Raw genomic sequence first — 57671 nt, forward strand, 5'->3', positions numbered from 1 at the left:
TCCGCAAGGTGACCAACGGCTTCCGGTCCGAGTGGGGCGCCCACCTCTACGCGGACGTTCGATCCGTGCTCGAAACCGCTCGCCGCCGCGCCATCGGCGCCCTCGACGCCATCCGCGCCACGCTGAGCCGTGGTGCGCTCGATCGCGCTGCTACAATGTTGACGGCGGCCCCAAAGGGGTGAGTGGTTACGATGCGGAAGCCATCGGCGGGGTCTGTCCATTCGACAGAGACGGTTCCCTCCTGGGTCGATAGGGCGCCGTACTTTGCTGCATTTGTGGCGAGCTCGAACATGGCCAGCCCGAGATGCTGGGCTGCTGCCGGGTTCACCCAGAGAGGCGGCCCCTGCAGACTGACCCGGGAAAAGGCGCCGTCGAGAAAGGCACGAAGCTGTGCGCGGATCACGTCTTCGATCGGAGCTCCTTGCCAGTTCTGGCCGACGAGCAGATCGTGGGCGAAGGAGAGGGCTTGCAGGCGGCCCGTGAACCCGTCCTCGAAGGCCCGGACGGAGTCGCTGTTCCGGGCGATCTGACGCACCATCGCCTGCACCACGGCGAACAGGTTCTTGATGCGGTGCGTAAGTTCCCGCATTACCAGTTGCCGCTTTTCCTCCTCCTCCGTTTTTTCAACGTCGCGGCGCCTGCGCTCGGTAATGTCGACGAACGCCACGACGGCGGAAATGATGTTCCCTTGCTCATCCCTGATCGGGGCCGCGTTGACGGAGATGAAGGCGCGGCTGCCATCGCTTCGGGTGATGCCGATTTCTTCCGCCTCTACGATCTCGCCTTGCGTAATGGCGCGCGCCAGCGGCCACTCCGAGGCGTGGTAGGGACGCCCGTCAGGGTGAAACGCCTGCTGCTTGCCGTAGTCCTGAACAGACTGGAAGTCACTGAAGTCGTAACCGCAAATCTTCTCGACCGAGTCGTTGCCGTAGACGATCCGGCCTGTAGGCGCCTCGGCGATCAGGATGGCGACCGGCGCGTGGCGCAGAACCGTCGTGGCCCGCGCTTCACTCATGGCCAGCTCACGCATCGCGCGTTCCCGGGCGGTCTTTTCCGCTTGTAGACGCTCGGACGAGCGCGTTACGGCAAAGAAGGCAGTCGCGAGCAACAGGCTGACGAAGGCACCGCCGGACATATAGGCGAGCCAGGGCAGGGGTGATCTGCTCACGGTCGGACCTCGACCGGAGTAGGTGAGTTCCCAATTTCGTCCGGCAAAACTGATGGGAACGCGGATGTCGTCTCCGGTCTGATTTATCCTTCCTGTCCGGTACAGGTCGCCGGAGTGAGCGGCCTCCATATCGCGGACCCGGAGTCCTTCGTCAGGGCCGATTACGTCGTTCAAGACCGAACCGATGAGGCGGTCGAGCCGGTAGCCGAAGCCGAGATAACCGACGAGTGGCCCTTTTTCCTCGCCGGCCTTCCGGAGCGGGACGTAAGCAACAATCGACAGCACGCCCGGAAGCTGAACCAATTCCAAGGGCGGGGTCGCGACAATGTCAGAGCGCGCGGCCGCTTTCTGCAGCGCTGCGCCCGGGCCGGGTAGGGAGCTTATGACGAGACCCAGGCTGGACAGGTTAGCAGGAGTAGAGGGCTCGATGTCCAGGACGGCATAGAAATCGCTTTTCAGCGCCTCCGGAGGGGCCGGGGCCCTCCCGGGGCCCATGAGGCCAGCGGCCGGATAGGCGATGCGGGCTGCTGCCAGAAAAGCCGGGATGTCGCCGGGCGAGATGCGGGGAATCCAGACGATGGAATTGATGTGCGGCAGCAGAACCAGAAGGCGGTTCCGGAGCGGCGCGAGAGCGCCGGGCTGGAAGCTTTCAGGCGGGTAGAACGTCGCGGCAACGGTCCGGGCGATCGTCTCCCGGTTCTGCAGGTGATTCCGAAGAAGCTCGGCATAGCCGGACGCCGCCCGTTCGCGTTGGCTCTGGACGACGGCCTCATGCGAGCGGACTAATGCTGTGGCCGTAAGGGTGGTCAGCGCCACACCGCACAGCAGGATGCCGCCGCTGATCCAGACCGATCTGTTGAACATGGTGGCGCCTGAGCCCTGCCTAGCACTTGCCAAAGGGAGGGGTCTAGAATGCCATTTCTGTCGGGAGATCCCGCCTCCCAGCTCAAGAGCCTTTACTGTGCAGCCTGCTTGCACTCAAGATCAAAAATACCATGCACTCTCCCTGACATCCTGACGCACCCAACCCGCCGGCCCAAATACCGCGCCCGGTGGTCGCTGCACAGCAGGTGCCGCCGCGTGACCCCTGCCGCCGTCGAAGGTCGGACGCGTCTCCCAGGCCAATCAGGCCGCAAAGGCGACCCGGGATTCTCGAACCTGAGGCGCCCCCCGGCCGAGCGGCTCTCACTTCGGGGTGCGCTGGCTTCAGACTTCCGCAGCCAGATCGCTGAGATTCATCGAAGCCCACCGACCCGGCTCGTCTGGTCTGTCACGAGCGGATCGCCACAGGCTGTCATCGAACCGTCAAACAATCGCGGCCACCGCGCCTTGGCCCGGCCGTTCCATGCACACCAGGACCGGCCGAATTTGTGACGCGAGGACCTGATGTCGCCTTCTCGATCCGATGCGTCGCCGTCGGTTCGACGGCGCAGGTCTTCACACGCCGTGCCGATCCGGGCTCTTGCGGGGCGAGGTGCTGCCACGTCTCCTGGCACTCTGTCCGGGGTGCGCCACGCGGATCTCGGATGGACGAATCTGGCCGAGGGGCGGCTGCGCCTCGATCGTCTGCCCGCAACGGCGGCCGGTCGACTTTCTTCCCCTGCCGCGCGCCCCGCGAGCGGGGTCTCGAAGCGCGGCATTCCTCGCGGGACAAGAAAGTCGCCGTCGCGCCGTCCTCCGCTTCGCTGCGGCCGCGAGCGGTGCGGTCCGATCGCCCCCGGCCGTTCGATCGCCATCGAGGCCGCGATCGGCGCGACCCGGAACCGAGACAGGAGACCACCATGGCGACCATCGGCACCTTCAAGAAGTCCGAGAACGGCGACTACACCGGCGCGGTGAAGACGCTGACCCTCAACGTCAAGGCGCGGATCGCGCCGGTCGAGAAGACGAACGAGAAGGCCCCCGACTTCCGCATCTTCGCCGGCCGGACCGAGTTCGGCGCCGCCTGGAAGAAGACGTCGGCCGAGGGCCGCGAGTACCTCTCGGTCAAGCTCGACGATCCGAGCTTCGCGACCCCGATCTACGCCTCGCTCGTCGAGGTCGACGGCGAGGACGGCCTCTCGCTCATCTGGTCGCGCCGCGTCAGCGACTGACGCGCCGGCCCGGCAGCGCCCCGCCCGCGGCGGGGCGCTCGCGGCCACTCGGCCGCAAGAGCGGCCGCGCAGGGAACGCGCCGAGGTCGTCGGCGCGTGAGAGCAGGAACGGAAGGGAAGAGCCGCATGGCGTGAGGCGCCTGCGTGGATGCCGGGCTACTCAGCCGAAGCGTCGTCGTCTGCGGATGCCGGAGGTCTCTGGAGCAGGTCGGCAGCTTCGACGCCGAGCACGGTCGCGAGCCTGTCGACGACGTCGATGGAGGCGGCGTGGACGCAGCGCTCGAGCAAGCTGACATAGGTCCGATCGATCTCGGCGCGATGTGACAGCTCCTCCTGCGACAGGCCCTGTGCCTGACGCAGCCGTCTCAGGTTGATTGCCAGCACCTCTCGGATCTCCATGGCCGAGAAGGCAGCGCGTTGTAGAGTATTTCACCACGGAGTATACTCGGCAAAATGCCCTCGGCAGGATTTGCGTCGTATCCTGGTCGAGCCGGTGAGGTACAACGAGCGCGCGATTGCCAGTACCCGCCGCTTTTGCTCAGCTCTCGCCGCCGCTCGCCCTCGTCCGTTGGAGCGTTGTGAGGAACCGACGATGTCCCAGCAGACGCCAGCCCCATCGATCGCCGACCTGGCTCCGACCGCCGAGGGCCTGACGGCGTACGACGAGAGCCACATGGTCGTCTATCTTCGGCTCCTCGACGCCGAAGCCGATGGTGCCGACTGGCGCGAGGTGGCGCAAATCGTTCTCGACATGGATGCGGTCCGAGAGCCCGAGCGCGCACGACGTGCGTTCGACTCCCATCTGAGCCGGGCCAAGTGGATGACGGAGCACGGTTATCGCCATCTTCTAGACAGAGTGAGATCGCGCTGACCACGAATTACCCCGCATCTCGTGATCAGACCGATGCGACGATCGCGTACGGAGAGCCATATCTATCAGAAGTTCTGAATGTATCTCGATTGCCCGCGGTTCGAATCTGCTTCTAACCTGCCCTGCATCCCTCTGACTTCTTGATTTTCGATTCGTAGAATCGCCACGTTGTCGTGCCGACTCTGAGTAATACCGTCTGCATGTGAGCACGTTTGTCGCGTGACGTACGGAGATCGCGGATGCCGATCGGTTCCGATTGGCGGTCGCCGGCCGCCTATGTTTACATTGCCGATCTCGATCCCGCCGACCTCGCATGGGAATTCCTGCGGCGCAATCCCACCTACCAGCGCGACTATCGCAAGGCCCTCGAACGTCCCGCCACTCCGGACAAGACGATTGGTCGTCGCTGGGGGCTGCCCTTTCGCGGTCGATCCCGAGCAGAGCGCCGATGAGGCTGCCGTCGTCTGGCTTCCGCGTCTCGACCCGAACGTTATCGTTCTCGCGCCCGCGCCGCTGAGCTTTGGCGACGCGCAAACGATCGCCTCGCTGCCGCTGACGGTCCGGGAAACGACGAGCGAGGGCACCTATGCGGTGGCCGACCAAGGCGGTCGTCGCGTGTCTCTCGTGCTCTCGGAGGGAGTATCGACGAGCAGCGCGGCCGCGGCCCTGATCCCGCTCGATGCGCGCTTCCCGGCCCGGATCGAGGCCGCACTTCAGCTGTGGCGCGCCTTGAATGGACACCGGGCTCCTCTCCGAAGAGATCCTCTCACCCGGCAGCGCCGACAGCGCCTCGCGCTGTCGCTGCGCGCGCTCGATGGTCGGCTGGCCGGACATGCCTATCGCTCGATCGCTGCTGGATTGTTCGGCGACGCGCGTGTCCCGAAAGGCCGGGCATGGAAGACGCATGACCTGCGTGACCGCACCATCCGCCTCGTCCGCTTCGGAACCAAGTTGATGCGCGGCGGGTACCTCGACCTGCTCCTCGTGCGTTCGCGCTGAGACCTCGTGCTGGCGCTCGGTATCCGCTGACACGGCGACCGAACGACACCCATTCGCGAGCGAGCACGTCGTCGCGGGGTGGCGCAACCCGTGCGGGCCTTCTTCGCCATCCCCCTCCGCGGCTGTGCTTCGCCATCGTGATGCCGATACGCCGCCGATGTCCGGCGGTGGTCATCGCCACGATGGAGAGCCGCCATGCCCGATCCTCTTTCCGGCCTGCCGCCGCGGTTTCTGCGCACGCCCGAGGCGGCGCGTTTCGTCGGCCTGTCCGGCCGGACGCTCGAGAAGCACCGCACCTACGGGACGGGTCCGAAGTACCGCAAGATCGGCGGTCGCGTCGTCTACGCGCTCGAGGATCTGAAGGCCTGGACGGATCTCGCGACGAAGAGCTCGACCTCGGATCCGGGTGTCGGGACCGTTCATCCGGCCAAGCGCGGCGCTGCACAGAACGCCGTCCGGCCGGGGACTCCGTCGCGCCGATGAGCGTCGCGCCGTGCGGCAATCACGTCGCGGTTTGACATCGCGAAGACGCCTGCGCCGCGCCAGCCCCGCACGACGCTCCCGATCCGACGAACACAGCGCCACGCAGCCGGACCCTGTCGTCTCAGGCGTGACGCGGTTCGTCTGGAGATCGAAACCAATCGAACGAGGTCTCTTCAGCATGCGAGTCCTATGTCGGAAGACCTGTAGTTCAGCTCCACCCGAAAATGTCCTTCGATCGTCAGGGATCGATGCAACCGATGGCTCTTGTCGCGGCGCCGAGACCATCCGTCGCGCCGCCGGGACGCCGTCGTCATGCATGGGGGGCGTGCCATGACCAGCCTCACGCATGTCGAGCTCGTGTGGATGGCCAAGCGCGTCGAGTCGTGGATACGGTTCGGTCGCATCGTCGAGGAGCATCCGGTCGACCGCAGCTGCCGCATCGTCAGCTTCGAGCCGAACAGCGTCTTCGCGGTCGTTCGATGGGTCGCCAACGACTACGGCACGGTCGCCTCGCGCATCATGATCCTGCGTGCGGTCTCGCCGCGCGAACGCTACGCGACCCTACCGACCATTCATCCCGGCGCCGACATCCTGCTGCATCTGTCCGGCTGGCCGAAGGTCGAGAAGGCACTGCGCGTGATCGACCCGATCGAGGCGCAGGGGATCGATCCGGTCGAGGTCGCGCCCGAGCACTGGCGTCATGTTCACAACCGCCTCTCGGTCAACGAGCAGGTGCGGCCCTACACGCGCGACCAGCACAAGGCCTGGCTCCATCGCCGGAGAGTGCAGCCATGAGCGGGCGGCTTTTGATCATCGCCACGACCGCGACGGCTGCGATCGTGGTCCTTTCGACAATTGGTCCGAAGCCGCGCCCGTCCTTCGTCTGGAACGTGTCGGCGAGCGTCCCGACCGGGCTCTACGCCGTCGAGCCGGCGCGCAAGCTCGCCGTCACCGACCTTGTCGTCGCCGTGCCGCCGGAACCGCTCGCCAAGGAACTCGCCGAGCGCGGCGCTCTCCCGGCTGGCGTCCCGTTGATCAAACGCGTGCTCGCACTGCCGGGACAGACGGTTTGCCGGACCGGGCTCGAGATCGCGGTCGACGCCCTCGCCATGGGGCAAGCGCTCGAACGCGACCGGCACGGGCGACCACTGGCGAGCTGGGACGGCTGTCGTGTCCTGCGCCACGGCGAGGTCTTCCTGATGAACTGGGACGAGCCGTTGTCGTTCGATGGACGCTACTTCGGGCCTCTGCCGGTCAGCAGTGTCGTTGGGCGTGCGATCCCGGTCTGGGTGTCGGAGGAATGATGCGCGCGGATTCCTTCGCCAATTTCGACATCGCGCGTCTTCCTGACGAAGTCGGCAGCGTGCTTCGGACACACTTCCGTGCATCTCCCGAGTGACCAGTCATGGACCTCGTGACGTTAGTGGCCCTGTGCTCGATTGGTGTCGATCCGAAGGTGATGCATGCGCTGGTCTGGCATCAGTCCGGTGGCGAGCCGTGGTCCTTCACCATACCGGGCGAGGTCGAGCCGCGCATCTTTCGGAAGGTGCGAGACGTCGTGGCCGAAGCACGCGCCGTCCACGTTGCCGCTGCCGTCCGGGTCGGCCTGACGGGTCTGTCCATTGCGCCGTCCGCCGTGACCATGATGACGTTCCTGCCTTGTCCGAACATCGCGACCGCAGCGCGCCAGATCGTCCAACTCCGGACGCGGTGCGAGGCGAGCGGGCGCACGGACGTCGACCCGACCTCATGTGCGCTTGCGGCTTATCGCGGATCCTGGGAACGCCCCGATACGAGGTTTGCGGCCGCTGTGCGAGCATCGGTCGCCAACGGGGATGCGCCGGACTTCGACATGCCGGAGGACACCGGCCTCGCATTCCGCGACATGGTGCTCGACCTCGACGCGCCCGCATCCGAAGTCCCTTCGTCCCGGACGTTATCGGCTGCGGACGACCGCGAGCGTGGGTGGAGCAGTGGCCTGTTCCCGCTGCCCCGATCGACGTCCGGCGACCCGTCCGAGCGACGATCGATCGCCGGCCCAGCACCCGATTCCGTGCAGCGGGACCGCAAACCGAATGTCGGACCACGCGCCGACAATCCGCCGGCCGACGGCCTGTTCGTCGCTCGCTCGTCACGGCGGGAACCCTGATCGCCGATCGGGGACTGTCGGAATCCGATCGCAGCCTGTCGTGAAGAATGCGGGAGGACAGGGGTGAGGACGCCACGACCGAAGGATTGCAAGATTAAAGGCGCGGCACGCCGGTCTCGCCAAGCCCTTGCCAGGGCTCGGCGATCGGCGGTGCCATCGGTCGGTCGGCGTGCCGCTGCACGGAGATTCACGAGCCGTCACAAGGACGTCCGCGGCACTGAGCAGAAGGGACGGTGGCAGTGAGCAAGGATCGTCGATCCGACGACCTGCAAGTCCGGCCCGGCCGCATCCGCGATCGCGGTGTCCGCGCGAGACCCAAGACGTTCGTTGGCCAGGTCCTCGCTGCCGCGCAGAAGGCGGGGCATGTCGGTAAGCGTTCACGACCGGGCCGGTCGCCGTGGTCGGGAGGTTCGACCTTTGGGCGCGGACGCGGCGTGGCTTTCGGTGGACGCCGGCTTCTCGACCCGACGCGGCGGGTCCTGGTCAAGGCGCGCATCATGCGCCACCGCGGCCAGGCCTTCCGGGCAGCGCCGCTCTCCGCCCATGTCGCGTACCTCCGGCGCGAGGGCGTGGGCCGGGACGGTGAGAGGGCGCGGATGTTCGACGCCGGCGGCGACACCGACGAGAAGAGCTTCGTCGAACGGTGCGCGGGCGATCGCCACCACTTCCGCTTCATCGTCAGTCCGGAAGAGGCCTCCGACCTGACCGACCTGAAGGCGTTCACGCGCGACCTCCTCACCGACATGGAGCGCGACCTCGGGACCCGGCTCGACTGGGTCGCGGTCGAGCACTGGAACACCGACAACCCCCACGTCCATCTTCTGGTGCGTGGCCAGGCCGAGGACGGCCGCGACCTCGTTATCAGCCGGGACTACATCACCCGCGGCATGCGGGAGCGCGCCGAGCACCTCGTTACGATCGAGCTCGGCCCCAAGACCGAGCGGGACATGTGGGCATCGCTCGATCGCGACATCGGCGTGGACCGCTGGACCCGGCTCGACACCGCCATGCTGCGTCACGCCGACGAAGCCGGGCTGATCGACTTGCGGATGTCAGCCGGGAGCGGGACCGATCCGGAGATCCGCCGGCGGATGATCGGCCGGCTGCAGCGGCTGGAACAGATGGGGCTCGCCCGGCCCGAGGGGGCTGCCCGGTGGTCCGTCGTTCCCGATGCAGAGCGCACGCTTCGCGACCTCGCCGCCCGCCGCGACATCATCGAGGTCATGCATCGTGCCACCGCGGAGCGGGGGATCGAACGCCCGATCGGCGACTACATGATCCACGACCACAACGACCGACCGACGATTACCGGACACCTGATCGCCAGAGGTCTGCACGACGAGCTCGGCGGCGAAGCCTATGCCGTGATCGACGGCGTCGACGGTAGGCTCCACCATGTCCGTTTTCCCGACCTCGACCGGCTGGAGCATGCCCCGCCGGTCGGCGGGATCGCGGCCGTGCGGCACCTGCAGGCCGACGGCGGGGGCAGGGCAAATCGGATTCTGAGCGTGCGGTCCGATCTGACGCTCGAGGCCCAGGTGACGGCGAATGGCGCGACCTGGCTCGACCACCAGCTCCTGGTGCGCGACAAGGCGGCGCTGTCCGAGGGCGGCTTCGGCAGCGAGGTGCGCGACGCGCTCGACCGGCGCGTCGACCGTCTGGTCGGGGAGGGGCTGGCGCGTCGCCAGGGCGGTCGCGTCGTGTTCGCCCGCGATCTGCTCGCCACGCTGCGGCGGCGTGACCTCGATGCCGCAGCGGCCCGGATCACGGCCGAGACCGGACTGGCTCATCGCGCGCCCGCCGAAGGCGACTCCATCGCTGGCGTCTATCGCCAGCGCCTGACCCTCGCCTCGGGTCGGTTCGCCATGATCGACGATGGGCTCGGCTTCGCGCTCGTGCCGTGGCGGCCGTCGCTCGAGCCGCACATCGGGCGGCAGGTCTCTGGCCTCGTCCGAGCCGGAGGCATCGACTGGACGCTCGGCCGACAGCGCGGCCTCGGCATCTGATGGCTGCTTCGGCCTCGTGAGTCGGTCGCCTCTCGGATCGATCTCGTTTCCACGCCGCTCTGGCGACCCCGGTCATTGCACGACCGCGTTCGCCACTGTGCGACGACGCCACGCGGCCCGTTGCAGGCCGTCGACCACGCTCGTCTAGTCGCAGCATCACGGCTGAGGAACCAAGCGTGTCTGCGACAAAGATCCTCTGGGGCCAAGTCCTCGTCGTTTCGCTGATCGTGCTCGCCGCGACCTGGGGCGCGACGCAGTGGACCGCCTGGCGGCTCGCCTATCAGCCCCAGCTCGGCCAGCCCTGGACCGTGGCTTTCGGTGTTCCCCTCTATCCGCCGCCCGAGTTCTTCTTGTGGTGGTTCCGGTTCGACGCCTATGCCCCGAAGATTTTCCTCGAGGGCGCCGTCATCGCCTCCTCTGGTGGCTTCCTCGCGATCGCCATCGCGGTCGGGATGTCGGTGTGGCGGGCCCGTGAGGAGAAGGAGGCCGCGACCTACGGCTCGGCCCGGTGGGCGACCGAGCGGGAGGTGCGCACCGCCGGGCTGCTCGGCCCGAACGGCGTCGTGCTCGGCCGGCTCGGCGGCGCCTATCTGCGGCACGACGGACCCGAGCACGTGCTCTGCTTCGCGCCGACGCGCTCCGGCAAGGGCGTCGGCCTCGTCGTGCCGACGCTCCTGACCTGGCCGGGTAGCGCCATCGTCCACGACATCAAGGGCGAGAACGTCCGCCTCACCGCCGGGTGGCGCGCGACCTTCGGCCGGGTCCACGTGTTCGACCCGACCAATCCGGCGAGCGCCGCCTACAATCCGCTGCTCGAGGTCCGGCGCGGCGACGCCGAGGTGCGCGACGTCCAGAACGTCGCCGACATCCTGGTCGATCCGGAAGGGGCGCTCGAACGCCGGAACCACTGGGAGAAGACCAGCCACTCGCTCCTGGTCGGCGCGATCCTTCACGTCCTCTATGCCGAGCCCGACAAGACGCTGGCCGGGGTCGCCACCTTCCTGTCCGACCCGCGCCGCCCGATCGAGCTGACGCTGCGGGCCATGATGGTAACGCCGCATCTCGGGGACCGCCCGCATCCGGTGATCGCGTCGGCCGCCCGCGAGCTTCTGAACAAGAGCGAGAACGAGCGCTCGGGCGTGCTCTCGACCGCAATGAGCTTCCTCGGCCTCTACCGCGATCCGGTGGTCGCCGCGGTGACGTGCCGCTCCGACTGGCGGATCGCCGACCTCGTCGACGGCAATCGCCCGGCGACCCTCTATCTGGTCGTGCCGCCCTCCGACATCAGCCGGACCAAGCCGCTGGTCCGTCTCGTCCTCAATCAGATCGGCCGGCGGCTGACCGAGGAGCTCGACCCCAAGGGCCGCCGTCACCGGCTCCTCCTGATGCTCGACGAGTTCCCGGCGCTCGGTCGGCTCGACTTCTTCGAGTCGGCCCTCGCCTTCATGGCCGGCTATGGCCTCACGAGCTTCCTGATCGCCCAGTCGCTCAATCAGATCGAGAAGGCCTACGGGCCGAACAATGCGATCCTCGACAACTGCCATGTCCGCATCGCGTTCGCGACCAACGACGAGCGGACCGCCCGGCGCGTCTCCGACGCGCTCGGACAGGCGACCGAGCTGCGCGCCATGAAGAACTATGCCGGCCATCGGCTCTCGCCCTGGCTCGGGCATCTCATGGTGAGCCGCCAGGAGACCGCCCGGGCTCTGCTTACGCCCGGCGAAGTCATGCAGCTGCCGGTCACCGACGAGCTCGTTCTCGTCGCCGGCCTGCCCCCGATCCGCGCCAAGAAGGCCCGCTACTACGAGGACAGACGCCTTTCGGCGCGGCTGATGCCGCCCCCCTCGGCTGCGGCCGGGAAGGGCGGTCCCGGCGGCCGAACCCGAGCACAGGCCGACGACTGGACGGGCTCCCGTGACCTGATCCCGCCGTCTCCTGCCGCGAACGGTTCGGCCGCCGGGTCTCTCACCCGAGCGAGCGACCCGGACAATGCCGGCATCCGCCGCGAGCCGGAGCTGCCCGAGCACGAGGCGATCGTCCCCGAGACGCCGCCAGCGAGGCGCGAGTTCGATCTGATCGACGAGGACGTGGACGACGTCCCGCCGCCGACCGATGGACTCGGGCAACGCATGCGCGGAACCGCCCGGCAGGCCGCCATGGACCCGAACGACGGCATCGATCTCTGAAGGAGCGTTGCATGAAGACGCGCATGAACGTGTATTTCGAGGCGGAGCTCCTGCAGAAGGTCGCCGACCTCGCGGCCCGGCGGAACCTGTCGAGATCCCTGATCGTCGAGGCCGCGGTCGCCTCGTTCCTGTCGCCCGATGCCGAGGATCGCCGCGAGGCCGCGTTCGCACGGCGACTCGACCGTCTGAGCCGGCAGATCGACCGGCTGACGCGCGACGTCGGAATCTCTAGCGAAGCCGTCGGTTTGTTCGTGCGGTTCTGGCTGACCGCCACCCCACCGATCCCTGACGCCGCCTGGGCGGCCGCAAGGGCCACCGGCACCGAACGCTACCAGGCCTTCGTCGACGCCCTCGGCCGTCGCGTCGCCAAGGGACACAGCTTCATCCACGAGGTCTCCGTCGAGGTCGAGGGACAGGGGGCAACGCCGCTCTCCGAGACAGCGGCCGAGGCCAGGAATTGACCCACCAGCTTTCGGGGAGCGGAGCTGCCATTCCTCAGTTGAGAATTCTGCAACGAGCATGATCCACGTGCGGACCGACGCTTCTGCGATTTCGACCGACTGAACCAACTGTAGCGGACAAATACGCTCACCAATCGCACCAAAAGGACGTTGCAGCCGGCGGTATACGGCCGTCATCGAAAAATCCGTCTTCGAAGACCGTCGGGCCGCCCCGTTCGCGGTCACTGGCGCTGGGCTTTGTTGCGAACACCATTCGCTGGCCGCTCGCAGCCCGGGCGAACGAATGATTCTTGCGCTCGCCAAGGCGCCTTATTCGCAACCTCGTTGAACCAAAGTCTACTCACGGGACATCGGCTTTTGCGCCGACCGAAACCAGCCCGCTCCCATACCGGGCGTCGTTGGCCCGCGGTTCGACATCGCGGCAGTCGGCCTCGGCCACGGTCCTCTTTCTGAGGCCAGTCGCGCAGACACGGGCTGCCCCTCCACGCATCGGCACATCCGGCGGGCAACGCTGTTCCGCTATACTCGTTTGAATCTGACGGACCGTCCCGCGCATGTGCGTTCGACTTCCTCAGCGGCCGAGGGCCTTCTTGAACCGACTTTCCTTGTGGAGCTGATGCCGTCCGCCTTCTCGACCGCGTGGTGCAGTGGATGCGTCGCCGGGCGCCAACGGACGCGGCTGCGACATCTTGCGTCCGGGTACCCGGGCTTGCGCGTGATCCAACGTGAGCCGATCTCCGTACCAACGCCAAACCGCCAGACGAGGCCGGCGTGCGCGACTGATCCGTCCAGACGATCGACGAGCCGTGGCGGCCGCATGACGCCGCGTGCGGCTACGACTTGGAATTTCTGAGCCGATGCCGATTGACTGCCCGAGGTCGTGCCGATGCCGAGATGCCAACCCGCCGGGTCCGCCGGCCTGTCCCTCCGCGCGCTCGCCGCCGCGCTCGCCGCGACATTGACGGCCTGTGGCGACGCGAGCGTCGTGCCCGCCGCCGCCCCGTCCGCGCGGCCCGAGGTCGGCGTCGTCACGGTCCAGGCAGCCAGCGTGACGCTCACCAAGGAGCTGCCGGGCCGGATCACGCCGATGCGCATCGCCGAGGTGCGGCCGCGGGTGAGCGGCATCGTGGTCGAGCGCAGCTTCCAGCAGGGTAGCGTGGTCGAGGCCGGGGCGGTGCTGTACCGGATCGATCCCGCCCCCTTCCAGGTCGAGCTCGACAAGACCAAGGCGGCGCTCGCCAAGGCCGAGGCGGTGCTCTACCAGGCCTCTCGTCAGGAGGACCGGCTGCGGACGCTGCTGCCCGCCCAGGCCACCAGCCAGGCCCAGTACGAGCTGGCGGTCGCGGCCGAGCGCCAGGCCGAGGCCGAGGTGGCGGCCCAGAAGGCGGCGGTCGGCCAGGCCCAGCTCAATCTCGACTGGGCGACCGTGCGGGCGCCCATCACGGGCCGCATCGGCCGTGCGCTGGTGACCGAGGGCGCGCTGGTCAGCCCCAACGAGACGACGCATCTCGCCACCATCCAGCAGCTCGACCCGATCTATGCCGACTTCACCCAGTCGGTCGGCGAGCTGAACCAGCTTCGGCGCGATCTCGCCGAAGGCCGCCTGAAGAGCGTGTCGCCGGAGGCGGCACGGGTCCGCCTGCTGCTCGACGACGGCGCGGTCTATCGGCACGCGGGCCGGCTCCTGTTCTCCGACGTCAGCGTCGATCCCGGCACTGCCAAGGTGACGCTGCGCGGCGAGTTCCCCAATCCCGACGCCGACCTGCTGCCCGGCATGTATGTGCGGGTGCAGATCGAGGAGGCGATCGACACCGACGGGATCGTGATTCCGGCCCAGGCCGTGCAGCGCACGACGGCGGGCGGCAGTGCCGTGTTCGTCGTCAACGGCGAGGGGCGGGCGATGCTGCACCCGGTGCGGGCGGGACGCACCCTCGCCGGCGGCGTGCTGATCGAGGACGGGCTGACGCCGGGCTGGCGCGTCGTCGTCGACGGCTTCCAGAAGTTCGCGCCGGGCGACGCCGTGACGCCGGTGCCCTGGCGCAGTCCGGGCAGCGGCCCGCCGGCCGCGCCGAACTGATCGCCACGCCCGCCTCCGGAGACCGTCCCGATGTCGCGCTTCTTCATCGCCCGCCCGATCTTCGCCTGGGTGGTGGCGATCTTCATCTGCCTCGCCGGCGCGCTGGCTCTGCCGTTCCTGCCGGTCGCGCAGTACCCGACCATCGCGCCGCCCTCGATCTCGATCTCGACCGTCTATCCGGGCGCCTCGACCCAGAACCTCTATTTCGGCGTCACCCGCCTGATCGAGGAGGAGCTGAACGGCGCCGCCCGCATCCTCAGCTACGAGTCGACCAGCGACACCACCGGCGAGGTGGAGATCATCGCGTCGTTCAAGCCCGGCACCGACATCGCCCAGGCGTCGGTCGACGTGCAGAACCGCATCAAGCGGATCGAGCCGCGGCTGCCCGAGGCGGTGCGCCAGCAGGGCATCGTTATCACCGAGGCGAGCAGCGCCATCCTGCAATTCGTCACCCTGACCTCGACCGACGGCAGCCTCGACGAGGTCGGGCTCGGCGACGTCGCCACCCGCTACGTGCTGCCGGAGCTGCGCCGACTCGCTGGCGTCGGGCGGGTGCGGCTGTTCTCGACCGAGCGGGCGATGCGCATCTGGCTCGACCCCGACAAGCTGCTGGGCCTCGGCCTGACCGCCCAGGACGTCGACACCGCGATCGCGGCGCAGAATTCCCAGGTCGCCTCCGGCCTGCTCGGCGTGCAGCCGTCGCCGGCCCGGCAGCGCCTGCAGAACATGGTGCTGGTGAAGGGCCAGCTCGAATCGCCGGAGGAGTTCGGCGAGATCGTCCTCAAGGCCAATCCGAACGGTTCGACCGTGCGGCTCGCCGACGTCGCCCGCATCGAGGTCGGCGGGCTGTCCTATTCGTTCGCCACCCGGCTCGACGGGCTTCCGGCCGCGGCGGTCGCCGTGCAGCTCGCGCCGACCGGCAACGCGCTCGCCACCGCCGAGGCCGTCAAGGCCCGCATGGCGGAGCTCGCCGCCTTCTTTCCGCCCGGGGTCACGTACGAGGTCTCCTACGACGTCACGCCGGTGATCGCCGCCTCGGTCAAGAAGGTGCTGCTCACCCTGGCCGAGGCCGTGGTGCTGGTGTTTCTCGTGATGTTCCTGTTCCTGCAGAACATCCGCTACACCATCATTCCCACCATCGTGGTGCCGATCGCGCTGCTCGGCACCTGCGCCGTGCTGCTCGGGCTCGGCTTCTCGATCAACGTGCTCACCATGTTCGGCATGGTGCTGGCGATCGGCATCCTGGTCGACGACGCCATCGTGGTGGTCGAGAACGTCGAGCGCATCATGGCGGAGGAGGGGCTCTCGCCCCGCGCCGCGACCGAGAAGGCGATGGAGCAGATCACCGGCGCCGTGATCGGCATCACCCTGGTGCTGATGGCCGTGTTCGTGCCGATGGCGTTCTTCCCCGGCTCGGTCGGCATCATGTATCAGCAGTTCTCTGCCGCCATGGTGGTGTCGATCGGCTTCTCGGCCGTCCTGGCGCTGTCGCTGACGCCGGCGCTTTGCGCCACCCTGCTGAAGCCGGTCGAGAAGGGCCACGGGCACGCGACCCGCGGGTTCTTCGGCTGGTTCAATCGCGGCCTCGACCGGGCGACCCGGCGCTACGGCGCGGCGACGCGCTGGATGGTGGCGCGCGGCGGGCGCTTCATGCTGGTCTATGTCGTGCTGCTGGCCGGCCTCGGTTGGGCGTTCTGGCGGCTGCCCGGCGGCTTCGTGCCGGTCGACGACCAGGGCTTCGTGATGGTCGACGTGCTGGCTCCGGCCGACGCCAGCGCCGCTCGCACCCTCGACGTGGTGCGCGGCGTCGAGAAGACGCTGGCGGCGACGCCCGGCGTCGACAAGGTCACGTTCGTCACCGGCTTCAGCTTCTTCGGCCAGGGTGCCAACACGGCGCAGGCCTTCGTCACCCTGAAGGACTGGTCGGAACGCGGCCCGAACGAGAGCGCCGCGGCGCTGATCGCCCGCCTGAACCCGGAGTTCGCCAAGATCCGCGACGCCGAGGTGTCGATGCTGGCGCCGCCGCCGGTCGCCAATCTCGGCACCACCAGCGGTTTCAGCTTCCGCCTGCAGGACCGCTCCCAGCGCGGCTACGAGGCCCTGATCGCCGCCAAGGATGCACTGCTCGCCGCGGCGAAGCGCTCGCCGGTGCTCGGCGAGCTGGTGGTGGAGGGGCTGCCACCCGCCCCGCAGGTGCGGCTCGACATCGATCGGCGCAAGGCGGCGGCGCTCGGCGTCACCTTCGCCGACATCAACGCCGCGCTGTCGACCAATCTCGGCTCCAGCTACATCAACGACTTCCTCAATCGCGGCCGCATGCAGCGGGTGATCGTGCAGGCCGGCGACGAGAAGCGCCTGGTGCCCGAGGATCTCCTGACCTACAGCGTCCGCAACAAGGCCGGCGAGATGGTGCCGTTCTCGTCCTTCGCACGCGTCGCCTGGGTGATCGGCCCGACCCAGGTGGTCGGCTTCGACGGCTATCCGGCGGTGCGGATCACCGGCAGCCCGGCGCCCGGCTACACGTCCGGCGACGCCATCGCCGAGATGGAGCGGCTGATGCGCACCCTGCCGGGTGGCTTCGGTTACGCCTGGACCGGTCAGTCGCTGCAGGAGAAGCTCGCCGGCTCGCAGGCGGCGTTCCTGCTCGGCCTGTCGATCCTGTTCGTGTTCCTGTGCCTCGCGGCGCTCTACGAGAGCTGGTCGATCCCGTTCGCCGTGATGCTCGCGGTGCCGCTCGGCCTGGTCGGCTCGGTGGCGGCGGCGTGGCTGCGCGGGCTGCCCAACGACGTCTACTTCACGGTCGGGATCGTCACCATCATCGGGCTGTCGGCCAAGAACGCGATCCTGATCATCGAGTTCGCCAAGGACCTGCGGGCTCGCGGCACGCCGCTGATCGAGGCGACCATAATGGCGGCCGAGCTGCGCTTCCGACCGATCGTCATGACCTCGCTCGCCTTCATCCTCGGCGTAGTGCCGCTGGTGATCGCCTCGGGTGCGAGTGCGGCGAGCCAGCAGGCGCTCGGCACCGGGGTGCTCGGTGGCATGATCACGGCGACCGTGCTGGCGGTGTTCTGGGTGCCGGTGTTCTTCGTCGTGGTGATGCGATATCTCTCCCCACAGGACGCGGCGCCTGACCCCTCCGCCACACCGGCCGGGCCGTGACGGGTGCGAGGACCGTTCGGCTCCGATCCGCTAACGTCAGTGAGATGACGGGCTCCAAAAAATCGTCCGCTGTTGCGACATGCTCGATCCCGCCCGCCGCCCACATCGATGCTGCGGTGCGGTGCTGTGCACGTCCGCTTGCACTTTGATTAATCCATTCTTTGCTAGTTCGGTCAATTATACCTCTACCTTGACGCTGACATGATGTATCCCGCTACCCCCCCCAGTCTTCTCGCCCTGTCCTGCCCGGCGACGACGCGCCGGAGGAGACGCCGCGGTTTGAAAGGACCCTCGCATGCGAATGAATCTTCCTGTAACGGGAACCGAGTATGTCCTTTCCGACGAGACGGTGATCGTCTCCAGGACCGATATCAAAGGCCGGTTGACGTATTTCAATGATCAGTTCCTGGCGGCGTCGGGTTTCTCAGAGGAAGAGTTGCTCGGAAAACCTCACAACATCGTCCGTCATCCTGATATGCCGCCAGAAGCATTTGCGGATTTATGGGCCACGCTGAAGAGCGGCAAACCATGGGCCGGCGCCGTCAAGAACCGGCGAAAGAACGGCGATTTCTACTGGGTCATGGCGAGCGCGACACCGGTCTACGAAAACGGGACCGTCACAGGCTACATGTCCATTCGCACGAAGCTTCCGGCCGACCAGCGGACCGAGGCCGAACGCGTCTATGGGCTGCTGCGCGATAAGAAGGCTGGCGCCTACTCCGTGACGGGAGGCGTCATCCGGACACGTTCCATTTTCGATCGACTGTCGCTCTTCACCGGTACCCTTAAGGCCCGTCTGATCACCTTGGTTGCTGTGTTCAGCTGCTTTGTCGTCATGGGCGGGGCAGGCGGTCTCGTCGCGGCCGGCGACAGCGAAGTCCAGGTTGGCCTCCTTGGATTATCCGCCGTGCTCGCCGCCGCTCTGCTGACCGGCGGCTGGCTTGCGGTGCGCACCATCCAGTCGACGCTCCAGCCGCTCCGACGTCTTAACGCCGCTCTCGATTGCATCGCGCAGGGCGAGTTCAACAGTCGGATCATCGTTGATTGCGACGACGAGATAGGCACTGCTCTTCGTAATGTTCAAGCCATGCAGGCAAAGCTCGGCTACGAACGCGCCGAGCAGAAGGAAATAGAACGCCGAACGGTCGCGCAGCGCCGAGCCGACACGCAGCGACTCGCTGCCGAGTTCGAGAATGCTCTCGGCGAGATTATCGACACCGTGTCGTCCGCATCCACGCAGCTCGAGGCATCTGCTCATACGCTGGCCGCCACTGCCGATCGCACCCAATCCGTCACCATCTCGGTCGCGGCCGCGGCCGAGCAAGCGTCCGCAAATGTCCAGAGCGTCGCTTCGGCAAGCGAAGAGATGGCGTCTTCCGTCAACGAGATAGGGCGACAGGTGCAGGACCAAGCACGCATTGCAGAAGGCGCTGTCCAACAGGCCGAAACGACCGACACTCATGTCGCGGAGCTTTCGCAGGCGGCAACGCGAATCGGCGATGTTGTCAAGTTGATCACAGCGATCGCCGAGCAAACCAATCTGTTGGCCCTCAATGCGACGATCGAGGCGGCGAGAGCCGGCGAGGCGGGAAAAGGCTTTGCCGTCGTCGCCCAGGAGGTGAAAGCTCTCGCTGCTCAGACGGCCAAAGCGACCGGTGACATCTCGATCCAGATCACCGGCATGCAGACGGCGACCCAAGGTTCGGTGATGGCAATTCGCCAAATCGGGGACACCATCGGCCGCCTGTCCGAAATCTCCTCTTCGATAGCCGCGGCGGTCGAGGAGCAAGGGGCGGCGACCCGGGAGATTTCACGCAATGTTCAGCAAGCGGCCCAAGGTACTGTCGAAGTGAGCAGCCACGTCGTCGAGGTGCAGCGGGGCGCAACAGAAACGGGGGCGGCCTCCACTCAGGTCTTGGCCGCTGCACGGGCGCTCGCTCGGGATAGCACCCGACTGAAGGCCGAGGTTCACAGCTTCCTCCAAAACGTGCGGGGCGGGTGACAGTCCGGGGATTGGAGAGCCAAGGCAACGGATGAAGGCCCGCATTAAAGAACGCTCTTCCCGTTATCATGCGCATTCTGGTGGCCTTCTGAGTCGGCCCACTCCCTAGGTGGCTAGGTCTGATGCCGTGATGTTCCATCTCCGGGCGACCCCTGGCTATGCGCATTCCCAGTTTATTCTCGCCCGTTTGGTCAGGTAGTCTCGTTCTGTTCGCATCCATCGAAAGCAACTGTAATCGATTATGCTGGCCCACGGATTGGCCGAACTGAATTGCCCGTCGCGGCCCGGCCCCTCACCGAGGCGGGTGCGCTGGTGAGGGCTGGTCGATGGCGCTAAGTCAGCGACGTGTCGCGAGAGAATTGGCATCGCAGTAGAGGTCTTCGCACTTCAGGGATGTGGCCCCACCAGAGCCCGTGCTGGACGGGTGCCGAGGGTCCTGCAATTAACATGGGAACTCTGTAGCGGACGGTAGGGAATTAATGTTGTAAGACTTTATTTACGGGATACCGCCATTTGTTCTTACAGAGTAGGAAATAGGAAACCGACGTGGCACAGCGCTCGACGCCGACCGATCGCGAAATTTTTTTCAGCCCCAATGATCTCATCGTTTCGAAAACCGACCTCAAGGGGCGCATCACCTACGCCAACAGAGTGTTCTGCGATCTTTGCGGCTATTCCGAGCACGAGCTGATGGGGCAACCGCACAGCATCATCCGGCACCGCGATATGCCGCGCGCCGTCTTCAAGCTCCTGTGGGACACCATCCAGGACGGCCGCGAGGTTTTCGCCTACGTCAAGAACATGGCGCGCAGCGGCGACTTCTACTGGGTGTTCGCCCATGTGACCCCATCCTTTGACGGCGCTGGCACGATCGTCGGATATCACTCCAACCGCCGCGTGCCGGAACGGCGGGCCATCGAGGCCGTCACGCCCCTCTATGCCGAAGTGCTGCGCGAGGAGTCGCGCCACGCCAACGGTAAGGATGCGCTGGCGGCCGGTTATCGTCGGCTCCTCGATTTCGTCGACGCCCAAGGCATGCCCTATGATGAACTCGTCTTCGCTCTCTGAGGCTGCTCTCGGCGTCGCCGCCATCGCAGCGTCACTCGTGGCCGCAGCTGTGGCGCTCGCCCTTGCCAGCCCGCTCGTGGTGGCCGCTGCGCTCGTCGCCGCCGCTCTCGCCCTCTCGGTCGTCGCCTGGAGACTGGCACGTATCGGCGCCACGTGCCGGAAAATCGACGCGGTCGCGGCGCGGATCGCCGGCGGCGACTTCGAGGCCCGCATTCTGAACATTCGCGACGGTGGCGCGCTCGGCCGCCTGCAGCACGCCTTCAACGACGCGGTCGATCGCTGCGACGCCTTCGTGCGAGAATCGACCGCCGCCATGGCGGCGATCCGTAACGACCGCTACCACCGCCGCATCCTGCCGCGCGGCCTGCACGGCAGCGTCCGCCTCGCTGCCGAGACCATCAATGCGGCCATGGACGTGATCAAGCAGCGAGTCGCCGCGTTCAATGCCAATACGTCGCAGTTCGAGCAGGCGATCGGCAACGTCATCGATGCGATGTCGTCGGCTGCCGGCGACATGAAATCGACGGCGGGCGTACTCGGCCGCGGCGCGACCACGACACTCGACGGTGCCAAGGTCGTCCAGCGTTCCTCTGAAAGCGCGAGCAGCAACATGGAAACGGTCGCGGCGGCGACCACAGAGCTCGCCGCGTCGGCAAGAGAGGTGGGACGGGACGTCGACCGCTCGGCGGCGATTGCCCGTGAGGCCGTCGCACGGGTCGCGCGGGCAAGCCATGCTGTCGCCGGCCTGTCGAGCGCCACGGCGCAGATCGACGAGATCGTCGAGCTGATCAACGCGATTGCAGGACAGACGAATCTTCTGGCGCTCAACGCCACCATCGAAGCGGCCCGAGCTGGCGAGGCCGGCAAGGGATTCGCCGTCGTGGCGCAGGAAGTGAAGATGCTTGCTGGCCAGACCGCCAAGGCGACTGGCGACATTTCGCGCAGTATTGTCGAGGTCCAGACCACCACACGCGCCGCCGTGGAAGCAATCTCGGCGATAGGCACCACTATAGCAGAGGTGGACCAGATCACGGCCCGCGTCGCAGAAGCGGTTGGTGCCCAATCTCAGGCGACCGAGGAGATAGCCCGCAACATCGAGCAGGCCTTTGCGGGTGTTCGCGACATCACGGCGACGGTCCGCGCCGTCAGCGACCATGCAGGAGAGTCCGAGCGCCAAGCCGGCCTTGCCACGGGAGCGTCGGTCAACCTGGCCACGCAGTCGCATCGTCTCGGCGAATCCGTGAAGGCCTTCCTCCAGACACTGCGGCGCGAACCACAGGGTGGAAACGCAGCGTGAGCTTCTGGCGGTCGAGAATACTCTGGTGACCACGGGCGCGGCCCCGAGCCCGTCGACGGTTTGGTCGGCGGCCTCTGGGAGATGAGCCTTTCGCTTGGAGAAAGCGTTCTCGATCCGATTGAAGTCGGGACTCTCGGTCGGGAGGAAGAGAACGTTTGCGGCGACCGCCTCGATCATCTCGCGAACCGTGAAGCCCTTGTGGCTCGATGGATTGTCCATGAAAACGGCGCCGCCAGGTCTGAGCGCAGGCGCGAGCCCGCGCTCGACATAGGTCTCGGCGCCTCGCGGTTTATCGCCCGTCCAGGACGAAGGGAGCGGTCATCCCGCGGCGGTGAGCCCGGCCACGAAGGTGGTTTCCGTGTCGCGGAATGCCGCCCCGCAAGCGCTCGACCCAGGCGTCGGCCGTAGCGCCAGGCCATTATGATAGAGGCAACGTCACGTCGACGAACACGAGCCGCTCGGGGGCGTAGAGGACCTCACGGCCGCACCATCACCTTCAAAGCTCTTCTCTCGTTCATGGCGCGATAGCCGTCCGCCGCCGCGCCCACTGACGACAGCGGTTGCTCCGAATACTTTCGCAAGTGCAACACGATCGGGGTGACGCCCGAGGATGATGATCTGCTCGGCTCCGAGTCGCTTTGCGGCAATGACCCCGCATAGCCCCACGGCTCCGTCGCCGATTACAGCGACCCGAGCGCCGGGCCTGAACCGTGATTGTCGCGGCACAGACGGCGACGGCGGCGGTGGCGACGCCCTTGATCGGTGGCCGGCCCCGCCCGGTGCGTTTCCGGGGCGGCAGATCGAACCGGTTGGCGTCGAGGCGCAGGCGGGTGACGACGCAGGCATGGGGGCGGCGAGGAACTCGACGGCCGCGAAAGCGCTGTCGACGACCAGGACGATGGCCCGGTCAGCCAGCCAGCGGCGGATCTGCAGGGGCATCTGCCGCGCCCAGTCGAGCAGGGTGTTGGGCTCGCGGGGCGCGGCGGCGTAGAAGCGCTCGGAGGGAGGGAGCACGGTGAAGAATGGGAGTGCCATGATGCGGCCGGCCCACGGCACCTCGACCAGGAGCATGGCGGACAGCCAGCGCAGGCCGCTGGTCTTGACGAAATGACCCTTGGAGGAGCGGACCGGGTCGCGATAGATGCCGCGCGCGGTGATCTTAGGCCCCCAGCGCCGCTCGATGGTGTCGTCGAGCCCGATCACGACCGGGGCGCCGGGCGACAGGAAAACCTCGACCAGCAGGCCGAGCAGGCGGCCCGCCGCTGCCCGGGATGCCACGCTGCCCGGTTGAGGACGCGATGAAAGGTGCAGAAGTCGGGATCGCAGTCGCGCCCCAGGATCCGAAGCGCGGATGCGACGGTGCGCCGGCCCGGCGCCAGCACGAGCCCGGCGAGGAGGACGAGTGCGGTCGACCAGGTCGGCCGAGTGAACAGATCGGCGAAGCAGCGGAGACGGGAGACGAAGCGATCCGGCAGCGGCGTGCCGGTATCTTTGGAACGACTACGGGGATGTTGCATCCCGAGGACGGAATCGGTGCGGCCGCGCACCACAATCTCCCGCCGATCCGACACATCGATCAGTCGGCCGCTCCTCGGCTGGCCTCTCGGCCGCCCCTCGGCCACACTGCCCGGCATGACCAAAACCTGTCCGACCCTGACCCGGATCGCGGCGCAGTTCCCGGCACGTCGAGAAGAGCGGGGCCGGCTATCTGATCGTCGACCGCGGCATCGCCGCCGCCTTCACTCGGCTGCGGCCGATCCCGCAAACCGAACGGTTCGAGCTCTTCTACTGGTCCAGCGTCAAAGATCGCTGGGCCACCTTCGGACCGCTCGGCCGACTGAAGCTCATGCTGGATAGCGCCCGCGAGATCGTGAAAACGATCCCGTCTTCCGCATCCCGCCGACCCCGTGAAATTGGCCAAAGTCAAGCTGAGGTGCCGGAGATGGTACGACAGGTATGTCCTGCGGGTCGGCAACTCGGTGCCTCAAATTCCTTTCAGCACGGACGAGAGCGAATGCCGGGGCTCACGCATAGGCGGCGCTCGCGCGGACTGGGTTGATGGACGACATGCATCGCCGGCTTACGCCGCCGTGCGGGTGATCTCGGTTGGCTTGCGGCGATCCGGCCCAACGTAGCTCGGGTCACAGCCTTTGCGGCGGTCGAGCACGCCGGTGCGCATGCTGTGGAAGAACGCCGTCACCTCGCCGGAGAGGCGCGAGGCTTCGGCTGCCAGCGTGTCGGCGGCGCCGAACACCGCGCCGGCGGCGCGGCTCGCGTCGCCGACCGCCGTGCTCACGCGGCCGATATTGCCGGAGAGCGTCGTATTGCCGGCGGCGGCCGAATGGGCGTTCTGGGAGATCTCCCGCGTGGCGGCGCCCTGCTGCTCGACGGCGCCGGCGATTGTCGCCGTCACCTGGCTGATCTCGCGCATCGCCTCGCCGATCTCGCGCACCGCCTCGACGGCATTGCGGGTCGACGACTGGATGGCCGCGATCTCGCCGGCGATCTCGGCCGTCGCCTTGGCGGTCTGGCCGGCCAGCGCCTTCACCTCGGAGGCGACCACGGCGAAGCCCTTGCCGGCGTCGCCCGCCCGCGCCGCCTCGATGGTGGCGTTCAGCGCCAGCAAATTAGTCTGCGCCGCAATCGTCTCGATCAGCTCGACGACGGTGCCGATGCGCTGGCTCATCGTGGCGAGGCTCTCGATCTCGGCGACCGAGCGGCCGGTGCGCTGGTCGGCCGTCTTCACCACCTCGGTCGCCTGGCCGAGCTGCCGGCCGATCTCCCCGATCGAGGCAGACAGCTCCTCGGCCGCCGCGGCGACGGTCTGGACGCTGGCGGAGGCCTGCTCCGACGTGCTCGCGGCCTCCGTCGCCTCGGTCGAGGCGCGCGCCGAGAGGCCGTCGATCGTCTCGGCGTTGGCCCGCATGGTCGCGGCGTTGTCGTTCACCGAGGCGAGCATCGCCTCGATCGACGAGCGGAACGCCTCGATGGCGGCCTCGACCTTGGCGTTCTGCTCCTCGCGGATGCGGATGCGGTCCTGCTCCTGGTGCTCGGCGTCGAGCCGTGCCTTCTCGATCGCCTTGCGCTTGAACGCCTCGACGGCGGCCGCCACCTCGCCGATTTCGTCGCGCCGGCCGAGGCCGGGCAGCACCACCTCGAAGTCGCCGTCGGCGAGCCGCCGCATGCCCACGGTGAGCGCCCGCAGCGGCTGCACGATGTTGCGGTTCAAGAGCACCGCGAGGCCGAGCGTCACGATCAGCACCGCGAGCCCGATGCCGATCGACCAGTTGCGCGCCTCCGCCAGCGCGGCCGTGAACTTACTCTGGTCGAGGGCGAGCACCGTGACGCCGATGACGTCGCCGCGATAGTCGCGCACCGGCGCGAGCGCGACTGCATGATCACGTCCGCCCAGCACGGACGCGAAGGACGAGACGCGGCCGGACAGGGCCGCGGCGATCGGCTCGGCGCCGAGCGCCGGCGTCTCGGCGAATGTGGAGGCGAAGATGTCGACGCCCACCTGTGTCTTCAGGAGAATCGCGAGATCGGCGCCGCTCGACTGCTTGAACGACTCGAGCAGCGGCTTGCCGAACGACATGCCGATCTCGACCGAGCCGACCGCCTGGCCCTGATGGAAGACCGGCACGACGCCGCGGATGCCGAGGCCTTCGACGCCGTTCTCGAGCCCCGACACCGGCTTGCCCGTGCGGTTGACCTCGACCACGGTCTGCCGGATCACCGAGAGGTCGTCACCGAACTTCTCCGGCCGATGAACGCGCAGGAACGAGGTCGCGGGCGCGGTGTGGAACTGCATCTGGACGACGCGATGCTGATCCTTCAGACGGCCGAAATCGGGCACCAGCAGGGCGGCGAGCGCCTCGCGGTCGCGTGCTGCGAAGGCGGCCTGGATGCCGCGATTGCCGGCGAGGCTGTCGGCCAGCGCCAGCGCGCGCTGCGCCTCGTTGCGCAGCCGCCCGGCGAAGATCTCCTGCAGCACGGTCAGCTCGTGGTCGGCCGCCTGCTTCGTCATCCGGGCGGCCAGCCAGACATTGCTAGCCGTGGTCGCCGCGACGGCGAGAATGACGCTGGCGCCGAGCGCCGCGGCGAATCTCAGCCCGATGGTGGGGCGGGGAACGAAGGGGAGGCTCATTGTAACAGCTCCGTATGATATCTCACATTCGACCTAGTGGAGGCGGGAAGTAAGATCAGGAAAACTGAATAAGGCATAAGGGCGAACGCCCCGATACGTGCGGCGGCGCGGAAGGGGCGTATCTTCTCAAACTATGAGCGGATCCCTGCGAATCTGGCCACCTCCAACAGATCGCTCTCACCCCGTACGCCTCCACCGAGTCGCCGTTCTAGTTAAAGGACAGGGGCAGCGCCTTCGGAGATCCACGACAAACGGTCTAAAGCCCGTGTTTGAACAAAAGATTACCACTCTCGCCGACTTGCTCTACTGCAAGTCTAGCCTGATCTGCAGCTAGACTGCCCAGGCGTTCACGACGGGCTTCTCTCCGCGGCCGAGCGCAAGATGGGGTGGCTGATGTCGGAGGTGACCAGCGAAAACCTACCGTACCGGACCCGGTTTTTCGTCGAGCTGACTTGCTGGGAGGCGGATCGGGTGCGCGATGGCATCTGGGATTACGCGATCGAGTCGCTCGGCGGCCGCTATGGCCTTCTGATCGTCCACGAGACCGGGTTCCTGAAGAAGGACGATCATTCGATCCGCGTCGCGCGGCAATGTTCGGGAACGGCCGGGCGCATCGAAAACCGCCTGATCGCGGTTCCTGGCTTAAGCAAGCCGGGTCGGCACGCGCTGATCGAGCGCGGCCTCTACCTTCGCAAGGAAAAGGGCCAGCGATATCGCTCGGCGACAGGCGGCCTCGGTGCCGCCCGACGTTCCGGTCAAGACCAACCCTGAGCGACTCGGACCACGAGTCCTCGGCCAGCAGGTTGTCCATGCGGCTGTTCGCGAGTGCCATCGACGATTCGAATAGTGGCGTCGGCGAGTTAGAGTTGCGGATCAATGCCGACGAGCTTGCAGGTCTCGATCAGCGAGGCGAAGACCGCCCCGAGCTCGACGCTACCATCGTAGCCGGCGAAGAGCGTGTTCTTGCAGTCGCGCGACCGATTTTCCGCCGTTCGGGCCCATCGTAGTTCGCATCTTGTGCCTTGCGGCGATCCAGCACGCCGATACGAAGGCTGTGGAAGAACTCGGAGACTTCGCCGGACAATTGCCCCGCTTGCGCATCCAATTCTTCGGACGCAGTCCAGACCTCGCCTGCCGACTGGCGTGCCTGAGCTACCGCCTGATTGACCGATGTCATGTTTCCGACCAGCAGAACGTTACCCTGTGCTGCCGACTGTACGTTGTTGGCGATCTCCTTGGTTGCCGCACTTTGTTGTTCCACGGCGGTCGCGATAGAGGCTGTCACCTCGTCGATTTCCCGCATTGCGAAACCAACACCACGAACCGCATCGACAGCAGTTCTGGTTGCCGTCTGAATGGCTGCCACCTCGCCCGTGATTTCTGCCGTGGCCTTGGCTGTTTGGGCGGCGAGCTGCTTCACCTCTTGCGCGACAACTGAGAATCCTTTGCCGGCGTCGCCAGCGCGCGCAGCCTCGATCGTGGCATTGAGAGCCAGAAGGTTGGTTTGACCAGCGATATCCTGGATCAGCTTGACAACTGTTCCGATTCGTTCGCTCATGCCGGCCAGCGCCTCGATTTCAGTCGCCGACTGACTGGTCTTAATCCCAGCACTCCTGACCGTGTTGGTTGCCTGGATGACCTGGCGACCAATTTCGTGAATCGAGGCCGACAGCTCCTCGGTCGCAGCCGCGACCGTCTGCACGCTGCCCGCTGCTTGCTCCGACGTGCACTTCGCCGCCTCGGCCTCTCCGGAGGCTTCGTTCGCGACAGCGCTGATCGCCTGTGCGTTGGTGCGCATACGTGCTGCACCGTCGGTCACCGTCCCCAGCATATTCTCGATCGACGAGCGGAAAGCTTCGATGGCTCCTTCCACTTCGAGGCGCTGCTCGTCCCGGATGCGCTCAGCCTCGCGCTCTTGTCGAGCCGCGTCGTCTCGTGCTTTTTCGACCGCCTTGACCTTGAATTGCTCCACGGCGCGTGCCATGGCACCTAGTTCATCACCGCGGCCGAGCCCTGGCAGCACAACGTCGAAGTTTCCGCGGGCCAAGCTTCTCATCGCTTCGGTCAGAGTAGCGATCGCTTTCGACAGAAGCCGCGCAATAAACGTCGTGAGTGCACCAAGCAGCACCAGAATCACGACGGATGTCACCGCCAGATCACGCGCGGTAGTCCAGGTCTGAGCACGCAGATCATCGAGGTAGACCCCTGTCGCAATGATCCAGTCCCAAGGAGCGAACATGACAGTGTAGGACAGTTTCGGCTGCGGCGTGTCGATCCCTGGCTTGAGCTGATCATAGCTGACGAAGCCGGTACTCGTGGCAGCGTCGGCCATCATTCTGTAGAGTGGCCGTCCGCCGGCATCCTTCGCCGTCGACATGTCCCGGCCGATGTCACCGCCCCGGAGCGGGTGAGCCACAAGTTTCAGTTTCTTGTCAAAGATGAAGAAGTAATCTTCGTTGCCATAGCGGAGGCGGGAAATGCGTCGTGCCGCATTCTTCTTAGCTTCTTCAGCCGTTCGTGTGCCTGCTTGAACCGCAGCGTGTTCCTCCGCGAGAATTCCGAGTGCGAGCTCTCCCAAGTGCTTCAGCTCGACCTTTTTTTGTGCTTCGAGAGCTTCTCTAAACTCGTAAAGAGATAATGCCGCCATTCCCAATAGCGCACAGATGGCAAGCAGCGAAATGAGGCTGATCTTTTTTCCGACCGTAAGGGCAAGCATACTTCAAACTCCAAAGGCAGCGCGTCGCCTGTCTTTCTTAAGCAAGTTGCAATAATCCGTGGCTCTAGTTTTAGTAGTGGCAGCAGGTAGGATAGTTCTGCATAGGAGCAAGAGTTTAATTATTTCCTAAATTGCGCATTCCGGAGAGCGTCGGCTTGTTGCCGAAAAGGTCGGCTTGGAAGCGCCTCGAGGAGATAGAGAGTCGGTTCAGAAGCGCCCAACCGAAATGCGCGATCGAGAATGTCGCTACTGATCAGAGCGCAAAGTATAAGAGTTCTTTATAAGAGATCAGTCCTTACAAAGACAGCACCTTAATTAATAAAGCGTTAACAGCGAGATTTAAAAATACTGCGGTTTGTAACAAAATTTAAAAACGAGTAGGGGTATCACGTGAAGTCAGCTAGAAATACGGGATTATTCGCATGCCGCTAAAATTGTCGTTGCCCACCAAGATCGCAGGGTTGGCCGCTCTCGGAATTGGTGTGGTCTCACTCGTAATTCTCGCAGTGGTCGTCAAAGAGGTGAAGAGCGAGATGCGCGCCCAAGCACAGGCCAAGCAAGAATTGAGCATGCGGGTCGGGTGGGAGCTTCTCCGCGCCATGGGAGAAGTGAAGCTGGTGGAGAATGCCCTTGTTGTGGGAACGAAACAGCTCGACGGCGACACCGAATTGGTCGACCGCCTGCAAAGGCTGGTCGGCGGGACGGCCACAATCTTCCGAAATGACACCCGTGTTTCAACCAACATTAAGACAGCACAGGGCAGTCGCGCCGTCGGCACCAAACTCGCCCAGGGGCCCGCGTACGATGCCGTGTTGAACCGTGGCGTATCGTACCGGGGCGAGGCCGATATCTTGGGAGAGTCTTACTTCACTGCCTATGATCCGATCAAAGATGCTTCCGGGGCGACCGTCGGCGCTCTCTACGTGGGATTGAAACAAAGCGAATTTCTCGCGATCATCGACGAGCTGGTGCTGAGCGTCGCCCTGCAGGCCCTGGTAGCGGCGGTTCTGGTCGGGCTTGCCCTGTACGGCATGCTCCGTTGGCAGACCCGCCCGCTGGTCGTCCTTTCACAAATCATGGGGCACCTCCAGACCGGCGACACCCGTATGGTGGTTCCGTCCGTCAACCGCGGTGACGAGGTGGGTGTCATGGCCCGTGCCGTCGAGGTGTTCAAGGAGAACGCCATCCACACCCGGCGGCTGGAAGCCGAGCAGAAGGCAGCCGAGATCCGCGCCGCCGCGCAACGCAAAGCCGAGTTGAATCAGCTCGCCGGAGACTTCGAGGCCGCTGTCGGTCATATCGTCGGGACTGTTTCGTCGGCTTCGACCGAGCTCGAAGCGTCGGCCCGGACACTGACTCGCACCGCAGAGACCACTCAAACTTTGTCTGCGACCGTTGCGGCAGCGTCTGAGCAAGCGTCGGCCAACGTGCAGAGCGTGGCACCTGCCACGCAGGAGATGACCTCCTCGGTCTCGGAAATCAGCCGTCAGATGCAGGAGTCCAATCGCATTGCCGCGGAGGCTGTCACCCAGGCGCGGAAGACCGACAGCCGCATCAACGACCTGTCCAATGCCGCGAGCCGCATCGGGGATGTTGTAAAGCTGATCACGGCGATCGCGGAGCAGACCAACCTGCTGGCCCTCAATGCTACCATCGAGGCGGCCCGGGCTGGCGAAGCCGGGAAGGGTTTTGCGGTCGTCGCCCAGGAAGTGAAGGCCCTCGCGTCGCAGACGGCCAAGGCGACAGGAGAAATTGCAGCCCAAATATCCGGGATGCAGGCCGCCACACATGAGTCCGTCGTCGCCATCAAGGAGATCGGTGGCACTATCGGCCGCATTTCCGAAATCTCCTCTTCGATCGCCGCCGCCATCGAAGAGCAGGGCGCAGCAACCTCCGAAATCGCCCGCAACGTTCAGCAAGCTTCGACGGGGACGAATCACGTCGCCTCCAACATCTCGCAAGTGAGCGTTGGTGCCGGAGAAACCGGGGCGGCATCCGCTCAGGTCCTGGCGTCGGCCCAGTCGCTCGCCAGCGAAAGCAACCGCCTGAAAATGGAGGTGGATCAGTTCGTGTCGCGCGTCCGCGCTGCTTGATGATATCGATGACGCTCGATCCTGCGGCCGACGCTAAGGAACGCGGGCAAGGGTGTCGCTCCGCTACATTCGCTTAGGATTCGAACGGTGTCGAACGTAATACCTCTTGCGCTTGCCTGCTCTCGCTTCTCCGGAGAACGTCCACGTCGGCCGGTTGAGAAATATATTTCGGTAAATCAAGTAGCCGAGCTTCTGCTCGGCATCACGGATCACCTCGGTCTTCTTCTCGAGTTGTTCGGCCAAATGGAATACAACAAGGAACCTTCTCTCGTGAGCTGCCAGTTGAGTCAGGTACGTACGCAGATCGACGAGACGAAACAGCTCTTGTCGCAGCTTTGCGCAACCCGCAATGCGGTGCCTGGAAGTCCCAAACCCGCCCCTGATCAGGAATGAAATCTTCGATGGAACCGTCAGGCGCTTTAAACTTGCTGGTTATTGATCGCGACACGCTGGAACGCGGGATTGTCGCAAGGCTCGGCGTTCGGTCCGGCTTCACTGCGACGAGGGCATCCTGCGAAGAAGCAATTATGGCCGTCTCCGGTCACGCGTATGCCGTCATTGTCATTGATCTTGCACCGGAGGGATTCTCCTGCCCCAACTTCGGGCCTATCGCGGTCGAAATTGGTCCTGATATTCCCGTGGTGGTATTGTCGCATTCCTCCGAAATGGTCCTCGCTGGCACGCAGGAGAGTTCTCGGATCACAGGTCTGAACGTAGTCTCTGTCCTGTCGAAACCTATCAGCTTGCCCGACCTCGAGCAGACCTTGACTGAGATTCGTTTGAGGCTCGGGGTGGGCCTGCCGGTCAGGTCGGTGTCCGCTCTCATTCGTAGCTTTTCGGTAGAAGGTCGCGCAGTCAGAAAAGAAGCGTCCTGCCCTGACTTCCGATGAATCTCGTGTCTGCTGATCCATACCGAGAATCACCGGTGTGATTTCGGGAACGGGCTGGCTGCGGCGGCTTCTCGGCCGACGACAAGGCGGGGATCGAGGAGACACTTGCTTTGAGTGCCGCCGTGTCGCAGGTCGGCCCGGCATCGGCACCGGCTGACCCCCACCAGGTGTTTACGTGGCGGCGGCAAACTTGAGGGCCGGAGGCGAGTGCGCGAGGGGCGAGAATCCGCAGATTGTGCGGCGATCGTCAGACCTCCTCGCCTCCGCCGGAGCGTGTGTGTCGGTCTCAAAAGCCTCGGCGAAACTGCAAAGCCGCGGAAGTCACCGGCACAACCGCGCCGGAGATCGACGGGGTGAGCGTGCGGATCGGCGCCGCCGTGGATGCCGGGACGATGGCGGCGGTGAGCCACAAACACCCGACACGGACATGTGACCTTACGGACCACCTCGCACACGCGTCAGCGTACCACACGCCGGTGAGCCGTTCTAGACTGGCGATCGGGGATCCCAAGGCGTGACCGTCGAATGGGTGCCGTGAAGCGCCTTCGGAGTTCAGCACGACGTCGCCACCGAATCATGGGCGAACATCGCGGTCCGCTCGAAGATCTGCTTATGCCTTCTACACACTCCGTATGCGGTTCGTCGTCTCGGTGTTTGCTTGTATCGATTCGGCGAAGGCTACATCGAGAGCAGCAAGGTGACTCTGCAGCGCCTCGTCCGTGAGCGGCTGGCGTGCGGCGGATTCGAGTGCTTGCGCGAGCGCGGAAAGTTTGCGAAAGCCGAGTGTTCCGGCGGCTCCCTTGAGAGTGTGAGCTTCTATTTCGATCGAATCTCCAGTAGGGGACGAAAGACAGCGCATTCGCGCGAGTCTCGATTCCGTTTCCTGGAAAAACATTCCCAGTGCTTCGTCGGCTCCGTCGCCGCCAATTTCCTCACAAAGATTGGCGAACGCCGAACTATCCCAGACGGGTTCTGCGTGGAGCTTCCCAGGCGATTGCAACGTCTGACCGCAGGCCGACTTCATGTTCTTTCCGGCGACCGCCCTCAGGAGCGCCTCGACCAACGCACGCTTTCGGAGCGGTTTCGCTACGAAGTCTGTCATTCCGGCCGCGCGGCATGCCGCCATGTCGTCAGCGAAGGCGTTTGCGGTCAACGCGATAATAGGAAGCTCTGCAAACCTTCCGCCTCGCTCTCGAATGATCCGAGTCGCCTGCAGCCCATCCATCTCCGGCATGCACACGTCCATCAAAACTACATCGTACGCCGATTGAGAGACTAAACGCACTGCCTCGCACCCGTCCGCTGCCATATCGACTTGAAGATCAAACTCCCCTAACATCTTTACCACCACCATTTGGTTTATGGTGTTGTCTTCGGCGAGGAGTACAGCCCAACGTCGACCGTGGCGAGCCAGAGCCTGATGTAAATTGGCAATGATGGCCGGGCTCGTATTTTGCTCGATCGGAACATCGTCGGCCAGCGGCAGGTCTAGCGTGAACCGAAATGTAGTTCCGCGTCCAAGTTCGGAGGCAACCGCGATCTTGCCTGCCATTTGTTCGACAATGCGCTTGCATATGGCGAGGCCGAGGCCCGTGCCACCGAAGCGACGGCTGATCGTATTGTCAGCCTGCGCAAAATCATCGAACAGCTTCGGTAGGCGATCGCGATCTATTCCTGTACCCGTATCTGTGACCGCCCATTCGACTGTCGCAATTTTTTCGCATCGTGCAACCAGGCGAACCGAGACGCCAATCGAACCGCGGCGCGTGAATTTGATGGCATTGGATAATAGGTTGAGAAGGACCTGCCGGATTCGACCGGCATCTCCAAGAAGGGCCGCAGGGACGTCCGTGAAGATCTCGAACTCGATGTCGAGACCTTTCGCCGCGGCGCTAGATGCGATGACGCTTCGCACATGGTCGGCGAGGATATGGGGAGAGAAAGGCAGGCTTTCAAAGGTAAACTTGCCAGCTTCGAGCTTCGAGAAGTCGAGAATGTCGTTCAAGATTCTCAGGAGATTGTCGCCGGCATCCTGCATTGCGACCACCGCGGCACGTTGGTCGGGATCGAGTTTGCTGTCCAGCAACGTGCTGGAAAGCCCGACGAGCGCGTTCATCGGGGTCCTGATCTCATGACTCATCGTTGCGAGGAATGCCGACTTGGCGTGGTTGGCCTCCGCGGCCGCTTTCTCCTTTTGGCGCAGCAGCTCGGCCTCGGCAGCCGCCTGGGCATGTCCAGCTTCCAAGGCGCGTTCTTTCGCTAGATACCAGAACGCGATCGCAGCCGCAGTGATGAGCACCAACGTTCCACAAACAAGTATAGAGACGAAGAGCAAGTTGGTTATCCCTTGCCAACTTGCAACGGCACTATCCTCTGTCTGAGTGACCATGATCGCCAAAGGAAAGTTTCGGAGTTCCCGGGTAATTTTGGCGCGCAACACACCATCATTGCCGAACTCCCGGGTAACCGTGTTCAGTCGAGTTCCTGAGAGCTCAAAAGGAAGGGTGGTTTCGGAACCGTCTTTCCTGGGCAACCGGACGAGCGGAGTACCATCCAGACGGAAGAGCCCTATGCCTGCGCCTTTGCCGGTCAATACGGACGCGTAAACCTCGTCGAAGTACGATACCGCCATGGCCCCGAGGACAAGACCGATAAACTGTCCTTGCGGCCCGTTGACCCGACGGACAACATAAATATTCCAAGTCCCGTCGCCGCGGTTCTGCACAGGCTTGCTGACGAACGGCTGTCCGGATCGATCTTCTTTAAGCGCTTTGAAGTAATCGCGATCGGAAACGTCGACGTCCGGGATTGGCCAGTAACGTGAGAAATTTATCAATCGGCCTTCGGCATTCACCATCGTGAGAGCGTCGACCTGGGGCATATGCCGCGATTTTTCCTGAAGGAGAAGATGGACATCTCGATTGCCCATTCGTCCTGCATAGGACGCTGCGTCGGCAACCCCCACCCGGGCGATCTGCTCGATCAGGCTGAGGAGGACGAAATCAACGGCTTGAATGGCGCGGTCGGCTTGCTCGGCCAGCAGGATGCTACGTCTCACCCCCGAACTTTCGGCAGATCTCAGGGCGCTTTCTCGGAGACTCGCGACGACGACCCAGTTTACTGCGGCGAAAAAAGCGACGATCACCATCGCGAAGGCCACAATCAGTAGAATGGGCTTTGGGTGACGGCGTGCGGTGGCGAGCAATGTATTCGTCCGTGATCGGGCAGATTGGCGGCTTGCAGGCGGCTAGTCACGCGTCATCAGCGAATGCAACAATGGGCCGGGAAGGTAAAAATTACGTTCCCATTGACTACCGCGCTCACGTACAAATGGCCACATCGAATTGGTTCGCGGAATCGGATACTGCGGCGCGCTTATGTAACCCGCACGATTTGGACGACGCAGCTCACCTACTCATCACATCCGGAGTTTTCAATTTTTCTGGGAACCAACGTGGGGCAAGGGCCGTTTTGCTGTCTATCAACCACTTGGCGGCGGGTGTTATGCGAGGAAACGTGGACTTGGCCGCATTGCGGCAGGGCTATCGCGTTTGGGCGAGGAGCTTGAAGAGGAAGTCGTCGTTCCATCCGGCCTGCCTGAGCTTTCCGGCGAGTGAGCCCTTGGTCTGATCGGCGCGTGCGACGTTGAGGGCGAGACGTCGGAGCACGGCGAGGTTTTGCGGACCGTGGTCGCGACGGTTTCGCGCGGCGTCCTCGGCGACGACCACGTCGAGCTCCCAATGAAGCGCGTTCTCGATCGCCCAGTGCGCGCGCACGACGCGCAGCAGCTCCGCGGGTGAGACGGCACGGGACAATGCGAAAAGGCGGACCTCGCGCGCGGTCTTGCCGGCGAGGCGGCGGATGCGCTCGATGCGGCCGAAGGCCTTCAGCCCCGGAAACTGGTGGTAGTCGCCGAGATCGCCGGCGCCGACGACGGCGGCGCGCCGGATCTCGGTGCGGCCGTGGCCGCGCTCGGTGGTCTCGGCCGTGGGATGGGTCTTCTTCATCGTCAGAAAGCAGGCGTCGGCATCACTGCGCAGCGACTCCTGGTTCCCCTTCAGGGCGAGACAGTAATCGCCGCCGCGGGCGACGACGCCGTCCGCCATGCCACGATGGCAGTGCAGTGCATCGGCCGTGACGATCTTGCCGGCGAGGTCCACCAGCCCGAGCAGCTCGAGGGCGGCGGCGACCTCGTCGCCGTCCTTCGCGGCCAGGCACGACAGCGTCATGCGCATCTCGGCCGCGAACGCGGACACCATCAACTTGGGAGCATGCGCCTTGCCGGCCTCGTAGGCGCGTCGCAGCGCCTTGCCGTCGATCGCGACGACCTCACATCCATCCGAACGCTTCGCCAGTGAGGCCCCGAACGCCGCCATGAAGGCGCGGAACGCCGCCTCGAACGCCTTCGGGTCCAGCATGCGGAACACGGTCGAGAACGTGTCGTGCGACGGGATGCCGTGGGCGAGGCCGAGCACCTTCTCGAAGAAGGTCGCCTTCGCCCGACCGAAGTCGGCCATCTCCACGCAGCTCTTCGCGCCGCACAGCACGGCCACGAAGTCGATGAAGAGGATCTCGACGGGGGTCGTGCCGCGCGTTGCTGGCGCGCGGGTCCGGAACTTGCGCGAACGACGTGATGAACAGCTCCACGGCGACCTCCCTGACCGTTCGGGAGATCCTCCAAGAATCCATAACTCGCTGAATCGCAACTCAAATCCCGCGCTACTTCAAGCGATTCCCCTGCGCATTGCGGCGGAGCGAACGAATTCTGTTCATGGTACTCGCCGTGTTCATCTGGCCGTTCATCGCGGTCGGCGTCGTGGCCGGCTGGGGCTTTCTGGTCTGGATGTACTACGCGTTCACCGGGCGGCCCGGGCCCGTGTGATGAGCGGCGTCTCGCGTCGCGACCTCGTCACCGGCGCTGTCCTGAAGCCGGCGGCCGAGGAGCACATCTCCAGCCTCGTCGTCCATGTGCGGCCCGAGCAGCTGAGCGGCTTCCGCACGTCCCTCGCCGCCATGCCCGGCTTCGACATCCATGCCGAGGCCGGCGGCAAGGTCGTTCTCACCCTGGAAACCCGATCCGAGTCCGGCATCGTCGAGGGGCTCGCCGCGCTCTCCGCCCTGCCGGGGGTCCTCTCGGCCTCCCTCGTCTTTCATCACGTCGAGACAGACGACACCCGCCAGCTCACCGCCAGCCAGAAGGATTGACCGGATGGACGTCTCCCGTCGCGCCTTCCTGAAGCAGCAGGCCGCCGGGGCGGCGCTCGCCGCCGCCGGGATTCCGGCCGGGGCCGCGGCCCAGAACCTGCCGGCCGGCGAGGCGATCCGCATCAAGTGGTCGAAGGCGCCGTGCCGGTTCTGCGGCACCGGCTGCGGCGTGATGGTCGGCGTCAAGGACGGCAAGGTGGTCGCCACCCACGGCGACATGCAGGCCGAGGTGAACCGCGGCCTCAACTGCGTGAAGGGCTACTTCCTCTCGAAGATCATGTACGGCGCCGACCGGCTGACGACGCCGCTGCTGCGGATGCGCGACGGCCGCTTCGCCAAGGACGGCGATTTCCAGCCGGTCTCCTGGGACCGCGCCTTCGACGAGATGGCGGCGCAGTGGAAGCGCGTCCTCAAGGAGAAGGGGCCGACCGCGATCGGCATGTTCGGCTCCGGCCAGTGGACCATGTGGGAGGGCTACGCGGCGACCAAGCTGATGCGGGCCGGCTTCCGCTCCAACAATCTCGATCCCAATGCCCGCCACTGCATGGCGTCCGCCGCCGTCGCCTTCGTGCGCACCTTCGGGGCGGACGAGCCGATGGGCTGCTACGACGACATCGAGCTCGCCGACGCCTTCGTGCTGTGGGGCTCCAACATGGCCGAGATGCACCCGATCCTCTGGACCAGGGTGACCGATCGGCGGCTGTCGGCGCCGCATGTGCGCATCCACACGCTCTCGACCTACGAGCACCGCACGACCGACCTGTCCGACAGCGCGATCGTGTTCAAGCCGGGAACCGATCTGGCGGTCCTCAACTACATCGCCAACCACCTGATCACGACCGGCGCCGTGAATCGCGACTTCGTCGACCGGCACGTCAACTTCCGCCTCGCCAACACCGACATCGGCTACGGGCTGCGGCCCGACCACGTCCTGGAGCAGCGCGCCCAGCACGCCAACGACGCCCAGGTGTCGAACCCGTCGACCTTCGAGGCCTACGCCCGCCAGGTCTCCGAGTACACGGCCGAGAAGGTGTCCGGCATGACCGGCGTTCCGGTCGAGAAGCTCGCGGAGCTGGCGCGGCTCTACGCCGACCCGAAGATCAAGCTGGTGTCGTTCTGGACAATGGGGTTCAACCAGCACGTCCGCGGCGTCTGGTGCAATCACCTGGTCACCAACCTGCACCTGCTGACCGGCAAGATCTCGGAGCCGGGCTCGGGGCCGTTCTCGCTGACCGGCCAGCCGTCCGCCTGCGGCACGGCCCGCGAGGTCGGCACCTTCGCCCACCGCCTGCCCGCCGACATGCAGGTCACCAATCCGGAGCACCGCAAGGTCGCCGAGCGGATCTGGACGCTGCCGGAAGGCACGATCCCCGACAAGCCCGGATACCACGCGGTCCTGCAGGACCGCATGCTGCGCGACGGCAAGCTCAACGCCTACTGGATCCAGGTCAACAACAACCTGCAGACGGCGCCCAACACCAACAACGAGACGTTTCCGGGCTATCGCAATCCGGAGAACTTCGTCGTCGTCTCCGACGCCTATCCGACCGTCACGGCGCTCGCCGCCGACCTGATCCTGCCGGCCGCCATGTGGGTCGAGAAGGAGGGGGCCTACGGCAACGCCGAGCGCCGCAACCACTTCTGGCACCAGCTCGTCGACGCGCCCGGCGAGGCGCGCTCCGACCTGTGGCAGATGATGGAGTTCTCCAAGCGGTTCACCACCGACGAGGTGTGGCCGGAGGAGCTGCTCGCCAAGGCCCCCGAGATGCGCGGCCGGAGCCTGTTCGACGTCCTCTACCGCAACGGCCGGGTCGATCGCTTCCCGGTGTCGGACATCGAGGCCGGCTTTCGCAATCACGAGAGCGAGGCGTTCGGCTTCTACGTGCAGAAGGGCATGTGGGAGGAGCTCGCCGAGTTCGGCCGCGGGCACGGCCACGACTACGCGCCGTTCGACACCTATCACAAGGTGCGCGGCCTGCGCTGGCCCGTGGTCGACGGCCGCGAGACCCGCTGGCGCTACCGCGAGGGCCACGACCCCTATGTGGAGAAGGGCAGCGGCTGGCAGTTCTACGGCAACCCCGACAAGCGGGCCAACATCATCGGCGCGCCCTACGAGCCGCCCGCCGAGGCGCCGGACCAGGACTACGACCTGTGGCTCGTCACCGGTCGCGTGCTGGAGCACTGGCATTCCGGCTCGATGACGCTGCGCGTGCCCGAGCTCTACCGGGCGTTCCCGGGCGCGGTGCTGTTCATGCATCCCGACGACGCCGCCAGGCGCAACCTGCGGCGCGGCCAGGAGGTGCGGGTGGTGTCGCGGCGCGGCGAGGTGCGCACGAGGGTCGAGACGCACGGGCGCAACCGCATGCCGGTCGGCGTCGTGTTCGTGCCGTTCTTCGACGCCAGCCAGCTGATCAACAAGGTGACGCTCGACGCCACCGATCCGATCTCCAAGCAGACCGACTTCAAGAAGTGCGCCGTCAAGGTGGTGGCCGCGGCGGTCGCCGGGATCGGGCCGGGCGACGGTGCCGGCCAGTGGGGGATCGTGCGATGAGGCGCGCACTCCTCCTCGCCGTCGCCGCCGGCTTCGGGCTCGCCTTCACGGGCAGCCTGCTGGCCCAGCAGCAGGCCCAGATCGGCGGGCCCGGGCGCGACGCCCCGCGCCTGCGCGGGCCGGAGCCGTTCACCCGCGAGACGCCGGCCCCGCCGATGCAGCGCGCCGTCACGGACGACGTGCGCCGGCGTCGCAACTATCCGGACCAGCCGCCCCTGATCCCGCACGCCATCGAGGGTTACGCGCTCGACCTGAACGCCAACAAGTGCCTGTCCTGCCACTCGCGAAAGTTCACCGAGCAGAGCCAGGCTCCGATGGTGAGCGTGACGCACTATCAGGACCGCGACGGCAACTTCCTCGGCGGCATCGCGCCGCGACGCTACGCCTGCCTCGGCTGCCACGTGCCGCAGACCACGGCGCAGCCGCTGGTCGAGAACCGCTTCACCGATCTCGACGATCTCGCCGAACCCGAGCGGCGGAGCCGCTGATGACCGACATCCTCGCACGCGCCAGGGCGACGCGGGTCGGCTCCTGGGTGCGGCAGGCGTTCACGCCGGCCCGCACGCTCAGCCTCGCCTTTCTCACGCTCGGCGGGTTCCTGGCCGGGGTGGTGTTCTGGGGCGGCTTCAACACGGTGCTGGAGGCGACCAACACGGAGCGGTTCTGCGTGAGCTGCCACGAGATGCAGAGCAACGTGTTCGAGGAGCTGAAGGGGACGATCCACTTCACCAACCGCTCCGGCGTGCGGGCGACCTGCCCGGACTGTCACGTCCCGCACGACTGGACCGACAAGATCGCCCGCAAGATGCAGGCCTCCAAGGAGGTCTGGGGTCATCTGTTCGGATCGATCAGCACGCGGGAGAAGTTCCTGGCGATGCGCCGCACGCTCGCCGAGCACGAGTGGGAACGCATGAAGGCGAACGACTCGCTCGAATGCCGCAACTGCCACAGCTCCGATTCGATGGATCTCGCCAAGCAGAACCCGCGCGCCGCCGAGGCCCACCAGGCCTTCCTGTTCAGCGGCGAGAAGACCTGCATCGACTGCCATAAGGGCATCGCGCATCGCCTGCCCAACATGCAGGGCGTTCCGGGATGGCAATGATCACGCGTCGCGTTTTCGTCGGCGGGGCCCTGGCGGGTGTGGCCTTCGGAGTGTTGGTGCCGCGCTTCGCTGCGGCGCAGGCGCCCGCGCCCGCCGATCCGAATGCGGGTGCCGCGGCCGTGTTGCGGCTCGCCCTGAGCTCGGCCCGCATGCAGGCCCGGGTTTGCGAGATCGTCCTGGCCAAGGACGTGCGTCCGGAGCTCCGCGGCCTCGCGGAGACGATCGTAGCGTTCCGCCGCGAGCAGGTGCCACGACTGGAGACGGTCGCCCGCGAGCACGGCGTCGCGGTCGTGCCGGTGCTCGAGTTCGAGCACCAAGTGGCGCTCGACAATCTCGCCCCGCTCGACTTCCTTGCGCTCGGCCGGCGCTTTGTCGAGCTGCAGCAGCAGGCGCTGGAGCAGGAGATCACCATTTGGCGCCGGGGGCAGGGCGCGGCGGAGCCGTGGCTCGCGGCGCTCGCCGGCGAGATTCTGCCGCGCATCGAGGCATTGCTCGCTGACGCCCGCAAGGGCGCGGTCGTCGTCGTGCCGTGAGTCACCCAGCGGAGCGATCGCGGCTAAGAAGCTATAGACGCCCTGCTGATACATCAGCCTCCTCCTATGGCCGCACCTAACGGGGTCGCCTCGGGGTAGTGCCAGACCCGAGCAGATCGACGCGATTGAGAATGCCGATTTGGCGGCCTAGATTGGTCGATTTTAGCAATCATGATGTGTAGTCGGAAAAGAAATTCGGAACTATCAGCCTGTCGGCTCGCCGATCACCTGTCATTCCACTCCACGGCACTACGACCGAGACTCGATTGTTGCACCTCGCGATGAGTGGCCTTTCTTAATCGACCCCGGTGCTCGCCGTTGTCGGTGAGCCTGACCGGGGGGCGGCAAGGTGGGGCGGCAGGAGAGCAGAACCGAAGCTTCAGCGCGCCAGGCGCGGATGCTCCGTACCGCGCTCGGATCGTCGATCGCCACGTGGCTCGCCGACCCGAACGTCGTCGAGGTCATGCTCAATCCCGACGGCCAGCTGTGGGTCGATCGGCTCGCGGAGGGGCTGACGGACACCGGCGAGCATCTGTCTGCTGCCGATGGGGAGCGGATCGTCCGTCTGGTCGCGCATCACGTCGGCGCGGAGGTCCATCTGACCTCGCCGCGGATCTCGGCCGAACTGCCCGAGACCGGCGAGCGGTTCGAGGGCCTGATCCCGCCACTGGTTGCGGCGCCCGCATTCGCGATCCGCAAGCCGGCCGTCGCGGTCTTCACGCTCGACGATTATGCCGCGGCCGGGATCATGACGGCCGAGCAGGCGGCAACGCTCCGTGACGCCGTCGCGCGGCGCCGCAACGTGCTGGTCGCCGGCGGCACGTCGACCGGCAAGACGACGCTCGTCAACGCGCTCTTGGCCGAGGTCGCGAGCACGACCGACAGGGTCGTGCTGATCGAGGACACGCGCGAGCTTCAGTGCAGGGCCAAAAACCTGGTCGCGCTGCGGACCAAGGACGGCGTCGCGTCGCTCGCCGATCTCGTGCGCTCGTCGCTGCGGCTGCGCCCCGACCGCATCCCGATCGGCGAGGTGCGCGGCGCCGAGGCGCTCGACCTCCTGAAGGCCTGGGGGACCGGTCACCCGGGCGGGATCGGCACCATCCATGCGGGAACGGCGCTCGGGGCGCTGCGCCGTCTCGAGCAGCTGGTGCAGGAGGCGGTCGTGACCGTCCCGCGCGCCCTCATCGCCGAGACCATCGACGTGATCGCCGTCCTGACCGGCCGCGGCAGCGAACGCCGTCTCATCGAGCTCGCCGCCGTGTCCGGTATCGACCCGGCCGGCGACTACGTCCTCGCACCCGCCACCACGCTCACGACAGGAGAGCCCGCATGACCATCTCGACCGCGACGAATCCCATCCGCAGCTTCGTTCTCACGACGACCTCGGCCGCCGTGCTCGCGCTGATGGCGGCTCCAGCCCATGCGGCCGGCTCGAACATGCCCTGGGAGCAGCCGCTCCAGCAGGTTTTGCAGTCGATCGAAGGGCCGGTGGCCAAGATCATGGCCGTGATCATCATCATCATGACCGGCCTGACGCTCGCCTTCGGCGACACGTCGGGCGGCGTTCGCCGACTGGTGCAGATCGTGTTCGGCCTGTCGATCGCCTTCGCGGCGAGCTCGTTCTTCCTGTCCTTCTTCTCGTTCGGCGGCGGGGCGCTGCTGTGACGAGCGGCACCGACCTGGTCCCCGGCTTCGAGGCACCGGTGCATCGCGCCCTGACCGAGCCGATCCTGCTCGCCGGGGCGCCGCGTGCCATCGCCATCCTCAACGGAACCCTCGCCGCCGCGATCGGCCTTGGCCTGCGCCTGTGGGTCGTCGGCCTGGTGCTCGGGCTCGTCGGGCACGGCGCGGCGGCCTGGGCGGCGCGGCGCGATCCGCTGTTCGTCGACGTCGTGCGTCGGCACCTGCGCTACCCCACCCACCTCGGTGTCTGAGCTGTCGATGTTCAATCTCGCCGAATACCGCAACAAGCCGCAGCGTCTCGCCGACTTCCTGCCGTGGGCGGCCCTGGTCGCACCCGGCGTCGTCCTGAACAAGGACGGCTCGCTCCAGCGCACGGCGCGGTTCCGGGGCCCGGACCTCGAGTCGGCGACACCGGCCGAACCGGTCGGCGTTGCCGGACGGCTCAACGATGCCCTGCGCCGGCTCGGCTCCGGCTGGGCCGTGTTCGTCGAGGCGAGCCGTATTCCGGCGCAGGACTATCCGGCCAGCAGCTTTCCGGACCCGGTGTCGACGCTGGTCGACGCCGAGCGTCGGGCTCAGTTCGAGGAGGAGGGCAGGCACTTCGAGAGCGCCTACCACCTCACGCTTCTGTTCCTGCCACCGGCCGAGGAGGCCGCGCGCGCCGAGGCCTGGCTGTACGAGGGCCGCGCTCCTGACGGAAGCGCTGCTGCGAACGAGGTGCTCGCGACCTTCATCGACCGCACCGATCGGGTCCTCGCCCTGATCGACGGATTCGTGCCGGAGGTCGCCTGGCTGTCGGACGGCGAGACGCTGACCTGGCTGCACGCCTGCGTCTCGACGCGGCGGCATCGGGTGCGCGTGCCCGAGGTGCCGATCTATCTCGACGCGATCCTGGTGGACGAGCCGTTCACGGGCGGCCTCGCGCCGCGGCTCGGCAATGCGCATCTGCGTGTCCTCACGGTGGCGGGGTTCCCGTCGGCGACGTGGCCCGGGATCCTCGACGAGCTGAACCGGCTCGCCTTCCCGTACCGGTGGTCGACCCGGGCGATCTGCCTCGACAAGACCGATGCCGCCAAGGTGCTCGGCCGCATCCGCCGCCACTGGTTCGCCAAGCGCAAGTCGGTCGCCGCGATCCTGAAGGAGGCGATGACCAACGAGGCGTCGACGCTCCTCGACAACGATGCCCACAACAAGGCGCTCGATGCCGACGCCGCCCTCCAGGAGCTCGGCGCCGATCTCGCCGGCGAAGCCTACGTGACCGCGACCGTCACGGTCTGGGACGATGACGCGAGCAGCGCCGACGAGAAGCTCCGGCTCGCCGCCAAGGTGATCGAAGGCCGCGGCTTCACCTGCATGCTGGAGGGCCTGAACGCCGTCGAGGCCTGGCTCGGCAGCCTGCCCGGGCACGTCTACGCCAATGTGCGCCAGCCACCGATCTCGACCCTCAACCTCGCTCATATGATCCCGCTGTCGGCGGTCTGGGCCGGACCCGAGCGGAACAAGCACCTCGACGGACCGCCGCTCCTGTTCGCCCGGACCGAGGGCGCGACGCCGTTCCGGCTGTCGCTTCATGTCGGCGATGTCGGCCACACACTGGTGATCGGCCCGACCGGCGCCGGCAAGAGCGTGCTGCTCGCGCTCATGGCGCTGCAGTTCCGCCGCTACCCGGGCGCCCAGGTGTTCGCCTTCGACTTCGGCGGCTCGATCCGTGCGGCCGCGCTCGCCATGGGCGGCGACTGGCACGATCTCGGCGGCGGGCTCTCCGAGGATGCGACCGAGCCGGTCGCGCTGGCGCCCCTGTCCACGATCGACGATCCGGCCGAACGCGCCTGGGCGGCCGAATGGCTCGCCGCGATCCTCGACCGGGAGGGCGTGACGGTCACGCCCGACGCCAAGGAGCACGTCTGGTCGGCCCTGACGTCGCTCGCCTCGGCGCCCGTGAACGAGCGGACCCTCACCGGGCTCACACTGCTGCTGCAGTCCGCCACCCTGAAGCAGGCGCTGAAGCCGTATTGCCTCGGCGGAGCTTGGGGGCGGCTCCTCGACGCGGAGGGCGAGCGGATCGGCGCGTCCGCCGTCCAGGCCTACGAGACCGAGGGGCTGATCGAGACCGACGCCGCCCCGGGCGTCCTCACCTACCTGTTCCACCGCCTCGAGAGCCGACTCGACGGCCGGCCGACCCTTCTGATCATCGACGAGGGCTGGCTCGTCCTCGAGGACCCGACCTTCGGGTCCCAGGTCCGGGAATGGCTCAAGACGCTGCGAAAGAAGAACGCCAGCGTGGTGTTCGCGACCCAGTCGCTCGCCGATATCGAGACCAGCACGATCGCGCCGGCCATCGTCGAGAGCTGCCCGACGCGGCTATTCCTGCCCAACGATCGCGCCGTCGAGCCGCAGATCGCCGCCATCTACCGGCGCTTCGGCCTCAACGAGCGCCAGATCGAGATCCTCGCCCGCGCGACACCGAAGCGCGACTACTACTGCCAGTCGCGCAGGGGCGACCGCCTGTTCGAGCTCGGCCTCGGCGAGGTCGCGCTCGCCTTCTGCGCGGCGTCCTCCAAGTCCGACCAGTCCGCTATCGCCGAGACCCTCCGCGAGCACGGCCGCGCCGGCTTCGCTGCCGCCTGGCTGCGGCGCAAGGGGCTCGCCTGGGCCGCCGACCTCCTGGCCGAGCAGGCCTCCCAGGACATCGCGACATCATCCACAGAGGTCAGCCCATGAGCCGGCAGTACTCCCGCCGTTCCGTCCTCGGACGCACCGCCGTCGTCGGCGCCGGGCTCGTGCTCGCCGCCGTGCCCACGGTCGGCCTCGCCCAGATGCTCGTCTACGATCCCTCGAACTACGCCCAGAACGTGCTGCAGGCCGCCCGGGCGCTCGAGCAGATCAACAATCAAGTCACCGGCCTGCAGAACCAGGCCCGGATGCTGCTCAACCAGGCCCGGAACTTGGCGAGCCTGCCGTACTCGTCGCAGCAGACGATCCAGCAGTCGTTCCAGAGGACGCGGCAGCTCCTCGATCAGGTCCAGCGCATCTCGTTCGACCTCGACCAGATCGACCGCACCTTCACGCGGATCTACCCGCAGACCTATTCCGGCACGACCTCGTCGCAGCAGCTCGCCTCCGACGCCAAGGAGCGCTGGCAGACCTCCCATGCCGCGTTCCAGGATTCGCTGCTGGTCCAGGCCGGTGTCGTGCAGTCGCTCGACACGACCCGCGGCGAGACCGACACGCTCGTCGCCGCGAGCCAGGCCGCCGTCGGCGCCCTGCAGGTGGCCCAGGCCGGCAACCAGCTCATCGCCCTGTTGATCCGCCAGCTCGCCGACCTGACCGCGGTCCTCGCGGCGCAGGCCCGGGCCGACAGCCTCTCCGGCGCCCGCAGCAGTGCCAGCCAGGAGCAGGCACGCGCCCAGCTCGACCGCTTCCTCACCACGGGCCAAGCCTACCAGGCCCAGCCCGTCCGCATGTTCAACCCGTAGGGGAGGGTGGGATGGTCGCCAAGACGCTCGTGCGCCTCGTCCTGGTCGCGCTCGCCGGCGCCTCTGTCGTGGCGGCCGTCGCCGTCACGAGCCGCATGGCCGAGGATCCGGCCCGCGCGCCCGAGGTGCCGGCCGGCCCGGCCGGCGATCCGCTGGCGCGCGAGCTCGCCCGCTGCAAGCGATTGCGTCTGGCCGAAGCCGACGATGCGGCCTGTCGGGCGGTCTGGACCAAGAACCAGGACCGCTTCTTCGGGGCCGGCCGGAGCACGGAGGCACCGACCGGGTCCCTTCGTCCGGAGACGAGCGTCCAGTCTCCCGGGTCCCCGGACGACGAGCCAGCGCCATCGCCGTCCAACGCCGGGCCGTCGCGGCCCACGAGCCAGAGGGCAGCCGACTGACATGAACACCGGCATCATCGACCGCTTCACCGAGGTGTTCTCGCGCTACATCGATTCCGGCTTCGGCCTGCTCGGCGGCGAGGTCGCGTTCCTCGCCTCCACGTTGATCGTCATCGACATCACTCTGGCGGGCCTGTTCTGGGCGTCCGGCAATGGCGAGGACGTCATCACCCGCCTGGTCCAGAAGACCCTCTATGTCGGGTTCTTCGCCTTCCTCATCGGCAACTTCAACCGCCTCGCCGGGCTGGTGTTCGAGTCCTTCGCCGGGCTCGGCCTGAAGGCCTCCGGCTCGAGCCTTGCTGCCGACCAGTTCCTGCAGCCGGGCCGCATCGCCCAGGTCGGCATCGACGCCGGCAAGCCGATCCTCGCCGCTGCGGGCCAGCTCGTCGGCTACGTGTCGTTCTTCGAGAACTTCATCCAGATCGCAGTGCTGCTGATCGCCTGGTTCGTCGTGCTCGTCGCCTTCTTCATCCTGGCGATCCAGCTGTTCGTGACCCTGATCGAGTTCAAGCTGACGACGCTCGCCGGCTTCGTGCTGGTCCCGTTCGGCCTCTTCGCCAAGACCGCGTTCCTGGCCGAGCGCGTGCTCGGCAACGTCGTCTCCTCCGGCATCAAGGTGCTGGTGCTGGCCGTCGTGGTCGGGATCGGCACGACCCTGTTCAGCGAGTTCACCCGCGGCTTCGGCGGCGGCCAGCCGACCTTCGAGGACGCGATGGTGCTCGCCCTCGGCGCGTTGGCGCTGCTCGGCCTCGGCATCTTCGGGCCTGGGATCGCCAACGGCCTCGTCAGCGGCGGCCCGCAGCTCGGCGCCGGAGCCGCGGTCGGCACCGCATTCGCGGCGGGTGGCATCGGTGCCGTCGGCGCGATCGGTGCGCGCGCCGGTGTCGGCGCGCTCGCCGGTGCCGCGCGCGGCGGAGCCGCTGTCTCGGGAGGGGCCGTCTCGGCCTACCGGACGAGCGCCGCAGCCTCCGGCGCGACCGGCCTGAAGGCCGCGGCCGCCGGGGCAAGGGGCGTCGCCCGCGCCGGAGCCGCGGCCGTCGCCGATCGCTTCGGTGCGATGGTCCGGCCTTCTGACAGCGTTTCGTCCGGACAGGCCAACACGTCCGCCGGTCCCCCTGCATGGGCGCAGACCCTGCGCCGCCACCAGACCGCCGCCCATGGCGCGTCGGTCGCCGCGCATGCCGTCCGCTCCGGCGATCACGGCAGCGGTGGCAGCTCGATTCCCTTGTCGGAGGATCGCCGATGATCGCCTTCCGCCGTCCCTCGGTGCGTTACGGCCGCACCCCCGAGCCCGAGACCCCGTATCAGAAGGCCGGACAGGTCTGGGACGAGCGGATCGGCTCCGCCCGGGTCCAGGCTCGCAACTGGCGGCTCATGGCGTTCGGCACTCTCGCGCTGGCCGGGGGCCTTGCGATCGGCCTCGTCTGGCAGCACGCCCGCGGCGCCGTCACCCCCTGGGTGGTCGAGGTCGACCGGCAGGGCCGGGCCCAGGCCGTCGCTCCGGCGCTCGGCGACTACCGTCCGACCGATCCCCAGATCGCCTGGCACCTCGCCCACTTCATCGAGAATGTGCGCGCGATTCCTGCCGATCCGGTCATCGTCCGCCAGAGCTGGCTCGCGGCCTACGACTTCGTCACCGACAAGGGGGCGCTCGCCCTCAACGACCATGCCCGGGTCCACGATCCCTTCGCCAGGATCGGCAAGGTCCAGGTGACGGTCGAGATCGCGAGCGTGGTGCGCGCTTCGCCCGACAGCTTCCGGGTCGCCTGGATCGAGCGGCGCTACGAGAACGGCAGCCTCGCCGCGACCGAGCGATGGGTCGCCATCCTCACCATCGTGCTCGACCTGCCGCGCGATGCCGAGCGGCTGCGCAAGAACCCGCTCGGCATCTACGTCCATTCCCTCGCCTGGTCCAAGGAGCTCGGCTGATGCGGCCTCGTTCGCTCGTCCTCTGCGTCGTCTCCGCATGCCTGCTCGCGGGCTGCGCGACGTTCAAGCCGCCCGGGATCACGTATGACGATCCGCCGGAGCCTGCCTCGCTGGTCGCCGAGCCGCCGCGACCCGTTGAGGTGGTGGAGCTGCCGAAGCCGCTGCCGCTCCCGGGCCAGCTCAAGCCGCTTCCGGGCGGCAAGTCGCCGCCCGAGCCGCGCGATCCCCGCCAGCGGGTCGATCGCGCCAACACGGTGGCGCGCGTCGAGCCGAGCCGGGCCGGCTACATCAACGCCGTCCAGGTCTACCCCTTCTCGGAGGGCGCCCTCTACCAAGTCTATGCCGCGCCCGGACAGGTGACCGACATCGCCCTACAGGAGGGCGAGCAGCTCGTCGGCTCCGGCCCGATCGCGGCCGGCGACACGGTGCGCTGGATCATCGGTGATGCCGAGAGCGGCACCAGCGCGGCGAAGCGGATCCACATCCTGGTCAAGCCGACCCGGCCCGATCTCGTCACCAACCTCGTCATCAACACCGACCGCCGGACCTACCACCTCGAGCTGCGCTCGACCGAGAAGACCTACATGGCCTCGGTCTCGTGGGACTATCCGCACGATCGCCTGATCGCGCTGCATCAGCGCAACGCCGCGGCCGAGACGGCCGCTCCGGTCGCGACCGGGCTCGAGGTCGATGCCTTGCGGTTCCGCTACGTGATCGACGGCGACGCGCCGCCCTGGCGGCCGCTCCGCGCTTTCGACGACGGCAAGAAGGTCTACGTCGCGTTCCCGCGCGGCATCGGCCAAGGCGAGATGCCGCCGCTGTTCATCATCGGCCCGGAGGGCAAGACCTCGGAGCTCGTGAACTACCGGGTCCGCGGCAATCACATGATCGTCGATCGCCTGTTCGCGGCGGCCGAGCTGCGCCTCGGCGACGCCGGCTCCGAGCGCCGCGTCCGCATCGTGCGCACCGACGGGAGAGCCGGGTGGTGAGCGAGCGCGCCGACCATTCCTCTGGCACGAACGACCTCGCGGCGGAGCTCCGCCTTCGGCCCGAGCATCCGCCCGTCATGCGGCTCTCCCGCAAGGTGCTGGTCGGGCTTCTCGCCGGCGCGTCGATCGTCGTGTCCGGAGCGCTGATCTGGGGGCTTTCGCGCGACAAGCCCAAGCCGACCGGCGGCAGCGAGCTCTACAGTATCGAGCACAAGCCGCTGCCCGACGCGATCGCCGCCTTGCCTCGCGACTACGCGGCCGTCCCCAAGCCGGCTGCGTCGGCTGTCCCTGCCGGCGTGCCCCAGCTCGGGCCGCCGCTGCCGGGCGATCTCGGTCGGCCGATGCTCAGCGCCGGCGTCACCCCGCCCGACCCGTCGCACGCGGCGGAACCGGCCCAGCAGCGCTCCGCCCAGGAGCAGGAGGCGGCGCGCACCAGCCGGCTGTTCGCTCCGGCGAGCACGACGGTGCGGGCCACTGCGCCGACTGTACCGGCAGTCCAACCGGCGGACAACTCGCTCACACCGGCCGCGCGCTCGGATCCGCAGCCGCTCGACACGGAATGGGGCCAGAATCTCCAGGATCGCAAGCTCGCCTTCCTCAACGCCGCCGTCGACCGCAAGACCGTCAGCCCCGATCGCCTCGCGGCGCCGCCGTCGCGTCACGTCGTCCAGGCCGGCGCCGTGATCCCGGCCGCGCTGATTACCGGCATCCGCTCCGATCTGCCCGGCCAGGTCACGGCCCAGGTGACCGAGCATGTCTACGACAGCCCGACCGGCCGATACCTGCTCGTGCCCCAAGGATCGAAGCTGATCGGCGTCTACGACAGTCAGGTCGCCTTCGGGCAGGACCGCATCCTCCTGGTCTGGACCCGGCTCATCCTCCCGAACGGCCGCTCGATCGTGCTCGAGCGGCAGCCCGCCGCCGACCCGCAAGGCTTTGCCGGCCTCGAGGACGAGGTCGACCATCATTGGGGTCGGCTGTTCATGGCGGCCGCGCTCTCGACGCTGCTCGGCGTCGGCTCCGAGCTCGGCGCGAGCGACACCGAGAGCGAGCTGTTCCGCGCACTCCGGCGCGGCGGCAGCACCAGCCTGAACCAGACCGGCCAGCAGGTCGTTCGCCGCAATCTGAACATCCAGCCGACCCTGACGATCCGGCCGGGCTTCCCTGTCCGCGTCATCGTCAACCGCGACCTCGTCCTCGCGCCGTATCGAGGATGACATCGACCAAGTCCACCATGAAGAGGACCAGCATGGACAAGCTGAAGCTCTCGGAGCTGCTCGACGACAAGCCCGTCAAGCTCACTCTCGATCTGCCCGCCCAGGTCCACCGCGATCTCGTCGCCTACGCCGAGCTGCTCGGCCGCAACACCGGGCAGGCGGTCGAGCCTGCGCGTCTGATTCCGCCGATGATCGCCCGTTTCATGGCGACCGATCGGGCGTTCATCAAGATGCGAAAGGTGAAGTAGTCGGGTTGCTGTCGGTGCTGCGTCGTTTTGCGTGCTGAGCTTCGGCGAGGGGTGAGTTGGTCACCGCGCTTCGTTCAGGAGGCAAGACCCGCATCGTGCCTCGCCGCGCTGTTGACAGAAACGGCGTCCTATCGGGCTCGTTATGACCAGAAAGCAGGTCGCAGATCCTGTCATGCCTGACCGCGATTGGTCCCACCGCCAACGTCGTCCGGCTGCTGACAGCAGGCCTGAGGGTCATCTCGGCGACGATGATTTCCCACGCGTCGATCCGCGCGCGTTCGGCCTGTTGAAGGCAACCTACAGCGTCGCCGAGACCCTCGAGCTGCTCAGCATCGGCCGCACCTCGCTCTACGCGGCGATCAAGCGTGGAGACCTCACGCCGATCAAGTTCGGCAGGAAGACCCTGATCTGCGCCGTGGACCTCGCGATGTTCCTGGCGAGGTTGAAGGACGAAGCGGTTGCCTCCCACACTGCTGGGTTTCGACGACGACGAGTTTGACCCGAACCGTCGAGGGGTTCTCTGCAAAGTCGACTATCCCTATCGGCGTGCTATCGATGACTGCCTCATCGATCTCATCTTGTCTGTGCAGTCCGTTTCGGCAGCGACGCTGGACGACACGGAATCCAAAGTCTCAACCGACGATTCGCGGGGCCGTTTGTGGGTATCGCTACAGGCGTTCTGTTATCCGATTGCAATGTCAACGGAAAACGGAACTCCAAAATCCCACTCCCTCCGCCAGATACACCGCCGCAAACATTCTCCGGCCTGAAGCAGGGGGCTACAAGCTCCTGAAGTTTGGCATATTTTGCGCCTGGCTCCGGACTCACGAAGTGCCGAACCGGCCGTTCCGGTTCTCTGGGTGCTCGTTTTCTCCGAAGGCTCTGTACCTCGCCTCCGACATACGGAACTCGGAAAGCCCCGCTACGGAATAGCGATCTCTTCGAGCCTCTTTCATTTTGTTGGCAGGTTGTCTCGCTCACCGATTGCGAGGGCGCTGGCGCGCACCGGAGAGCGAGACCCGTGATGGCGACTTATGGCCGGGGACCGCCTTGGGCGCGCTGTTTCCTGTGGAGGGCGGGTTTCTGCTGTGGACTCGCGCCGCCGTTGCAAGATGGCTATAGCTTCCAGCCAGGAGCGAGTCGGTTTGCAGTGAAGAAGATCTCCGAGCAGCAGAGAATTGGACAGCAGGGCGTCCACCTTTTGGGGGTACGCCTGCTCTCGGTCGGCTTGAGCTTCCAGCCCAACGGACCGCTTGATGCCGGTATTGATGGGTTCCTCGAGTTGAGAGATCCGCAGAGCGGGGAGGTGCGGGCCCAATGGATCACCGCGCAGCTGAAAACGCAAAAAGAAGGGCGCTTAACCGAGGAGACGGACGAAACCTTCAGCTACATTTGCCGGCAACAGGATCTCGATTATTGGCTCGGCTCAAATGCACCCGTCGTCCTCTTCGTCGCCCGGTTGAGCGACGAGGGCATCTTCTGGAAAGCCATCCATACGTGGTTCTCGGACCCGGACCGACGACGAACGCGTAAGATCGTCTTTGACAAAACAACGGATGCGCTCAACGAGGCGGCTCTCCCGGGATTGGCGGCAACGGTCGCGAGCTTTTCGGCTCCCGGACGGATCGTTCCGTCGATGCGCAACGCTGAGACACTCGACCGCAATATCCTGAAGGTCGCCTTCCCGGCCAAGACGCACGTCGTGGAGACGTCCATGAGCTACTCCGAGATCCGAGAGGTGCTGGTTGAAAGATTCGGAAGCCCACCCGTCGACTGGATCCTCCGGGGCAAGCGAATTTACAGTTTCCGAGACATCTCGATGCCTCCCTTTCGCGATGTGATTGAAGAAGGAAGCGAAGACACGGTCGACACGCTCCAGTGGAGCGAATCGGATGGCGAGGTAACGCGGCGTCACTTCGTGGAATTGCTGAACCGCACGCTCAGCGAAATGGTACGCGAGCCGTTGGCCTACTGGCGAGGCGGTCGGTACCTCTTTTGGAAACTCGACAAAGGCAAACGAACCAGGAGCTACGCTTACCGATCCTTTCAGAAGCAGACATCTCGGGATGTCGTGAAGGCATACACGCGCAAAGGCGACGAGAGGCCATCCTACTTTCGGCACGATGCCTTTCATGCCAATTTTGTTCGGATTTCTGGAGACTGGTACTTGGCAATCGAGCCGACTTATCACTTCACGTCGGACGGGTACCACGAATTCCGATACGCTTCCGACAGGATGAGCGGCATCAAACGGTTGGAAACCAACCAAAGCGTTCGTGGGCATATTGGTATGTGGACGGCCTTCCTGGTCCGTCAGCCCGATCTCTTGCGTAAAGATCTGCTCGTTTTTTCGGCCCTTCCGGCACTTGCGTTGCCGTTCGGTGTCCCGGACGATCTTTGGCGTGAAAACGAGGAGGATGAGGAAAAAACGCGAATGGAAAGGGCCCAACTTGAGCTCCTTTGAACTTTCGCATGTTCCCGAACCCCTGCTCGAATTCGCCGCCAACGGTCGCCATGTCGACGTGCGCTTCGGCCTGATGGACTACGGTCCTGTCGATTTCTCGACCGAGCGGACGAAGGAAATCCGGCTGGGCGTCGTGGGCTCCTCCCAGACAGTCGGAAAGCTCGGCGAATGGCTGCGCCGCTGCGAGGGAGGTATTCCGGCCAAGAACAGCCGACAGCCGAACCTCTTCCCGGCTTTTCCGGGGAGCACGATCCTCGGTCCTTTCCGTTGTTCTTTCGAAATCGGTACCCGGCACGTGCGGACGATGTCGCCGTTGCTGATATCGCGCATTGTTTCGGAAAAGGACGACGACACGGCTATCGCTTTAGCTGTCGAGGCATTCACGAACGAAGTCAAGGATCTTGCCGAGCAGGACCAGCCGCCTCAGGTCGTGATCTGTGCACTTCCTGTGGAGGTGATCGAGCGGGTGAGCAACATGAGGATCATTCCACCCGACGACAGTCCGGCGGACGATTCCGAAGACGAGATAGAGGCCGAAGATGCGCCGGTAGTCGACAGGGAGATCGAAAACTTCCGTGGCGCGCTGAAAGCGGCTACGCTCGCGCTCCGCATCCCGATCCAGATCGTGTGGCCGACCACCTACGACAATGACGCCACGGTGAAACGAAAGCTCGCCGAACTCTCGACCCGGAAGGTACAGGACGAGGCCACCCGCGCCTGGAACTTCTTCTGCGCCCTATACTACAAGGCCGGTGGCACACCGTGGCGCATGGTCCGGGATCAGCGGGAGTACTCGGCCACGTTCATGGGCGTCAGCTTCTTCGAGGGGATCGACGGGACTTCACTCCAGACGAGTTCCGCTCAACTTTTCGACGATCGAGGTGAAGGGTTGATACTGAAGGGGGGGCCCGGTCTGAAGGACAAGACAGATCGGCAGCCATACCTTTCGGCTCTGGATGCCTTCAACCTGACCCGAACCGCGTTGCAGACCTACAAGAGGGAGCACGGAAACTATCCAGCCCGGTTGGTCGTCCACAAGACCTCGCGATTCCACCCGGAGGAACGCGAGGGCTTCCAGAAGGCCATCGAGCAGTCAGAGATCGAGATCGCAGACTTCATTTGGATGCCGCGAAGGTCGCCGGTCCGCCTCTTCCGGAATGGCGTCTATCCGCCGCTTCGCGGGACGGCAATGCGCCTCGACGACGAACAGACGATCCTCTACACACGGGGAAGCGTCGACTTCTTCAGAACTTATCCAGGGCTTTATGTTCCCAATCCGCTGTTGTTGCACGCGCAGCGCAGGGACACACCGGACTGGAGTTTCCTATTGAAGGAGACGTTGGCTCTTACAAAGATGAATTGGAACGGAACACAGTTCGACGGAGCGCTTCCGATAACGTTGAAGGCGGCTCGTCAGGTCGGCGATATTCTCAAGTACGTTCCGGACGGCACCACGCCGGACCCCCGCTATCGTTTCTATATGTAAGATTGGAAGGAGAGCTGATCAGGCCCTGTCGGTTCGCGACGGCGGGTGCCGCCATGGCACGAGGGACGGAAAGGCGCTTGCTACCATATCGTTGCTGCCGCGCGGCGCCACCTCGGCGACCACGGTCGATCTGATCCATCCAGCCCCCGTGGCACGGTGAATTTCGCCGTCGAGAGCGTGGCCTTCCTTCATGCCTTCGAACTCGGGTCGACCGGCGAGCCGGTAGCTTGGCAAGAATAGCCGCGACCGCGGCCGATGGCTGACTCTGAAAAAACAATTACCCGTGCTTGGCGCGCGCCTTCTGAACGACCTCTTCCGCCGTCGCGGGATTGGCAGGATGCCAGCTCAGGCAGAGCGGGGTGCGGACCTTGAACGGACGCAACGAGCCTTCGGTCGAGAAATAGAACTCGCCTCTCGACAGCTTGCCGATGTCGTCGGCGGTGCCGCCTTTTGCCGCCATCATCTCTTTCACGGCGTCTATCGTCGCCGACGCTCCCATACGGCCGTAGATGTGAGTCGTGCAGTTCGAGACGATCTTGTTGTCGAGGCCCTTCGGTGTCTGTGTCGCGAACAGCATCCCGAGACCGTACTTGCGCGCCTGCGCCGCGAGTGACAGCGCGCTGGCCTTGCACGCCGTGCCGGCTCCCGAGGGCGCGAAGTTCTGCGCCTCGTCGATCACGTAAAGGCATCCGGTCGGGCTCGGATGCTGCTTGATGTATGTGAACAGCGACATCTGCAAGCGGTTCACGAACGAGTCCCGCGCATCATCGCTCGCGAGCCCGGCGAGGTTGATCACCGAGACGCGCGTCTTATCGTTCGGACCTTCGAACAGGGCTTTCGGATCGAGGCTCTGGCCTTGCGACTGCAGGAGCGGGTTGGTCGCGATCGCTGCCAGCAACTGGTTCGCGATCTCCTGCGCCAATTTCGAGGCGTTGCCGATCTTGCTGACGTCCTCCGGCAGCTCGGTCAAAAGCGTAATGAGCTCGTCGAGCGTGCCGCCGCCGAATTTGGCGAATCGCCGCAATGCATCGGCGAGAACGCCCTGCTTGAGATTGGCCTTCTGACCGCCGCCCGCGAGATAAGGCGCGAGCGTGGCGCGCGCCATCTCGACAGCCTGGGTTCGCTCGTCCTCGGTCCCGGAATCCTGCTTGTCGCCGATCGCGGCGAAGTCCGGCAGCAGGTCGAGCGAGATCGGATTGCCGCTCGTGACTCCGGGCGTCCAGATCACGACGTCGGCGCAGGCGTGGTAGGCGTCGGCCTTGGCCATATCCTCGTCGCTCCAGGTCTCGGGCCTGACCGGCCAGGCATCGCCGAGGCGTGACAGGTCGTTGTTGGGGTCGAGGACGATCGACGGGATCCCGAGCAGCGCCGCCTCCTCGATGAGGCGGCGCAGCAGCACGGTCTTGCCCGATCCGGGTCCGGCGAGAACGGCGACGTGGCGCGGCAGCAGATCGGCCGCGAGAATGACCGGTTCTCCGAGCGCCCCGTGGGCATAGCGTCGACCTATGGGGATGAGGCGATCGGAACCTGCGGTCGTCTGCGGGGGCTTGGCCGGCTTCGTGGACCCCTTCGCAGTCGAAGCTCCGGCAGGTGCCGGTGGTGGACCCGGTTCAGAAGATTGCGGCGTGGCTTTCGGTTCGTCCGACGCGGTTTGAGGTGCGGGCCGAGCCTCATCCGGCTCCGGTGCACGAGACGCCAGGAACGGCGGTGGGCAGAGTCCGGCCTCCTTGAACAAAGGCGTTCCGAATAGCGGCTGCCTACGGCGGAGCCATGCGTCGAATCCGGGAAGCATCTGCACGTCCATTGCGGCCAACGCAACCAGGATTCGGAGGTCGTCCTCCCCGACCGCGACGAACTTGCCGCCGGCCTTCAGAAACTGTTGGACCAGCTCACCTGTGACCTTTCCGCCCGGCGCCTCACTGCGCCGGAGAATGAACAAGTGACGAAACTTCAGCTTGGTGTCGATACCAGACGCCGTCATCGCTGCCTTGAGGCGGGTCTGAAAGGCCCGAGGATTCGTGTGTTCGAGAATACGGAAGCAGTAGTGTTGCTCTCGGTCGCCCTCGCTGCGGAACGTGAAGGAGAGTCGTCCGTGCAAGGACGGACGAATTTGATCGGGGTCGCGCTGAACCGCCGAATCGATATCGTCGGGCAGGTCGTAGTGCTTCTCGAGCACCCGCAACGTCCGATCGAGCAGCTCCTGCAGCTTGTTCTCGCCTTCCGGACCGAGCAGGCCCGCTGTTTCCGCGGCCGCGAGCGCCCGCTGCAACACGAGATCGAGCCCATCGACCTTGTCGTCGTCTGGTGGACGATGCGATGCGCCGGGGTCGAACGTGTCACAGATCATGACTGTGCCCGCGGCAAGGCATGTCTGCTGGTGTCGGTCGCACGCCTTGAGAAGCTGGCGCGGCGAAAGCCCGACGCTGGACTCGAGAGCCGCGTCGGCGAACGGCCATGTCGGGTAAGGCGGCTCGAACCCACATGCGGTATAAGCGTCCGTCAGCCGAGCCGTCACCAGGGCA

46 protein-coding genes and 3 pseudogenes (1 of these 49 running past the window's edge) are annotated in these 57671 nt (G+C 65.9%); 40 read left to right on the forward strand and 9 right to left on the reverse strand.

From position 1 onward, the window contains the following. Window positions 1-46: 46 nt before the first annotated feature. Window positions 47-2032, reverse strand: coding sequence for an HWE histidine kinase domain-containing protein (locus CCR97_RS09495; RefSeq protein WP_146618609.1), 1986 nt, complete (start codon window positions 2030-2032; stop codon window positions 47-49). A 917-nt stretch (window positions 2033-2949) separates the two neighbouring features. On the opposite strand from CCR97_RS09495, the gene CCR97_RS09500 reads away from it, so the two are divergent. After that, window positions 2950-3261: a DUF736 domain-containing protein gene (locus CCR97_RS09500; protein ID WP_111355224.1), complete on the forward strand. Its 312-nt coding sequence runs from the start codon at window positions 2950-2952 to the stop codon at window positions 3259-3261. A gap of 156 nt (window positions 3262-3417) precedes the next feature. On the opposite strand, the gene CCR97_RS09505 is transcribed toward CCR97_RS09500, so the two are convergent. Next, a complete protein-coding gene (locus CCR97_RS09505; protein ID WP_111355223.1) occupies window positions 3418-3660 on the reverse strand; it encodes a helix-turn-helix domain-containing protein in 243 nt (80 codons plus the stop codon). Between the two features lie 193 nt (window positions 3661-3853). Here CCR97_RS09505 and CCR97_RS09510 point away from each other — a divergent pair, with 193 nt between their 5' ends. From CCR97_RS09510 to CCR97_RS09580, 15 genes are all read left to right on the forward strand, one after another. After that, the gene (locus CCR97_RS09510) at window positions 3854-4132 is read left to right on the forward strand and encodes a DNA -binding domain-containing protein (protein ID WP_111355222.1); all 279 of its coding nucleotides are present in this window, start codon (window positions 3854-3856) and stop codon (window positions 4130-4132) included. 239 nt (window positions 4133-4371) lie between these two features. Continuing rightward, on the forward strand, window positions 4372-4584 hold the full coding sequence (locus CCR97_RS09515; RefSeq protein ID WP_111355221.1) for a transcriptional regulator domain-containing protein: 213 nt from the start codon (window positions 4372-4374) through the stop codon (window positions 4582-4584). Continuing rightward, window positions 4529-5131, forward strand: coding sequence for a DUF2285 domain-containing protein (locus CCR97_RS09520; protein ID WP_244670347.1), 603 nt, complete (start codon window positions 4529-4531; stop codon window positions 5129-5131). Before CCR97_RS09515 ends, CCR97_RS09520 begins: the two co-directional genes overlap by 56 nt. Window positions 5132-5326: 195 nt before the next feature. Next, window positions 5327-5614: a helix-turn-helix transcriptional regulator gene (locus CCR97_RS09525; RefSeq protein ID WP_111355220.1), complete on the forward strand. Its 288-nt coding sequence runs from the start codon at window positions 5327-5329 to the stop codon at window positions 5612-5614. Window positions 5615-5944: 330 nt separating this feature from the next. Further along, window positions 5945-6409 (forward strand): DUF2840 domain-containing protein, encoded by a 465-nt coding sequence (locus CCR97_RS09530; protein WP_111355219.1) that lies wholly within the window; start codon window positions 5945-5947, stop codon window positions 6407-6409. Further along, window positions 6406-6918: a S26 family signal peptidase gene (locus tag CCR97_RS09535; protein ID WP_111355218.1), complete on the forward strand. Its 513-nt coding sequence runs from the start codon at window positions 6406-6408 to the stop codon at window positions 6916-6918. The genes CCR97_RS09530 and CCR97_RS09535 overlap by 4 nt, the downstream gene beginning before the upstream one ends. A gap of 101 nt (window positions 6919-7019) precedes the next feature. Next, window positions 7020-7763: a hypothetical protein gene (locus CCR97_RS09540; protein WP_111355217.1), complete on the forward strand. Its 744-nt coding sequence runs from the start codon at window positions 7020-7022 to the stop codon at window positions 7761-7763. A gap of 239 nt (window positions 7764-8002) precedes the next feature. Continuing rightward, window positions 8003-9769 carry a relaxase/mobilization nuclease domain-containing protein gene (locus tag CCR97_RS09545; RefSeq protein ID WP_111355216.1) on the forward strand — a complete coding sequence of 589 codons (1767 nt, stop codon included), beginning with the start codon at window positions 8003-8005 and terminating at the stop codon, window positions 9767-9769. A gap of 176 nt (window positions 9770-9945) precedes the next feature. Further along, on the forward strand, window positions 9946-11955 hold the full coding sequence (locus tag CCR97_RS09550; RefSeq protein ID WP_111355215.1) for a conjugal transfer protein TraG: 2010 nt from the start codon (window positions 9946-9948) through the stop codon (window positions 11953-11955). Window positions 11956-11966: 11 nt separating this feature from the next. Beyond that, entirely contained in the window at window positions 11967-12416 is a 450-nt protein-coding gene (locus CCR97_RS09555) for a CopG family transcriptional regulator (protein WP_111355214.1), read from the forward strand. Window positions 12417-13302: 886 nt separating this feature from the next. Continuing rightward, window positions 13303-14493, forward strand: a complete 1191-nt coding sequence (locus tag CCR97_RS09560) for an efflux RND transporter periplasmic adaptor subunit (RefSeq protein ID WP_111355213.1) — start codon at window positions 13303-13305, stop codon at window positions 14491-14493. A gap of 30 nt (window positions 14494-14523) precedes the next feature. Beyond that, a complete protein-coding gene (locus tag CCR97_RS09565) occupies window positions 14524-17655 on the forward strand; it encodes a multidrug efflux RND transporter permease subunit (protein ID WP_111355212.1) in 3132 nt (1043 codons plus the stop codon). A 295-nt stretch (window positions 17656-17950) separates the two neighbouring features. Next, the gene (locus CCR97_RS09570; RefSeq protein ID WP_111355211.1) at window positions 17951-19657 is read left to right on the forward strand and encodes a methyl-accepting chemotaxis protein; all 1707 of its coding nucleotides are present in this window, start codon (window positions 17951-17953) and stop codon (window positions 19655-19657) included. A gap of 546 nt (window positions 19658-20203) precedes the next feature. Beyond that, window positions 20204-20725, forward strand: coding sequence for a PAS domain-containing protein (locus tag CCR97_RS09575; protein WP_111355210.1), 522 nt, complete (start codon window positions 20204-20206; stop codon window positions 20723-20725). Continuing rightward, window positions 20700-22022, forward strand: coding sequence for a methyl-accepting chemotaxis protein (locus CCR97_RS09580; protein ID WP_111355209.1), 1323 nt, complete (start codon window positions 20700-20702; stop codon window positions 22020-22022). Before CCR97_RS09575 ends, CCR97_RS09580 begins: the two co-directional genes overlap by 26 nt. Before the next feature lie 84 nt (window positions 22023-22106). On the opposite strand, the pseudogene CCR97_RS32520 reads toward CCR97_RS09580, so the two are convergent. The 3 genes and pseudogenes from CCR97_RS32520 to CCR97_RS09595 form a co-directional block, all read right to left on the reverse strand. Beyond that, window positions 22107-22283 (reverse strand): annotated as a pseudogene (locus CCR97_RS32520) (transposase); the annotation flags it as partial. 174 nt (window positions 22284-22457) lie between these two features. Then, window positions 22458-23300 (reverse strand): transposase, encoded by an 843-nt coding sequence (locus CCR97_RS09590; protein ID WP_201159456.1) that lies wholly within the window; start codon window positions 23298-23300, stop codon window positions 22458-22460. Window positions 23301-24102: 802 nt separating this feature from the next. Next, window positions 24103-26169 carry a methyl-accepting chemotaxis protein gene (locus CCR97_RS09595; protein ID WP_111355208.1) on the reverse strand — a complete coding sequence of 689 codons (2067 nt, stop codon included), beginning with the start codon at window positions 26167-26169 and terminating at the stop codon, window positions 24103-24105. Window positions 26170-26493: 324 nt separating this feature from the next. On the opposite strand from CCR97_RS09595, the gene CCR97_RS09600 reads away from it, so the two are divergent. Next, window positions 26494-26940: a transposase gene (locus CCR97_RS09600; RefSeq protein WP_274611505.1), complete on the forward strand. Its 447-nt coding sequence runs from the start codon at window positions 26494-26496 to the stop codon at window positions 26938-26940. A 382-nt stretch (window positions 26941-27322) separates the two neighbouring features. Here CCR97_RS09600 and CCR97_RS09605 read toward each other — a convergent pair. After that, window positions 27323-28885, reverse strand: a pseudogene (locus CCR97_RS09605) (methyl-accepting chemotaxis protein); the annotation flags it as partial. A 422-nt stretch (window positions 28886-29307) separates the two neighbouring features. On the opposite strand from CCR97_RS09605, the gene CCR97_RS09610 reads away from it, so the two are divergent. The 3 genes from CCR97_RS09610 (at window position 29308) to CCR97_RS09620 (ending at window position 31868) form a co-directional block, all read left to right on the forward strand. Beyond that, complete coding sequence (locus CCR97_RS09610; protein WP_111355205.1) at window positions 29308-30978, forward strand: methyl-accepting chemotaxis protein; 1671 nt, start codon at window positions 29308-29310, stop codon at window positions 30976-30978. A gap of 87 nt (window positions 30979-31065) precedes the next feature. Beyond that, window positions 31066-31371 (forward strand): hypothetical protein, encoded by a 306-nt coding sequence (locus CCR97_RS09615; protein WP_146618608.1) that lies wholly within the window; start codon window positions 31066-31068, stop codon window positions 31369-31371. Next, window positions 31368-31868 (forward strand): response regulator transcription factor, encoded by a 501-nt coding sequence (locus CCR97_RS09620; RefSeq protein ID WP_146618607.1) that lies wholly within the window; start codon window positions 31368-31370, stop codon window positions 31866-31868. Before CCR97_RS09615 ends, CCR97_RS09620 begins: the two co-directional genes overlap by 4 nt. 619 nt (window positions 31869-32487) lie before the next feature. On the opposite strand, the gene CCR97_RS09625 is transcribed toward CCR97_RS09620, so the two are convergent. Both CCR97_RS09625 and CCR97_RS09630 read right to left on the reverse strand, forming a co-directional pair. Continuing rightward, window positions 32488-35073, reverse strand: a complete 2586-nt coding sequence (locus tag CCR97_RS09625) for a hybrid sensor histidine kinase/response regulator (RefSeq protein ID WP_111355204.1) — start codon at window positions 35071-35073, stop codon at window positions 32488-32490. A 337-nt stretch (window positions 35074-35410) separates the two neighbouring features. Beyond that, window positions 35411-36515: pseudogene (locus CCR97_RS09630) on the reverse strand (ISAs1 family transposase). A 97-nt stretch (window positions 36516-36612) separates the two neighbouring features. On the opposite strand from CCR97_RS09630, the gene CCR97_RS09635 reads away from it, so the two are divergent. From CCR97_RS09635 to CCR97_RS09730, 20 genes are all read left to right on the forward strand, one after another. Continuing rightward, entirely contained in the window at window positions 36613-36750 is a 138-nt protein-coding gene (locus tag CCR97_RS09635) for a periplasmic nitrate reductase, NapE protein (RefSeq protein WP_244670348.1), read from the forward strand. Further along, window positions 36750-37073, forward strand: coding sequence for a chaperone NapD (locus CCR97_RS09640; RefSeq protein WP_111355225.1), 324 nt, complete (start codon window positions 36750-36752; stop codon window positions 37071-37073). The genes CCR97_RS09635 and CCR97_RS09640 overlap by 1 nt, the downstream gene beginning before the upstream one ends. A gap of 4 nt (window positions 37074-37077) precedes the next feature. Further along, window positions 37078-39624 (forward strand): periplasmic nitrate reductase subunit alpha, encoded by a 2547-nt coding sequence (napA, locus tag CCR97_RS09645; protein ID WP_111355202.1) that lies wholly within the window; start codon window positions 37078-37080, stop codon window positions 39622-39624. Continuing rightward, entirely contained in the window at window positions 39621-40112 is a 492-nt protein-coding gene (locus CCR97_RS09650) for a nitrate reductase cytochrome c-type subunit (RefSeq protein WP_111355201.1), read from the forward strand. The genes napA and CCR97_RS09650 overlap by 4 nt, the downstream gene beginning before the upstream one ends. Then, on the forward strand, window positions 40112-40726 hold the full coding sequence (locus CCR97_RS09655; RefSeq protein WP_111355200.1) for a NapC/NirT family cytochrome c: 615 nt from the start codon (window positions 40112-40114) through the stop codon (window positions 40724-40726). The genes CCR97_RS09650 and CCR97_RS09655 overlap by 1 nt, the downstream gene beginning before the upstream one ends. Before the next feature lie 56 nt (window positions 40727-40782). Further along, window positions 40783-41259, forward strand: a complete 477-nt coding sequence (locus CCR97_RS09660; protein ID WP_170145651.1) for a DUF4142 domain-containing protein — start codon at window positions 40783-40785, stop codon at window positions 41257-41259. Between the two features lie 397 nt (window positions 41260-41656). Then, on the forward strand, window positions 41657-42592 hold the full coding sequence (trbB, locus tag CCR97_RS09665; protein ID WP_111355198.1) for a P-type conjugative transfer ATPase TrbB: 936 nt from the start codon (window positions 41657-41659) through the stop codon (window positions 42590-42592). Further along, window positions 42589-42924, forward strand: a complete 336-nt coding sequence (locus tag CCR97_RS09670; RefSeq protein ID WP_111355197.1) for a TrbC/VirB2 family type IV secretion system protein — start codon at window positions 42589-42591, stop codon at window positions 42922-42924. Before trbB ends, CCR97_RS09670 begins: the two co-directional genes overlap by 4 nt. Further along, complete coding sequence (locus CCR97_RS09675; protein WP_111355196.1) at window positions 42921-43193, forward strand: VirB3 family type IV secretion system protein; 273 nt, start codon at window positions 42921-42923, stop codon at window positions 43191-43193. The genes CCR97_RS09670 and CCR97_RS09675 overlap by 4 nt, the downstream gene beginning before the upstream one ends. A 7-nt stretch (window positions 43194-43200) precedes the next feature. Then, the gene (gene trbE / locus CCR97_RS09680; RefSeq protein ID WP_111355195.1) at window positions 43201-45663 is read left to right on the forward strand and encodes a conjugal transfer protein TrbE; all 2463 of its coding nucleotides are present in this window, start codon (window positions 43201-43203) and stop codon (window positions 45661-45663) included. Continuing rightward, window positions 45660-46418, forward strand: a complete 759-nt coding sequence (trbJ, locus tag CCR97_RS09685) for a P-type conjugative transfer protein TrbJ (RefSeq protein WP_111355194.1) — start codon at window positions 45660-45662, stop codon at window positions 46416-46418. The genes trbE and trbJ overlap by 4 nt, the downstream gene beginning before the upstream one ends. An 11-nt stretch (window positions 46419-46429) precedes the next feature. Next, window positions 46430-46816 carry a putative entry exclusion protein TrbK-alt gene (trbK-alt, locus tag CCR97_RS09690; protein ID WP_111355193.1) on the forward strand — a complete coding sequence of 129 codons (387 nt, stop codon included), beginning with the start codon at window positions 46430-46432 and terminating at the stop codon, window positions 46814-46816. Between the two features lies 1 nt (window position 46817). Then, window positions 46818-48062, forward strand: coding sequence for a P-type conjugative transfer protein TrbL (trbL, locus tag CCR97_RS09695; RefSeq protein ID WP_201159457.1), 1245 nt, complete (start codon window positions 46818-46820; stop codon window positions 48060-48062). Further along, the gene (trbF, locus tag CCR97_RS09700; protein ID WP_111355738.1) at window positions 48059-48745 is read left to right on the forward strand and encodes a conjugal transfer protein TrbF; all 687 of its coding nucleotides are present in this window, start codon (window positions 48059-48061) and stop codon (window positions 48743-48745) included. Before trbL ends, trbF begins: the two co-directional genes overlap by 4 nt. Further along, entirely contained in the window at window positions 48745-49734 is a 990-nt protein-coding gene (gene trbG / locus CCR97_RS09705) for a P-type conjugative transfer protein TrbG (RefSeq protein ID WP_111355737.1), read from the forward strand. Before trbF ends, trbG begins: the two co-directional genes overlap by 1 nt. Next, on the forward strand, window positions 49731-50951 hold the full coding sequence (locus CCR97_RS09710) for a TrbI/VirB10 family protein (protein ID WP_245428733.1): 1221 nt from the start codon (window positions 49731-49733) through the stop codon (window positions 50949-50951). Before trbG ends, CCR97_RS09710 begins: the two co-directional genes overlap by 4 nt. A gap of 32 nt (window positions 50952-50983) precedes the next feature. Further along, on the forward strand, window positions 50984-51199 hold the full coding sequence (locus CCR97_RS09715) for a DUF2274 domain-containing protein (protein WP_111355736.1): 216 nt from the start codon (window positions 50984-50986) through the stop codon (window positions 51197-51199). Between the two features lie 172 nt (window positions 51200-51371). Then, on the forward strand, window positions 51372-51698 hold the full coding sequence (locus tag CCR97_RS09720) for a helix-turn-helix domain-containing protein (RefSeq protein WP_111355735.1): 327 nt from the start codon (window positions 51372-51374) through the stop codon (window positions 51696-51698). 651 nt (window positions 51699-52349) lie between these two features. After that, window positions 52350-53663 carry a DUF4365 domain-containing protein gene (locus CCR97_RS09725; RefSeq protein WP_170145699.1) on the forward strand — a complete coding sequence of 438 codons (1314 nt, stop codon included), beginning with the start codon at window positions 52350-52352 and terminating at the stop codon, window positions 53661-53663. Beyond that, entirely contained in the window at window positions 53650-55149 is a 1500-nt protein-coding gene (locus tag CCR97_RS09730; protein WP_244670349.1) for an argonaute/piwi family protein, read from the forward strand. Before CCR97_RS09725 ends, CCR97_RS09730 begins: the two co-directional genes overlap by 14 nt. A gap of 277 nt (window positions 55150-55426) precedes the next feature. Here the strand turns inward: CCR97_RS09730 and CCR97_RS09735 are convergent, their stop codons facing one another. Next, window positions 55427-57671: the 3' portion of an ATP-binding protein gene (locus CCR97_RS09735; protein WP_111355732.1), read on the reverse strand. The gene runs 743 nt beyond the window's last position; only the last 2245 of its 2988 coding nucleotides appear in the window; its start codon lies beyond the right edge, outside the window; its stop codon occupies window positions 55427-55429.

This window comes from Rhodoplanes elegans, from assembly GCF_016653355.1.
Lineage (GTDB): Bacteria > Pseudomonadota > Alphaproteobacteria > Rhizobiales > Xanthobacteraceae > Rhodoplanes > Rhodoplanes elegans.

Excerpts from the sequence above, each read along its gene's own strand:
- CCR97_RS09495 (WP_146618609.1), bottom strand. The coding sequence starts at position 2,032 with ATGTTCAACAGATCGGTCTGGATCAGCGGCGGCATCCTGCTGTGCGGT.
- CCR97_RS09500 (WP_111355224.1), top strand. The coding sequence starts at position 2,950 with ATGGCGACCATCGGCACCTTCAAGAAGTCCGAGAACGGCGACTACACC.
- CCR97_RS09505 (WP_111355223.1), bottom strand. The coding sequence starts at position 3,660 with ATGGAGATCCGAGAGGTGCTGGCAATCAACCTGAGACGGCTGCGTCAG.
- CCR97_RS09510 (WP_111355222.1), top strand. The coding sequence starts at position 3,854 with ATGTCCCAGCAGACGCCAGCCCCATCGATCGCCGACCTGGCTCCGACC.
- CCR97_RS09515 (WP_111355221.1), top strand. The coding sequence starts at position 4,372 with ATGCCGATCGGTTCCGATTGGCGGTCGCCGGCCGCCTATGTTTACATT.
- CCR97_RS09525 (WP_111355220.1), top strand. The coding sequence starts at position 5,327 with ATGCCCGATCCTCTTTCCGGCCTGCCGCCGCGGTTTCTGCGCACGCCC.
- CCR97_RS09530 (WP_111355219.1), top strand. The coding sequence starts at position 5,945 with ATGACCAGCCTCACGCATGTCGAGCTCGTGTGGATGGCCAAGCGCGTC.
- CCR97_RS09535 (WP_111355218.1), top strand. The coding sequence starts at position 6,406 with ATGAGCGGGCGGCTTTTGATCATCGCCACGACCGCGACGGCTGCGATC.
- CCR97_RS09540 (WP_111355217.1), top strand. The coding sequence starts at position 7,020 with ATGGACCTCGTGACGTTAGTGGCCCTGTGCTCGATTGGTGTCGATCCG.
- CCR97_RS09555 (WP_111355214.1), top strand. The coding sequence starts at position 11,967 with ATGAAGACGCGCATGAACGTGTATTTCGAGGCGGAGCTCCTGCAGAAG.
- CCR97_RS09560 (WP_111355213.1), top strand. The coding sequence starts at position 13,303 with ATGCCGAGATGCCAACCCGCCGGGTCCGCCGGCCTGTCCCTCCGCGCG.
- CCR97_RS09565 (WP_111355212.1), top strand. The coding sequence starts at position 14,524 with ATGTCGCGCTTCTTCATCGCCCGCCCGATCTTCGCCTGGGTGGTGGCG.
- CCR97_RS09570 (WP_111355211.1), top strand. The coding sequence starts at position 17,951 with ATGCGAATGAATCTTCCTGTAACGGGAACCGAGTATGTCCTTTCCGAC.
- CCR97_RS09580 (WP_111355209.1), top strand. The coding sequence starts at position 20,700 with ATGATGAACTCGTCTTCGCTCTCTGAGGCTGCTCTCGGCGTCGCCGCC.
- CCR97_RS09595 (WP_111355208.1), bottom strand. The coding sequence starts at position 26,169 with ATGAGCCTCCCCTTCGTTCCCCGCCCCACCATCGGGCTGAGATTCGCC.
- CCR97_RS09610 (WP_111355205.1), top strand. The coding sequence starts at position 29,308 with ATGCCGCTAAAATTGTCGTTGCCCACCAAGATCGCAGGGTTGGCCGCT.
- CCR97_RS09620 (WP_146618607.1), top strand. The coding sequence starts at position 31,368 with ATGAAATCTTCGATGGAACCGTCAGGCGCTTTAAACTTGCTGGTTATT.
- CCR97_RS09640 (WP_111355225.1), top strand. The coding sequence starts at position 36,750 with ATGAGCGGCGTCTCGCGTCGCGACCTCGTCACCGGCGCTGTCCTGAAG.
- napA (WP_111355202.1), top strand. The coding sequence starts at position 37,078 with ATGGACGTCTCCCGTCGCGCCTTCCTGAAGCAGCAGGCCGCCGGGGCG.
- CCR97_RS09650 (WP_111355201.1), top strand. The coding sequence starts at position 39,621 with ATGAGGCGCGCACTCCTCCTCGCCGTCGCCGCCGGCTTCGGGCTCGCC.
- CCR97_RS09655 (WP_111355200.1), top strand. The coding sequence starts at position 40,112 with ATGACCGACATCCTCGCACGCGCCAGGGCGACGCGGGTCGGCTCCTGG.
- trbB (WP_111355198.1), top strand. The coding sequence starts at position 41,657 with ATGCTCCGTACCGCGCTCGGATCGTCGATCGCCACGTGGCTCGCCGAC.
- CCR97_RS09670 (WP_111355197.1), top strand. The coding sequence starts at position 42,589 with ATGACCATCTCGACCGCGACGAATCCCATCCGCAGCTTCGTTCTCACG.
- trbE (WP_111355195.1), top strand. The coding sequence starts at position 43,201 with ATGTTCAATCTCGCCGAATACCGCAACAAGCCGCAGCGTCTCGCCGAC.
- trbJ (WP_111355194.1), top strand. The coding sequence starts at position 45,660 with ATGAGCCGGCAGTACTCCCGCCGTTCCGTCCTCGGACGCACCGCCGTC.
- trbK-alt (WP_111355193.1), top strand. The coding sequence starts at position 46,430 with ATGGTCGCCAAGACGCTCGTGCGCCTCGTCCTGGTCGCGCTCGCCGGC.
- trbL (WP_201159457.1), top strand. The coding sequence starts at position 46,818 with ATGAACACCGGCATCATCGACCGCTTCACCGAGGTGTTCTCGCGCTAC.
- trbF (WP_111355738.1), top strand. The coding sequence starts at position 48,059 with ATGATCGCCTTCCGCCGTCCCTCGGTGCGTTACGGCCGCACCCCCGAG.
- trbG (WP_111355737.1), top strand. The coding sequence starts at position 48,745 with ATGCGGCCTCGTTCGCTCGTCCTCTGCGTCGTCTCCGCATGCCTGCTC.
- CCR97_RS09715 (WP_111355736.1), top strand. The coding sequence starts at position 50,984 with ATGGACAAGCTGAAGCTCTCGGAGCTGCTCGACGACAAGCCCGTCAAG.
- CCR97_RS09720 (WP_111355735.1), top strand. The coding sequence starts at position 51,372 with ATGCCTGACCGCGATTGGTCCCACCGCCAACGTCGTCCGGCTGCTGAC.